Annotated in this window: 53 protein-coding genes and 1 pseudogene (2 of these 54 cut by a window edge); 29 read left to right on the top strand and 25 right to left on the bottom strand. The window is 63.5% G+C overall.

The features are described 5' to 3' along the window. From IEW02_RS22960 to IEW02_RS22970, 3 genes are all read right to left on the bottom strand, one after another. A protein-coding gene (locus tag IEW02_RS22960) for an FAD-dependent oxidoreductase (protein ID WP_308933203.1) crosses the window boundary here: on the bottom strand, positions 1-914 show its 5' portion. The gene continues 319 nt to the left of window position 1, outside the view; the window shows 914 of its 1233 coding nt (coding positions 1-914); its start codon is at positions 912-914; its stop codon lies off the left edge, out of view. Between the two features lie 394 nt (positions 915-1308). Continuing rightward, positions 1309-2247: a VOC family protein gene (locus IEW02_RS22965; RefSeq protein ID WP_188547363.1), complete on the bottom strand. Its 939-nt coding sequence runs from the start codon at positions 2245-2247 to the stop codon at positions 1309-1311. 23 nt (positions 2248-2270) lie between these two features. Further along, positions 2271-3803: a bifunctional 3-(3-hydroxy-phenyl)propionate/3-hydroxycinnamic acid hydroxylase gene (locus tag IEW02_RS22970; protein ID WP_188547365.1), complete on the bottom strand. Its 1533-nt coding sequence runs from the start codon at positions 3801-3803 to the stop codon at positions 2271-2273. Positions 3804-3927: 124 nt separating this feature from the next. On the opposite strand from IEW02_RS22970, the gene IEW02_RS22975 reads away from it, so the two are divergent. After that, complete coding sequence (locus tag IEW02_RS22975) at positions 3928-4785, top strand: ABC transporter substrate-binding protein (RefSeq protein ID WP_188547367.1); 858 nt, start codon at positions 3928-3930, stop codon at positions 4783-4785. Between the two features lie 52 nt (positions 4786-4837). Here IEW02_RS22975 and IEW02_RS22980 read toward each other — a convergent pair whose 3' ends face one another. Both IEW02_RS22980 and IEW02_RS22985 read right to left on the bottom strand, forming a co-directional pair. Next, positions 4838-5320, bottom strand: coding sequence for a cupin domain-containing protein (locus IEW02_RS22980; RefSeq protein WP_188547369.1), 483 nt, complete (start codon positions 5318-5320; stop codon positions 4838-4840). Positions 5321-5454: 134 nt separating this feature from the next. Continuing rightward, positions 5455-6471, bottom strand: coding sequence for a fumarylacetoacetate hydrolase family protein (locus tag IEW02_RS22985; protein WP_188547370.1), 1017 nt, complete (start codon positions 6469-6471; stop codon positions 5455-5457). 231 nt (positions 6472-6702) lie between these two features. Here IEW02_RS22985 and IEW02_RS22990 point away from each other — a divergent pair, with 231 nt between their 5' ends. From IEW02_RS22990 to IEW02_RS23015, 6 genes are read left to right on the top strand one after another with little or no spacing between them, the layout of a single operon-like run. After that, positions 6703-7713: an ornithine cyclodeaminase family protein gene (locus tag IEW02_RS22990; RefSeq protein WP_188547372.1), complete on the top strand. Its 1011-nt coding sequence runs from the start codon at positions 6703-6705 to the stop codon at positions 7711-7713. 16 nt (positions 7714-7729) lie between these two features. After that, positions 7730-8758 (top strand): dihydrodipicolinate synthase family protein, encoded by a 1029-nt coding sequence (locus IEW02_RS22995; protein WP_188547374.1) that lies wholly within the window; start codon positions 7730-7732, stop codon positions 8756-8758. A gap of 26 nt (positions 8759-8784) precedes the next feature. Then, positions 8785-10230 carry an NAD-dependent succinate-semialdehyde dehydrogenase gene (locus IEW02_RS23000; protein WP_188547375.1) on the top strand — a complete coding sequence of 482 codons (1446 nt, stop codon included), beginning with the start codon at positions 8785-8787 and terminating at the stop codon, positions 10228-10230. Positions 10231-10235: 5 nt separating this feature from the next. Beyond that, positions 10236-12215, top strand: a complete 1980-nt coding sequence (locus IEW02_RS23005; protein ID WP_229746277.1) for an acetoacetate--CoA ligase — start codon at positions 10236-10238, stop codon at positions 12213-12215. Further along, positions 12212-12655 carry a hotdog fold thioesterase gene (locus tag IEW02_RS23010; protein WP_188547379.1) on the top strand — a complete coding sequence of 148 codons (444 nt, stop codon included), beginning with the start codon at positions 12212-12214 and terminating at the stop codon, positions 12653-12655. The genes IEW02_RS23005 and IEW02_RS23010 overlap by 4 nt, the downstream gene beginning before the upstream one ends. 4 nt (positions 12656-12659) lie before the next feature. Beyond that, the gene (locus IEW02_RS23015) at positions 12660-13610 is read left to right on the top strand and encodes a fumarylacetoacetate hydrolase family protein (RefSeq protein WP_188547381.1); all 951 of its coding nucleotides are present in this window, start codon (positions 12660-12662) and stop codon (positions 13608-13610) included. Positions 13611-13665: 55 nt separating this feature from the next. Here IEW02_RS23015 and IEW02_RS23020 read toward each other — a convergent pair whose 3' ends face one another. From IEW02_RS23020 to IEW02_RS23030, 3 genes are read right to left on the bottom strand one after another with little or no spacing between them, the layout of a single operon-like run. Further along, positions 13666-14904: an NAD(P)/FAD-dependent oxidoreductase gene (locus tag IEW02_RS23020; protein ID WP_188547383.1), complete on the bottom strand. Its 1239-nt coding sequence runs from the start codon at positions 14902-14904 to the stop codon at positions 13666-13668. Beyond that, positions 14901-15227, bottom strand: coding sequence for a 2Fe-2S iron-sulfur cluster-binding protein (locus tag IEW02_RS23025; protein WP_188547386.1), 327 nt, complete (start codon positions 15225-15227; stop codon positions 14901-14903). The genes IEW02_RS23020 and IEW02_RS23025 overlap by 4 nt, the downstream gene beginning before the upstream one ends. Before the next feature lie 10 nt (positions 15228-15237). Next, on the bottom strand, positions 15238-16434 hold the full coding sequence (locus tag IEW02_RS23030) for a cytochrome P450 (RefSeq protein WP_188547388.1): 1197 nt from the start codon (positions 16432-16434) through the stop codon (positions 15238-15240). 116 nt (positions 16435-16550) lie between these two features. On the opposite strand from IEW02_RS23030, the gene IEW02_RS23035 reads away from it, so the two are divergent. Beyond that, positions 16551-17486: a LysR family transcriptional regulator gene (locus IEW02_RS23035; RefSeq protein WP_188547390.1), complete on the top strand. Its 936-nt coding sequence runs from the start codon at positions 16551-16553 to the stop codon at positions 17484-17486. Here the strand turns inward: IEW02_RS23035 and IEW02_RS23040 are convergent. After that, entirely contained in the window at positions 17448-18029 is a 582-nt protein-coding gene (locus IEW02_RS23040; protein ID WP_188547392.1) for a TetR/AcrR family transcriptional regulator, read from the bottom strand. The genes IEW02_RS23035 and IEW02_RS23040 overlap by 39 nt on opposite strands. Before the next feature lie 72 nt (positions 18030-18101). Further along, complete coding sequence (locus IEW02_RS23045; RefSeq protein WP_188547394.1) at positions 18102-18338, bottom strand: hypothetical protein; 237 nt, start codon at positions 18336-18338, stop codon at positions 18102-18104. Positions 18339-18749: 411 nt separating this feature from the next. Here IEW02_RS23045 and IEW02_RS23050 point away from each other — a divergent pair, with 411 nt between their 5' ends. The 3 genes from IEW02_RS23050 (at position 18750) to IEW02_RS23060 (ending at position 22174) form a co-directional block, all read left to right on the top strand. After that, positions 18750-19799 carry a fumarylacetoacetate hydrolase family protein gene (locus tag IEW02_RS23050; RefSeq protein WP_188547396.1) on the top strand — a complete coding sequence of 350 codons (1050 nt, stop codon included), beginning with the start codon at positions 18750-18752 and terminating at the stop codon, positions 19797-19799. A gap of 10 nt (positions 19800-19809) precedes the next feature. Then, positions 19810-20739 carry a VOC family protein gene (locus tag IEW02_RS25490; protein ID WP_188547398.1) on the top strand — a complete coding sequence of 310 codons (930 nt, stop codon included), beginning with the start codon at positions 19810-19812 and terminating at the stop codon, positions 20737-20739. A 79-nt stretch (positions 20740-20818) separates the two neighbouring features. After that, positions 20819-22174, top strand: coding sequence for an aminomethyl transferase family protein (locus IEW02_RS23060; RefSeq protein WP_188547400.1), 1356 nt, complete (start codon positions 20819-20821; stop codon positions 22172-22174). A gap of 152 nt (positions 22175-22326) precedes the next feature. On the opposite strand, the gene IEW02_RS23065 is transcribed toward IEW02_RS23060, so the two are convergent. Genes IEW02_RS23065 through IEW02_RS23090 form a run of 6 tightly spaced genes read right to left on the bottom strand, consistent with a single transcriptional unit; the run spans position 22327 to position 28849 of the window. After that, the gene (locus IEW02_RS23065) at positions 22327-23130 is read right to left on the bottom strand and encodes an HpcH/HpaI aldolase family protein (RefSeq protein ID WP_188547402.1); all 804 of its coding nucleotides are present in this window, start codon (positions 23128-23130) and stop codon (positions 22327-22329) included. After that, on the bottom strand, positions 23115-23900 hold the full coding sequence (hpaH, locus tag IEW02_RS23070) for a 2-oxo-hept-4-ene-1,7-dioate hydratase (protein WP_188547404.1): 786 nt from the start codon (positions 23898-23900) through the stop codon (positions 23115-23117). The genes IEW02_RS23065 and hpaH overlap by 16 nt, the downstream gene beginning before the upstream one ends. Positions 23901-23934: 34 nt before the next feature. Continuing rightward, a complete protein-coding gene (gene hpaD, locus IEW02_RS23075; RefSeq protein WP_188547407.1) occupies positions 23935-25086 on the bottom strand; it encodes a 3,4-dihydroxyphenylacetate 2,3-dioxygenase in 1152 nt (383 codons plus the stop codon). Between the two features lie 34 nt (positions 25087-25120). Then, positions 25121-26653, bottom strand: coding sequence for a 5-carboxymethyl-2-hydroxymuconate semialdehyde dehydrogenase (hpaE, locus tag IEW02_RS23080; protein ID WP_188547408.1), 1533 nt, complete (start codon positions 26651-26653; stop codon positions 25121-25123). Positions 26654-26684: 31 nt separating this feature from the next. Continuing rightward, positions 26685-27374: a GntR family transcriptional regulator gene (locus IEW02_RS23085; protein WP_188547410.1), complete on the bottom strand. Its 690-nt coding sequence runs from the start codon at positions 27372-27374 to the stop codon at positions 26685-26687. Then, positions 27353-28849: a fumarylacetoacetate hydrolase family protein gene (locus IEW02_RS23090; protein ID WP_188547412.1), complete on the bottom strand. Its 1497-nt coding sequence runs from the start codon at positions 28847-28849 to the stop codon at positions 27353-27355. The genes IEW02_RS23085 and IEW02_RS23090 overlap by 22 nt, the downstream gene beginning before the upstream one ends. A 126-nt stretch (positions 28850-28975) precedes the next feature. On the opposite strand from IEW02_RS23090, the gene IEW02_RS23095 reads away from it, so the two are divergent. The 4 genes and pseudogenes from IEW02_RS23095 (at position 28976) to IEW02_RS23110 (ending at position 33646) form a co-directional block, all read left to right on the top strand. After that, complete coding sequence (locus IEW02_RS23095) at positions 28976-30349, top strand: MFS transporter (RefSeq protein WP_188547414.1); 1374 nt, start codon at positions 28976-28978, stop codon at positions 30347-30349. Between the two features lies 1 nt (position 30350). Then, positions 30351-32264: an FAD-binding monooxygenase gene (locus IEW02_RS23100; protein WP_188547416.1), complete on the top strand. Its 1914-nt coding sequence runs from the start codon at positions 30351-30353 to the stop codon at positions 32262-32264. A 272-nt stretch (positions 32265-32536) separates the two neighbouring features. Then, a pseudogene (folP, locus tag IEW02_RS23105) lies at positions 32537-33369 on the top strand (dihydropteroate synthase). After that, positions 33359-33646 carry a hypothetical protein gene (locus tag IEW02_RS23110; protein WP_188547418.1) on the top strand — a complete coding sequence of 96 codons (288 nt, stop codon included), beginning with the start codon at positions 33359-33361 and terminating at the stop codon, positions 33644-33646. Before folP ends, IEW02_RS23110 begins: the two are co-directional and overlap by 11 nt. A 230-nt stretch (positions 33647-33876) precedes the next feature. Here IEW02_RS23110 and IEW02_RS23115 read toward each other — a convergent pair whose 3' ends face one another. The 5 genes from IEW02_RS23115 to IEW02_RS23135 all read right to left on the bottom strand — a co-directional run bounded on the left by IEW02_RS23115 (position 33877) and on the right by IEW02_RS23135 (position 37849). Further along, a complete protein-coding gene (locus IEW02_RS23115) occupies positions 33877-34854 on the bottom strand; it encodes a PDR/VanB family oxidoreductase (protein WP_229746257.1) in 978 nt (325 codons plus the stop codon). Further along, positions 34851-36053 (bottom strand): cytochrome P450, encoded by a 1203-nt coding sequence (locus tag IEW02_RS23120; RefSeq protein WP_188547419.1) that lies wholly within the window; start codon positions 36051-36053, stop codon positions 34851-34853. The genes IEW02_RS23115 and IEW02_RS23120 overlap by 4 nt, the downstream gene beginning before the upstream one ends. Positions 36054-36703: 650 nt before the next feature. Beyond that, complete coding sequence (locus IEW02_RS25495; protein WP_371829991.1) at positions 36704-37105, bottom strand: hypothetical protein; 402 nt, start codon at positions 37103-37105, stop codon at positions 36704-36706. Positions 37106-37176: 71 nt separating this feature from the next. Continuing rightward, positions 37177-37545 (bottom strand): hypothetical protein, encoded by a 369-nt coding sequence (locus IEW02_RS23130; protein ID WP_188547423.1) that lies wholly within the window; start codon positions 37543-37545, stop codon positions 37177-37179. Positions 37546-37681: 136 nt separating this feature from the next. Next, entirely contained in the window at positions 37682-37849 is a 168-nt protein-coding gene (locus IEW02_RS23135; RefSeq protein ID WP_188547425.1) for a hypothetical protein, read from the bottom strand. A 556-nt stretch (positions 37850-38405) separates the two neighbouring features. On the opposite strand from IEW02_RS23135, the gene IEW02_RS23140 reads away from it, so the two are divergent. Beyond that, on the top strand, positions 38406-39005 hold the full coding sequence (locus IEW02_RS23140) for a hypothetical protein (RefSeq protein WP_229746258.1): 600 nt from the start codon (positions 38406-38408) through the stop codon (positions 39003-39005). Positions 39006-39070: 65 nt separating this feature from the next. On the opposite strand, the gene IEW02_RS23145 is transcribed toward IEW02_RS23140, so the two are convergent. Then, positions 39071-39697: a GIY-YIG nuclease family protein gene (locus tag IEW02_RS23145; RefSeq protein WP_229746259.1), complete on the bottom strand. Its 627-nt coding sequence runs from the start codon at positions 39695-39697 to the stop codon at positions 39071-39073. A gap of 642 nt (positions 39698-40339) precedes the next feature. Continuing rightward, the gene (locus tag IEW02_RS23150; RefSeq protein WP_188547427.1) at positions 40340-41260 is read right to left on the bottom strand and encodes a LysR family transcriptional regulator; all 921 of its coding nucleotides are present in this window, start codon (positions 41258-41260) and stop codon (positions 40340-40342) included. A gap of 82 nt (positions 41261-41342) precedes the next feature. Here IEW02_RS23150 and IEW02_RS23155 point away from each other — a divergent pair, with 82 nt between their 5' ends. From IEW02_RS23155 to IEW02_RS23180, 6 genes are all read left to right on the top strand, one after another. Next, positions 41343-42689 (top strand): aconitase X, encoded by a 1347-nt coding sequence (locus IEW02_RS23155; RefSeq protein ID WP_268236780.1) that lies wholly within the window; start codon positions 41343-41345, stop codon positions 42687-42689. Next, complete coding sequence (locus IEW02_RS23160; RefSeq protein ID WP_188547429.1) at positions 42686-43120, top strand: aconitase X swivel domain-containing protein; 435 nt, start codon at positions 42686-42688, stop codon at positions 43118-43120. Before IEW02_RS23155 ends, IEW02_RS23160 begins: the two co-directional genes overlap by 4 nt. 62 nt (positions 43121-43182) lie before the next feature. After that, positions 43183-44538, top strand: coding sequence for an MFS transporter (locus tag IEW02_RS23165; protein WP_188547432.1), 1356 nt, complete (start codon positions 43183-43185; stop codon positions 44536-44538). Positions 44539-44926: 388 nt separating this feature from the next. Further along, positions 44927-46858 carry an FAD-dependent monooxygenase gene (locus IEW02_RS23170; protein ID WP_188547434.1) on the top strand — a complete coding sequence of 644 codons (1932 nt, stop codon included), beginning with the start codon at positions 44927-44929 and terminating at the stop codon, positions 46856-46858. Between the two features lie 42 nt (positions 46859-46900). Continuing rightward, positions 46901-47812, top strand: coding sequence for an alpha/beta fold hydrolase (locus IEW02_RS23175; RefSeq protein ID WP_188547436.1), 912 nt, complete (start codon positions 46901-46903; stop codon positions 47810-47812). 2 nt (positions 47813-47814) lie between these two features. Continuing rightward, positions 47815-48756: a 3-carboxyethylcatechol 2,3-dioxygenase gene (locus IEW02_RS23180; RefSeq protein ID WP_188547663.1), complete on the top strand. Its 942-nt coding sequence runs from the start codon at positions 47815-47817 to the stop codon at positions 48754-48756. Positions 48757-48834: 78 nt separating this feature from the next. Here IEW02_RS23180 and IEW02_RS23185 read toward each other — a convergent pair whose 3' ends face one another. After that, positions 48835-49581 (bottom strand): GntR family transcriptional regulator, encoded by a 747-nt coding sequence (locus IEW02_RS23185; protein WP_188547438.1) that lies wholly within the window; start codon positions 49579-49581, stop codon positions 48835-48837. Between the two features lie 568 nt (positions 49582-50149). On the opposite strand from IEW02_RS23185, the gene IEW02_RS23190 reads away from it, so the two are divergent. From IEW02_RS23190 to IEW02_RS23210, 5 genes are all read left to right on the top strand, one after another. Beyond that, positions 50150-51223, top strand: a complete 1074-nt coding sequence (locus IEW02_RS23190; RefSeq protein ID WP_188547440.1) for an LLM class flavin-dependent oxidoreductase — start codon at positions 50150-50152, stop codon at positions 51221-51223. Between the two features lie 37 nt (positions 51224-51260). Beyond that, entirely contained in the window at positions 51261-51875 is a 615-nt protein-coding gene (locus IEW02_RS23195; RefSeq protein WP_188547442.1) for a cysteine hydrolase family protein, read from the top strand. A gap of 67 nt (positions 51876-51942) precedes the next feature. After that, a complete protein-coding gene (locus tag IEW02_RS23200; protein ID WP_371829992.1) occupies positions 51943-53040 on the top strand; it encodes an alcohol dehydrogenase catalytic domain-containing protein in 1098 nt (365 codons plus the stop codon). 40 nt (positions 53041-53080) lie between these two features. Next, positions 53081-54466 carry an MFS transporter gene (locus IEW02_RS23205; protein ID WP_188547446.1) on the top strand — a complete coding sequence of 462 codons (1386 nt, stop codon included), beginning with the start codon at positions 53081-53083 and terminating at the stop codon, positions 54464-54466. Next, positions 54467-55237 carry an SDR family oxidoreductase gene (locus IEW02_RS23210; protein WP_229746261.1) on the top strand — a complete coding sequence of 257 codons (771 nt, stop codon included), beginning with the start codon at positions 54467-54469 and terminating at the stop codon, positions 55235-55237. Positions 55238-55263: 26 nt separating this feature from the next. Here IEW02_RS23210 and IEW02_RS23215 read toward each other — a convergent pair whose 3' ends face one another. Beyond that, on the bottom strand, positions 55264-56016 hold the full coding sequence (locus IEW02_RS23215; RefSeq protein ID WP_188547448.1) for an IclR family transcriptional regulator: 753 nt from the start codon (positions 56014-56016) through the stop codon (positions 55264-55266). 47 nt (positions 56017-56063) lie between these two features. Between IEW02_RS23215 and IEW02_RS23220 the strand changes: the two genes are divergently transcribed. Together IEW02_RS23220 and IEW02_RS23225 are read left to right on the top strand one after the other, a co-directional pair. Beyond that, positions 56064-56855, top strand: coding sequence for a 2-keto-4-pentenoate hydratase (locus tag IEW02_RS23220; protein ID WP_188547450.1), 792 nt, complete (start codon positions 56064-56066; stop codon positions 56853-56855). Positions 56856-56895: 40 nt separating this feature from the next. Then, positions 56896-57671, top strand: the 5' portion of a protein-coding gene (locus IEW02_RS23225) for an acetaldehyde dehydrogenase (acetylating) (protein ID WP_188547452.1). It continues 172 nt past the right edge of the window; only the first 776 of its 948 coding nucleotides appear in the window; its start codon is at positions 56896-56898; its stop codon lies off the right edge, out of view.

Below are 57671 nucleotides of genomic sequence, written 5' to 3' on the forward strand. Positions count from 1 at the left end.
CCGTAGGCCGCGTACGGACTCGTGGGATGTGCTGCGTCGCCCACCAGTGTGACTCTGCCCTTGGACCACTGCTTGCGCGGCGGCCGATCACGGATCTCCCAGCGGTGCGTGTGTCGGCGTTCTGTTCGGGCGATGAACGACGGGAGCGGGTCGGCGAAGTGGCCCACCTTCTCCGCAGCATAATCTTTCACATCTGCGTCGAACTTCTGCGAGGGATCCCAGGCTTCGAGAACCCACCACTCGTAACCGTTCTTGCCCTCGTGGCGGATCGGAGTCCAACTACCTTGAGTGGTGCGGTCGTGGGAGAAGACACCCCGTGTGCCGATGGGGTCGTCGGTGAAGAAGAACCCACCCAACAGGTGTAGACGATGGTGCCGGATGGGCTCGACACCCCACAGGCCCGCACGTACCTTCGATTCGATTCCATCGGATCCGATCAACAGGTCGGCCGCGTATTCGGAACCGTCGTCGAAGTGCACTGTCACCCCGTCGCCGTGATCGACGAAACTGGACATCTTCTTGTCTAGGTGCAGAACTCCGGCTGGTAGCGCATCGATCATGCGCTTGTAGAGACCCCATCGCAGCAGCCCGATGAAGCCGCCTTGGTATTGCTCCACGATGTCCGCCGGGATGATGAAGTCGGCACGTTTGTGCCCGTCGTACCGTTGCAACTGGGTCAGCGACGCCGCCCCCAGGTCGGTGGTGTCCACGCCGAGCACTTGCAGAACTTTCTGCGGTGCCGGCCACAGGTTGAGGATGTTTCCCGCGGCCTTTATCTCCGGATGTCTCTCGAACAGGGCGACGTCGAACCCCTGTCTGGTCAGTGCCAGAGCCGAGGCCAGTCCGGCCGGCCCGGCTCCTATGATCGCCACGCGGCCTGCGCTGCTCATCGTGTTCCTTTCGAGTGTGGACATGGTGGAAATTTGAGGGTCGGCGATGACGCGACGAGCCGCCTCGATAGAACTGGTATTCGACGTGCGCGGCGAGGGGCCATCAGCTCCACACGAAAAATTCTGGGTAACAAGTCGTTTCGCTCATCACTGCACAGACGCCGCGAAACGTTCGAACCGTGTCACTCATCGCGTACCCGGTTCCTGGTGGTGGACGCGCGGATCTTGCGGCGGCGACTGGTGTGGGCGCACACCGTGGCGACCGCAATGGAACAGCGCACCGATCGAGACGTGGAAGTGCGATTCCGGAATTTGGCCGTCCGACACCCCGTCGGCTGTCCGTCACATGCGCCGAGGTCCGGTGCCGACATGAGGTGGACAAGACGACGTCGCGGGTGACGTGTCGTGAACTGCTGGATCAGACGGGTGGCGCGGTGTACAGACCCTTGTCGGCGTCGTTGAACATCTGGCTGCTCACCCATTCGTCCATCGGGTTCGAGGTACCCCATTGATCGGAGGTCTCGGGGTCGGCAGTGTCGTAGATGCTGGGATGCCAGGTGTCCTCGTCGAGCTGAAGCAGCTCGGTCGTGTACTCCATGATGTTGCCGTTCGGATCCCGGAAGTAGGAAAAAGTGTTGTCTCCGGCCGCGTGCCGGCCGGGTCCCCAGATCTTCGGGATCTCTGCGCGCATCAATCGTCCAGTGGCGAACATGTATTCGTCGAGGCCCCTCATCTCGAATGAGATGTGGTTCAGCGAAGTGTGCGGGCACCGCGATACGGCCATGCTGTGGTGCTGGGGCCCGCACCGCAGGAAGTACATGAGCCCTCCCAGGTGCGGGTGGTCGAGCGTGTCCGACAGGCGGAACCCGAGATGCTTCTCGTACCATGCCACCGTCTTCTCGGGTTGCGGTGAGTTGAGTACGACGTGGGACAGGCGCACGGGGATCGACTCTCTGACCTCGATCTTGCGGTGCTTGCGCACGGCGACGTCCGCGGACGCCTCGACGACTCGGCCGTCGCCGTCGAAGAAACGGAAGCCGTAGCCGCCGCCCGGGGTGTTCAATGCTCCGGGCTCGGAGATCAAGGTGACGCCGCCGGCGATGAGGGACGAGGCGAGTGCATCGACTGCCTTCGCGTCGGTGACGCCGAAGGCAATCAGGTCCAGTCGCTTGTCGACGTCGTCGCGGACGCGAACGATGTACTGTTCTGGCGATCCTTCGGCGGCGAAGTAGGTCAGACCGGACTCGGTCTCGGTAGCGGTCAGACCCCATCTCCCGCCGTAGAAGTCGACCTGCTTGGCGAAATCCGGAACGGCGATGTCGACGTGGCGAAGATGGGTGATCGGACTGAAGGTCATGATTCTCCTGAGGGGGTGGGAGTCTACGACTGCGGCGCGGGCGTGGGCGTGGGAAGGGTGGAGCCGTCGATGGTGAGTCGGACGGACGGGATCATGGTCACCAGGTCGGCGAGATCGCCTGTGGTGTCGGCGATCCCGAGGACGTAACGGTCTGGTCGCAGCACTGCAGCCCCACCCCCGGTTCCCGCGAGTGCGGTAACGGCCATCGGGTCGGTGACCACAGCGGTGTGGGCGTCCTCGGACAACGCGCGCCGGATCGTCGACGGCAGCGCCTCGAGCATGGTGGTAGGCGCAGCGACAAGGAACCGTGGACCGACCTCATCGTCCAGGCGCCGATCGTCGGCGAGCCACGGCTGGGATGCCAGAACTCCGGCCCGTGGATCTCGGTCGCCGATGTGCAGGCCGGGGCCCAGCGGGGACGGGGGCGGTGGCGCAGACGCCAGGGGGTTCTCGCGGATATGGGCATCGCGATGCGCGGCGACGTTCGGGTCGGTCGTCTGCAGAATCTCGGCCATCGTCGCAGCCTGCGCGACCCAGTAGTGGGCGTGGGGCTTGCGTTCGCTCTCGTAGGTGTCGAGCAGATCCGGTGAGGCGGTTCCGGCGGCGACCAGTCCGATCTTCCACGAGAGATTGGCGATGTCGCGCATGCCGGCACAGAGCCCCTGCCCGAAGAGAGGGGGCGCCTGGTGGGCTGCGTCGCCCGCGAGAAACACGTTGCCCACTCGCCACCGAGTCGCGACACGTGCCCGGAACGTGTAAATGGCGATGCGGTCAGGCGTGAATCGGGATACGGGGAGTGCGCCGCAGCTGATCCGCTCCAGTGCTCGGGGGGTGATGATCTCGGTCGGGTCGTCGTCGGGCATGACCTTGAACTCCATACGAACACGGTTGCCGGGCAGTCGAACCCAGAGGGCTGGACGAGAATGGTGACCGAGGAAGACCATGTCGCCGTCGATGGGGTACGCGTCGCCGTCACGCTCCAGGAGACCGTCCACGACGAGCCACGGGTCGTCGTTGCCGAGTTTCTCGGTCTCGATTCCTGCGAGTCGTCGTACCGTGGACGTCGCACCGTCTGCTGCGATGAGCCACCGTGAGGTGAGGACGTACGTATGTCCGTCTGCGTCGCAGACCGTGCTGTGCACGACGCCGTCTGCTTGCTCGAAGCTCGTCAGAGTGGTGCCCGGGCGCAGTTCGGTGCCGGGGTACGACATCGCCTTGTCGCGAATCAGGTGTTCCATGTCGGGCTGATGGAACATCACGTCCTCGTGCCACCCCTGCGGTCCGAGAAAGCCTGTGGGATAGGAGAACAGCGTCTCGCGGTCCTCGTTCTCCATGCGCAGGGACTCCATCGGCTTGCAGACCGACATTGCCTCGTCCGCGACCCCCAGCGTCTGCAGGCTGCGCATGGTCTCGCCGTCGAAGTGCACGGCGCGAGCCTGCGTCCACACCGACGGTTCGCGGTCGACACAGATGGCGGAGACACCCGCCTGGCCGAGTCTGGCGAGCGCGCTCACCCCCACGGGGCCACCGCCAATGATCACTACATCGCAGTCCACGATCACTCCTTGCTGTACTAGACGTCTCGTATCGCTGAAGCTAGCATAGGGCGATGCGACGCACATCACAATCACCCAACGAAATTTCTTTCGATCACCACTACCCCGAAGAGGTGTGGGTCCTGTGACCATCACCCAGTCGGTGTTCGTGGTTCCGGCGCTGCTCGCTGTCGCGCACCGTCAGGGCTACTTCGACAGCCACGGAGTCGACGTCGCGACGGTGCACACACCCTCGTCGATCTCGCAGCGCACGGACCTCGACGACGGCGTGGTCGAGGTGGCCGTGACGGCGACCGACAACCTTCTCGCCTGGAATGCGACCGGTTCCGACGTGGTGTTGATCGGGCAGATCGAGACCACGACCGATCTTGCGCTGACGTGCCGTGCCGGACTGGGGTCGCCGAAAGACGCGGGCAGAATCCGTCTCGCTGTCGACGCCCCCACCAACGGGTTCGCCATCGTGGCCTACGCGATGCTCGCCGATCCGGCACTGGCGGCCGGCTACGACGTGGTCGAGATCGGTGGGGTACGTGAGCGTCTGGCTGCGCTCGGAGACGGGTCGGCCGACGTGACTCTGCTGGCACCACCCCTGGATCAGGCCGCGATGGAGCAAGGGATGTCCGTCGTGCGACGGCTCTCGGACTGGCTGCCGTCGTACCCGGGTCTCGGCCTGGTCACCACACGCCGGTCGTTGAACCACTCCCGCGACAAACTGCAGCGATACGTGTCTGCCCTCGTCGAGGCCAACGATTGGATGCGAACCGCGACTGCCACCGACCTCACAGCGGCACTCGCAGAGTCCGGAATCGGCGGGGCTGCAGCAGAGTCCGTGGCGGCACGAATCCCGTCATCGTTGGCGCCCACCGTCGACGCCTTCCATGTACTCGAGACACTGCGTCGCGGTACCGGCGCGGTGATCGACGGTGTCCCGTCCGCGGAATCGATGGTGGAGACCGGGTTGGTCGACGACGCTCACCGATAGGGAACCGCGAGCGGGTGGCAACAGCGTGCGGACTGTCGCCACCCGCGTCTCGTCATGCGATAGACGAGGCGACCGCGTCAGCGGCAAGCGCAGTCCGCGTGCGAGCGATCTCTTCCGCTGATTGTGGCTCGGTTCCGATGAGTACGAACAACATTCGAGCAGTGGTCTCGGTGCGATTGGACCAGGCGTGCGAGGTGGCGCGCTGGACGACGACGTCACCCGCTCGCAACGTCGACTCGTCGCCGTCGAGAATGAGGGTCACTTCTCCGCTCAGCACCACCGCGTAGTCGATCGAGTCGGTGCGGTGGAACCAGAAGTGCTTACTCTGTGCTCGTTCCTGTCCCGCATCCTTCTCGGCGTGGCCGTCGAGTTCGTCGAAGATGGCATTCTCTGCTTCGGCGGGGTAGACCGCGTCGGGTGGGAAGTCGACTATGCGCATGATGGTCTCGCCGGTCGCCGGAAACGAGGGAATGGTCGTCTCGGCCGAGGCGGCATCGACGTCCGAGGAGTGGTCGACGGGACCGGCAGTCGTCATCCAGGGCACAGTGGCACCGAACCCCGGGATGGTCTCCGATGTCCAGTGGTGCGGGGCATTCGCGTCGGAGAGGACGATCGAGCGCCCATCGTCGTCGTGTCCGGTCACCACACGACGCACAGGTGGCCGGGCGTTCACAACGACCACTCCTCGTGGGGGTAGGGGCGAGGGGTGGGCCACCACGGCGCTTTCTCGCGCTCGGTCGACACCGGCGTGCGCAGCGTTCCCACGCCTTCGAGTTCGAGTTCGAGGACGTCGCCCGGTTGGAGGAAGCGACCGATCTCGACTCCGGCGCCGAATCCCATCGTCCCGGACCCGATGATGTCCCCGGGCTGAAGGCGGTCCGCGATGGACACGTAGGCCAGCAACTCGGCCGGTGTGTAGACGAAGTTCTCGACCTTGGTGTCCGACACCACGTCTCCGTTGACGCGGACCTGGCCGACGAGGCCCTCGATCGACGCGATCTCGTCCATCGTGGTGATCCACGGTCCGATGACGTAACCGAAGTCCTTGCACTTCTGAGGACCCATGCCGATGGCCATCTCGGCGCCTTGGACGTCACGCGCGCTCAGGTCGTTGAATATCGTGATCCCGAACAGGTGGTCCAACGAGTTGTCCGGTGTGAGGTCACTGCCGGATCTGCCTACGACATAACCGATTTCGAGTTCCCAGTCCAGCGCATCCGTGTAATCCGGGTACGGCAGGACCTGATCGTGGCCGTACGACTTCGCTGTCGTCCCTTTGAAGTACCCGGGGCGCTCGTACAGCGAACGTGCGGGCTGGGTTTTGGCGACGACGCGATGGAAATTCTGGATGTGGGTTTCGAACGTCAAGCCGTCGCGGATGACGGGCGAGTCGACGGCGGCGCGCCACGACACCTCGTCGATGGACTGCGACGCATCGTCTCCGGCCTCGAGTGCCTGATGAGCTGCGTCCAGGAAGAGGTCGCCACTGCCGATCGCGGCAGACATGCTCGAGGGAAAGACGGTGCGCGAGATCGCAGTCGCACGATCCGGCTCTGCTCCTCGGCGGGCGAGTGTCAGTGCGTAGGCGCGGGCGAGGTCGACGACGCGACCAGCCGCAGTGTCGACAGAAACGAGTCTGAGTTGTTCGCCGTCGGGCGTGGGAACCGCTGTACGTCCCAGTTTCACGTGATCTCCTGATATCGGGGTGCGGTGGCCTCGTGCCCGTCCGGCGCGTGGTGCGCCGGAGGCAAGCGACCTATACGAGTCGTATCGTATAGCTTTTGCGCGTGTCGTCGACCGTTTTTCGACAGCCGGAACAAGATTTGCGAAAACGGCCCGATCGTCGTCTGGAATAGATACGATACGGATCGTATTGAACGGCGGACTTCGCCGGCTCCCCGAAAGGATCCGCATCCAGTGAGTTCAAACAGTCGGCAACCGAGCCGGATGCCCCTCTTCCTCACCGACGACGACGTCGATGCGATGTCGGATTGGGACGAGGCCATCTCCGCGATCAGGTCGGCGTACTCGACGAGCGGAGACGACCGGCGCACTCCCGGACGGATCTTCGCGCAGACCGAGCGGGAGTGGATGCGTATCATGCCGTCGGTTCCGGCCGGTGGGCGCCTGTTCGGCGCGAAGTCGATGGTCGGGTCGTTCGCAGACGGCCTCCACGTCGGTTACCTGATCACGCTGTTCGACAAGGACACAGCCGAGCTCGCGGCGCTCGTCGACGGCAACCGTGTCACCGGGCTGCGCACGGCAGCGACGACGGCCGTCGGAGCGGCGGCCCTCACTCCCTCCCGTGCGGTGACGCTGGGAGTGGTCGGATCGGGCTTCGAGGCGCGCTCGCACGTGGCCGCGTTGTCACACGTGCTCGACATCGCCGAAGTTCTGGTCTACAGCCCGACCACCGCAAATCGAGAGCGCTTCGCTGCGGACGTGACAACTCTGGTGGGCGTGCCGGCACGGGCGGTCGACACGGCGAGGGACGCCGCCGGGTGCGACGTCGTGCTGTGCGCCGCGCGGTCGCGGGACGAGACGCCCACCGTGCTGGCGGACTGGGTCGGACCCGACTCCACGGTCCTCTCGATCGGATCCACGACACCGGCCCAGCGAGAGCTCGACACCGAACTGATCCGACGAGCCTCGATCGTGGTGGTGGACACCGTGGAAGAGGTGGTGCACGGCAGCGGCGACATGCTGCACGCGCGCGCCGACGGCGTCGACGTCGACAGTCTCGTCGTCCCACTGTCCGACGTGCTGTGCACACAGGTCGAGCCGGACCTGCACCGAGGAATTCGCATCTACAAGTCGACGGGCTCCGGCCTCCAGGACGTCGTGGTCGCGGAGATGCTCGTCGACCGCGCACGCGCAGAAGGCCGAGGCACCGTCCTGCCTGTCGGCATCGTCACGAGTCGAAAGTGAACTGAGGAGCCACCACATGCTCGACTACACACCCACCGACGCCCGTTCATGGGCGCGCGGAACCTTCCAAGGAACGATCGCAGTGACCCAGCCGTCGTTCTCGGCCGACTTCACGCGCATCGACGAGGCGGCGATCGCCCACGACGTCCTGAAGCTGAAAGACCTCGGCTTCTCCGGCACACTGCTGGTCGCCGAAGTGAACATCACCCCCGAAGAGAACGCACGCGTCACCGCAGTCGCCCGGGAAGCGGGCGGCCCCGACTTCGCCCTGTTCTTCCATGCCATGTTCCCCACCCTCGAGCAGAATGTTCACGCGGCCAGACTGGCGGAGGCAGCAGGGGTCGATCGCGCACTCCTTGCGTACCCGTCCTCGTTCTGGCCGACGTCGTACGACGAGGTCTTCGACTACACGAAGGCCTTCTGCGACCAGACCGGCCTCGCCACCATGCTCTTTCCCTTGCCAGCGTGGGGATTCGAACGAATTCATCCCGCCGGGATGAGCGTCGATTTCGTCCGACGAGTGCTCGACGGTGTGCCCAACATCGTGGCCATCAAGTCCGAGCAGGGTTATCCGGGAATTCCCGGCGTCATGGAGATGTACCACCACTTCCGCGAGGAAGTCGTCATCTCGTGCCCGATCGAAGCCGAGACGATCCCGCTGATGTCCGCGCTGGACTTCCAGTTCTCCGGCACAAGCAACACCCATTGGATGAGCGACTACTACCCGCGGGCATTCGACCTCGCACGCACGGGCCGATGGGAAGAAGCCATGGAGCTCTACTGGCAGGTGCACCCGGCGCGGCTGGCGAACAGTGCGGTCTCGGCGACCTCGACACCCGGGACCAGCACCATCAATCGCACGCAATGGAAGTACCAGGAGTGGCTCGCCGGCTTCCACGGCGGGGCCCTCCGGCCTCCCGCCCAACGGCTGCCCGACCGGTACATGAAGCAGTTGCGTGCTGCTCTCGTGGCGTCCGGGCTTCCCGTGACCGATTCCCCCGACGAGGACTTTGTGCACGGGCGCGGCGCCGGCGGACACCACTGAGACACGACGAGTACGGAGAAGACGATATGACGACGACTACGACCATGCGGCGCACCGACCTGTTCATCGGCGGCGAGTGGATCGACACCGCCGACGCCCGGATCGAGGTGATCGATCCTTCCGACGGAACAGTTCTCGACACAGTCGCCGACGGCGGCATCGAGGACGCAATCCACGCCGTCGACGCCGCTGCCGACGCGCTGCACTCCTGGTCCGCGACGCCGCCTCGCGACCGTGCCGAGATTCTTCGACGCGCGTACGAAGTGATGGCAGAACGCACCGACGCGTTGGCTGAATTGATTTCCTCCGAGAACGGCAAGGCGCTGGCGGACGCCCGTGCGGAAGTGTCCTATGCAGCCGAGTTCTTCCGGTGGTACTCGGAGGAGGCGGTGCGGAACATCGGTTCGATCTCACTGGCTCCGTCGGGCCGCAACAGGATCATGGTCGAACACCGTCCCATCGGGGTCTGTGTCCTGATCACTCCGTGGAACTTCCCCGCGGCCATGGCAACGCGGAAGATCGCTCCCGCCCTCGCGGCAGGATGCTCGGTGGTGCTCAAGCCCGCCACCCTGACTCCTCTCACCGCCTACGCCATCGCCGACATCCTGTCCGAAGCCGGTGTTCCCGCCGGTGTGATCAATGTGATCACCACCAGGAACACCGGCCCAGTGGTCTCGGCGATGCTGGAGGATCCGCGCGTCCGTCTGCTGTCCTTCACCGGCTCCACCGAGGTGGGGCGAATCCTCCTCCAGCAGGCGTCCGGGCAGGTGCTCAAGTGCGCCATGGAACTCGGTGGCAACGCGCCGCTGATCGTGCTCGAGGACGCCGACCTCGAGGTCGCGCTGGACGGAGCCATGCTGGCGAAGATGCGCAACGGCGGGCAGGCGTGCACTGCGGCCAATCGGATTCTCGTTCATCGCTCCCGTCACGACGACTTCGTGGCGGGACTGGCGTCGCGAATGAGCGCACTCACCGTGGGTTCCGGCGTCGATTTAGCGACCGAGTGCGGGCCCCTCGTCGACGCGAAGAGTGTCGACAAGGTGCACGCACTCGTCCGGGACGCGATCGGCCGCGGAGCCACCTTGGTCACGGGGGGCGAACTACCCGGCGGTCCAGGGTTCTTCTACCCGCCCACCGTCCTGACGAACGTCGACCCCGAGTCGGACATCGTCGCGACGGAGATCTTCGGACCGGTCGCTGCCATCACCACGTTCGACGACGACGACGAGGCGGTCCGCGCCGCCAACTCGTCCGAATACGGCCTCAGCGCTTACGTGTTCGGCCGAGACCTCTCCCGCGCGCTCGCCGTCGCGGGACGACTGGAAACCGGCATGGTCGCTGTCAACCGAGGGCTGGTGTCCGACCCGGCCGCCCCGTTCGGCGGAGTGAAACAGAGCGGTCTCGGGCGAGAAGGAGCACACGAGGGGATGTTGGAATACACCGAGACCCAGTACACCGCGGTGGACTGGTGACCGACATGAACGCACCGGCAGAGACCCTGTCCGAGAGTGGTTCCTGGACACCCCCATCGTCCGGCGCCCGCCACCTCGCGGCATTCACCGACCACCTTCTGCGATCCGGCTCGGTGGATCGTGAGGTGACTGCCGACTACTCGTCACTCTGGCGGTGGTCGATCGCCCAACCTGACGCGTTCTGGCGAGCGTTCGCGTCGTTCTCGGGAGTCGATGTAGAGACTCCACCCGACGTGGCCGTGGTCCCGCACGCGATGTCCGGTGCCGACTGGTTCCCCGGCACCACCGTCAACTACACCGAGCAGGTCTTCCGCGGCCCGCCGCGCCCGGGAAACGCCGTGCTCTCTGTCGATGAGGACGGAACCACCGTCGGGACGTCCTGGCAGGAATTGAGGCGACAGGTCTCGTCGGTCGCCGAATTCCTCCGTCGGTCCGGAGTCGGTCACGGCGACCGGGTGGCCGCTGTGCTTCCCAACCGCCTCGAGGCAGTCGTGGGGCTGCTCGCCGCAGCGTCCGTCGGCGCGGTCTGGTCGGTCGTCGCGCCCGAGTTCGGTTCCGAGGCCATCGTGTCGAGGCTGCGACAGCTCGATCCCGTGGTTCTTCTCGTGACCACCGGATACGACTACGGGGGGGTGCGACGGGATCGGGAGAGTGTCGTCCTCGAGGTGGTCGGGGCGATTCCGAGTCTGCGCGAGATCGTGTGGGTGGGTCCGATGCCGTCGGCGGACGACGCGAGGGGCCGAGAGTGGGACGAGATCGTCTCCGAGGACCCTCCGTGGCATACCGAAAGTGTTCCGTTCGATCATCCTCTCTGGGTCCTGTTCTCCTCGGGCACGACGGGAGTTCCCAAGGGCATCGTGCACGGACACGGGGGTGTTCTGCTCGAACACCTCAAGACCTGGACTCTGCACGCGGACCTCGACCCGGGGGACCGGTTGTTCGTCGTGGGATCGACGAGTTGGGTCGTGTGGAACACACTGGTGTCCGGGTTGCTGCGCGGCGCGACGATCGTTCTCCTGGACGGTAATCCGGCGTATCCGACGCTCGATCGCGTGTGGCAGGTGGCTGCCGAGCACCGTGTCTCCGTGCTCGGTCTCGGTGCCGGCTACGTCCACGCGAGCATGCATGCCGGCCTACCCATCGCGGACACGAACGATCTCACCGCGCTACGGATGGTGCAGGTCACGGGTTCGCCGTTGTCGACCGACGCCTACACCTGGCTCAGGCGTGAGCTCGGCGACTTGTGGCTGGCCTCGGTCAGCGGGGGAACGGACGTGGCCGGCATCTTCCTCGGCGGCGCGCCCACCGAGCCCGTCCGCCCGGGACGACTGCAACCTCCCGCGCTCGGTGTGGCCGCGGCGGGATGGGATGCCGACGGCAGAGCAGTCGTCGACGAACCTGCCGAGTTGGTCATCACCGTGCCCATGCCCTCCATGCCGCTACGCTTCTGGAACGACGAGGACGGTTCGCGCTTTCACGAGTCGTATTTCGCCACGTATCCGGGTGTCTGGAGGCACGGCGACCTCGTCGAGTTCGCCGCCGACGGTTCGTCCGTCATCGTCGGGCGTTCGGATTCCACGCTGAATCGCAACGGAATCCGGTTGGGCCCCGCCGACCTCTACCGCGTGGTCGAGGCGCTGCCGGAGGTGCGTGAGGCGCTCGTGGTCGGTATCGAGGACGCCGGTGACTACTACATGCCGATGTTCATCGACGTTGCCGACGGTGTGGACGACGGCGCAGCGGTCGATGCCGTTCGTGCTGCGATACGCGCGTCGTTGTCGCCGCGGTACGTACCCGACGACATCGTTCCGGTACGCACCATCCCACACACGCGGACCGGCAAGAAGCTCGAGGTACCGGTCAAACGAGTACTACAGGGCGTGCCCGTCGACGAGGTCGTCGACTCCGGGTCCGTCGACGACGCCGCAGTACTCGGCGAGATTCGCAGCGAGATTTCCCGCCGTCGTCCCGGTTGGTTGTCATGAGTGTCTGTGCGGCGGTGCGAGACATGCTGGCTCGCGATCACAGCGCCACCGGCAACGGGATGACGGTCCTGTCGGCGGAGAACGGCAGTGCATCGGTGTCGGTGGTGGTGGACCGCTCGTGGGTCAACGGGCACGGACTCGCGCACGGCGGCCTCGTGTTCAGCCTGGCCGACACAGCCTTCGCCTGTGCCGCGAACAGCCGGTCGCCGGGCACTGTGACCGCCGGCGCGGAGATCGTCTACTACTCGCCGTCTCGCGAGGGTGACACCCTGGTGGCCGACGCCACGGTGCGCCACCTGGCCGGCCGACACAGCCTCGTCGACGTCACCGTACGGCGAGACTCGGTGGTCGTGGCCGAATACCGCGGGCGAGGCGCCGTCGCGCGCCAGCCAGCACAACAGACCGAGCTCGGCGCAGCCGCCGACGACGAGAGAAAGTGACGCCATGACCCGATTCGCTCTGGGGACGTTCGATGCAGGGGACGGCCCGTTTCCCGGCATCGTGATCGACGAGAACATTCACGACATCACCGCGTTCACCGACTATGCATCGACCGACGAGGTGTTGCAGGACTGGCCGAGGGCGTTCGATCGTCTCGCCGCCGAGGCCGACGCTCCGTCGACCCCGCCGACAGCTGCGTCCGCTGTGCGGACGTTGCCGCCGGTGGCACGAGCCGGCCAGATATACGGGGCCGGCGCCAACTATCGCGAGCATGTCATCCAGATGTCCGTCGCGCACAAACTCGGAACCGAAGGACTCTCCGAGGCTGCCCTCGCCGAGGAGGCCGCTCGCGACATCGACGAGAGAAAGGCGAACGGGGAGCCGTACGTGTGGACGGGCGTGCCGTCCGCGATCAGTGGCGCCTACGACGACGTCGTCCTGCCCGCCGCCTGGGACGACCACGACTGGGAGCTGGAACTGGGTGTTGTCATCGGGACACGCGCACACCACGTCTCGGTGGACGACGCCCTGGACCACGTCGCCGGCTACACCATCTGTAACGACCTGACCACGCGCAGCCTGGTGCCGCGCAAGGACATCGCCATGATGGGTACGGACTGGATGCGCGCCAAGAACTTCCCGACGTTCTACCCGACGGGCCCGTGGCTGGTTCCGGCACAGTTCGTCGACAACCCGCTCGATCTCGGGATTCGTCTGTCGCTCAACGGAAAGCTGATGCAGGACAGCAACACCGGCGACATGGTGTTCGGACCGGCCGAACTGATCTCCTACATCTCGAGGTTCGTCGCGCTCGAACCGGGTGACATGGTCATCACGGGATCGCCGCCGGGAAACGGATCCCACTGGGGTCGGTTCCTGCGTCCGGGCGATGTCATGGAATGCGAGATCGACGGCTTGGGAACGCAACGAACGGAATGCGTACGGGGAGACTGATTGGCTGAGCGACGGTGGCCCTCCTCCGCAAATGTTGGCGGAGGGCCACCGTCGCTCAGTGGTGTCGGAGAATCGACGCGGCGCGCTTGAGGTCGAAATCGACGGACGCGAGGGTGGTCCTGTCGATGGCGCCCGGGACGGCGAGAAGAGCGCGTGCGGAGCTGTGTGCTGCGGGGTGATTGATCGACTCGACGCAGACGAGTGTGTCCTGCTGGAAGCGAAGTATCGAGAATTTGCCTCTGCCGATGTCGCCGATCACAGTCACAGGACCCTCGGTGCGAGCGATGCCCGCGATCTGAATCTTCGTGGCGCCCTGGTGGCTCCAGAACCACGGCACGCGGTCGTACTCGGTGGGATGTCCAGTCAGGGTCTTGGCCAAGGTCCGTGCGTGGTCGACTGCGTTCTGGACCGACTCGAGTCGCGTGAGAAGTCCCGTGTGACGAGACGGGAATCGTGCGCAGTCACCGATCGCCCAGACGTGTGGGTCGGTGGTGCGGAAATACCCGTCCACGACGACGCCATCGTCTGTGCCCAGACCGCACTGCGCGGCAAGGACATCGTCGGGCAGCACCCCGACTCCCACGATCACCAGATCTGCCGGGTGTCGGGTTCCGTCGTCGGTGACCACGGTGTGCACCCTGCCGTCGGCGCCGAGAATTTCGGTGACGACGCGACCGAACTCGAATCGGACGCCGCGAGCCTCGTGCGCACCACGGACGTGTGCCGAGATCTGCGGGCACACTGCTCGCCCCATGGCGCGGGACCCGAGTTCGACGACAGTGACGTCGAGACCGCGATCGAGCGCTGCAGCGGCGAGCTCGAGTCCGATGAATCCGGCCCCGATGACGACGACCCGCCTTGCGTGCTCCAGTTCTGCCCGTACGGTCGCAGCGTCGCCCGCATCTCGGAGCCGACACACACCGGCGAGATCGACTCCGGGGATGTCGAGTCGGCGTGGCCGGGCGCCGGTCGCGAGCACCAGCGCCGAATAGTGCACAACCTGGCCACCGAACAGGGTGACCGTCCGTGCGGGGCGATCGATCGAGACCACCGGGTCACCTTCGACCAGTTCGACATCTCGGTCGGCGTAGAAGCTGCGTGCGCGCAGCGGTAGGTACTCCGGATCTGCGGTCTTCCCGAGGTAGTCCTTGGACAGCGGTGGACGTTGGTACGGCAGTCCGACCGCGGTGTCGACGAGGGTGATCCGACCCGAGAATCCCTCGGCGCGAAGTGAATCCGCCAGTTGGACGCCGGCGTGACCGGCTCCGGTGACGATCACGTGGTTCGTCGTCATACCTGAGTGTCCGGCAGGTCGACGACGATCTCTTCGAGGCGTCCTCCGACCACGATCTGGCATCCCAGGCGCGATCGTGCCGGATCGCGTTCGGTGGCGGTGCAGTCGAGCATCTCGTCCTCGTCCTCGCCGACCGGGGGCAGATGCTCGAGGTAGTCGTCGTGTACGAGAACGTGGCAGGTCGCGCACATCGCCTGACCGCCGCACTCGCCGACGATGCCGTCGACTCCGCCCGACACCGCGGCTCTCATGATCGACGTGCCATCCGCGACGTCGAGGGTGTCGGTACGGCCGTCGGCATGATCGAATCGAATAGTTGCCATGATGTCGCTCTCAGTCGTCCCAGGTGATGGGCAGGGTGGTCAGTCCCCGGAAGACCCAGCCGTTCCACTGTGTCTCCCGGCTGTGATCCACTCGGAGGGTGGGGAATGCGTCGAACAGTTTCGGAACGGCGATCTGTCCGATCGACGATTTTGCGGCCCAGTGACCCGCGCAGAGGTGAACGCCGCTACCGAACGCGAGATGTGGCAGTTTCGGGCGGTGGATGTCGAAGAGTTCGGGGTGGTCCGCCACATGGCGAGGATCTCGGTTGGCAGCGGCCACCACCACCCCCAGAGGTGCGCCTGCGGGCAGCGCGATGCCGCCGAGAACGGTCTCGCACGTGGTCTCACGCGGGTACATGCCGATCGGAGACAGCCATCGCGCGGTCTCGTCGAACACAGCGGTCCACGACGACGGGTCGGTCTGGACGTGGCGGCGCTGATCGGGATGGTTGTCGAGCGCCCACACCATGTTCGTGACCATGTGTTGTGGCTCGTTCATCCCGCCCGCGATGGTCAGTTTGACGTTCGCGGCCGCGGTGCGGTGGGGGAGGCCGCTCGCTACCAGCGCCGAGGTGATCGAGTGATCCGGGTGCTGCGCGTAGTGCGGAATCAGGTCGGCGAGAAGTTCGTCGATCTCGGTTCGGGCCGTGTCGGCGGCGTCCCAGATCCGTGCGTCGTCGAGGAGATTTCCGGTGCCGGCGATCAGCGCGTGCGACCACCGACTCATGGTGGTGGTGTCGACTCCGGGTAGACCGAGCATGTCGATCAGATTCTGTGATGCCAAGGGGGCGGCGAAGTCTCGGTTCAGATCTGCCTTGTCCGGGCCGGCGTCCGAGAGCGCGGCCAGGAAGCGGTCGGCGTTGCGATCGAAGATCGGGGCCCATACCTGCGTGACGGATCTGGGCCGTAGTGTCGGGTTGATGGCCTGACGTTCGACAGCGTGTTCGGGGTCGTCCTTGCGCAGCATCGGATTCTCTCCGAGTGCCCGGATCATCGTTGCTCCACTGCCGCTGACGCGCGCGGAGAAGACGGTTTGGTCGAGCTCGACGGAGTGACACTCCGGATACCCGGTGATCAGATACTTGTTCACCGCGGGAACCCACGTAACGGGCGACTCGGCGCGCAGTTTCTCGTACGTGTCGTAGGGATCCATCATCATGACGTGTGGATCGACCCAGTTCGCCGTGGGCGCGGTCAAGTCCGCCATGACGGCCTCCTGGTAGTTGTGTGGATCACATTGTGCTGTTAGTCGATTCCACATCACATGTTAATTCACGTAAAGTGCGCATTAGCGTGCTCAATCCTCTATCGAATCGAAGAAGCATGGCCTCGTTCACACTGCGGCAGCTCGAGCTGTTCTGCGCGATCCCCGATCATCCGACTCTGGGCGCTGCCGCGGCGGCGCTCCACATGTCCGAATCCGGCTTGTCGCATGCGATCACGGAACTGGAAAGAGTTGTGGGGGAGCAACTCTGCGTGCGTCGCAAAGCCCGAGGGGTGCAACTCACGCCCGCTGGGCAGTTCTTCGCAGTCCACGCACGGGCTCTGCTCGCGGATGCAGACGAGCTAGTGAGCCGTCTGGCCGCCGAACGTGGAGAGCTCGTGGGGCCGTTGTCGGTCGGGTGTTACGACGGCATCTCGACCACCATTCTGCCGGCCGTGCTCGACGGGTTCGCCTCGGCGCATCCTCGTGTCGACGTCCGCGTGCACACAGGACACGACGACGAGCTTCTGCCCATGCTGAATGCCGGTCGACTCGATGTGGCGATCACGTACGACATGTCGTTGACGGAGGAGTTCCGCAGCAGACCGATATACGACACCGAGGTGTTGGTCGTTCTGTCGGAACGACATCCGTTGGCCGACGCGGAGGCAGTGGACCTGTCGGAGTTGGCAGCGGATCCCTTCGTCCTGCTGGACACGACGCCCAGCGCAGCCAACACGAGACGCGTCTTCGAGGAGAGTGGGATCGTCCCGCGCACGGTGCTCGCGGTGCCCAATCTGGAACTCGTGCGGGTACTGGTCGCACGAGGTCTCGGCTACAGCCTGTTGATGTGGCGGCCCAACTACTCGATGACGACCCTCGAGGGTGGCTCCGTGGTGATGCTCCCGCTGGCTCCGCGTACCGGATTGTCGTCCGTCGTCGGAGTGTGGCCGAAGCATTCCACCCTCAGTCGGCGGGCAGACGCGCTTCTCACTCGTCTGCGGTGCGACCTGGGCTCAGTGCGGAGCGAATCCCGTCAGCACGGCGTCGAGTAGCGCCTCGGTCGAAGCGCGGTCGAGTTCGCCGGTCTGGAAGAGCAGCCGGAAGTAGATCGGTGCATACAGGGTCTCGGCGATGAGGTCGGGGTCCAACCCGGGGGTGAGATCTCCTTCCAACACGGCCCGTTCGATCAAGGACTGTGCCGCGGCGACCCGCCCCTTCCAGAACCGTTCCTTGAATTCTGCGAGAGTCGCAGCGTCGTACTGGCATTCGGCGATCAGCTGAGCGATGAGGCGGCCCTCGGGGCCGCTGTACACACGGGCCAGCGAGGCGAGGTGCTCGCGCAACGCGGCCAGGGCAGGACCGTCCTGTCTCACCGGGGTCTGCACGACGTGGTTGTCGATGAAGGAGTCGATCACGATTGCGGCCTTGTTCGGCCACCAGCGATAGATCGTCATTTTGCTGACGCCGGCCTGACGGGCGATGCTCTCGATGGACAACTTCTGCAGAGTTACTGCAGGGGTGCCTCCCCGGCCGTCGAGCAGTTCCATCGTGGCCTGTAGAACTGCCTTTCGGCTCGCTTCACTTCGTACCGCCATGCCGGACATGATACGGCTCGTATCGCTCCGCTCGGTGCACGCTGGCGACATGTCGGGCTGCCGTCGAGCATGTCACGGACGCGTGTCGTCAGCTTCCCGCAGCGTCGACGTCGGAACGGCGTTCGCAATCGGACGGTTCTGCTTTGTCGTCGGGTCTACGACTCCAGCAGGGACGTACGGAGCGGGCAGAGTCAAGAAGGCCACAGCGCATCCGGCGGTGAGCGCTGCGCAGACCAGCAGGGTCGCGGTGTATCCCCCGGTCGCGTCGTAGGAAGCGCCGATCGCGAGGGGCGCGATACCCGCAGCCACCACGAAACCCGCGTACATCCAAGAACAAGCGCGGGCGTATCCGCCCAGTGCGAAGGCCCGGTTCGCGGACCAATCGTCACCTTGGCACTGGGCGGACTGACCGGCAAATAGGTCGGCTCCACCTCAGCGCGGCTTGGCCAGACCGTGGCGTATTTCGACCTAAACGCCTGTGACGGTGCCGATTCCATCACCAGGCCGTCTCGGAATTGGACGCCCCAATGCGATACGAGCCGTCCAGTACCGTGTTACCCTCGTCACGGTGGTGATGCGAAGGTCTGTCACGGACGGCTCGAATGACACCACCTACACAGCATCCAGTGGTACTTGCGCCGGTCATCGACTCCGGCCGTAGGTGCAGCACCGCAGCAATTTCGGGGCGGCGCCTCGGCAACGACAGGAAGAGGACTCGACATGAGTGAATCCGATTCGCCAACAGGCTTGAGTGAGGGGACCTTCGGGCTCGCGAGACTATCGTGTTTCGGCGAGTCGGCGTTCAATGCCCTCGTACGTCCCGGCGGCGAGGTCGTCGACATTTCCTCGCGCTACTCCTCCTCGACCGCTCTGTATGCGAAATGGGACGCCACGTTCGACGAGTTGGATTCGGTGAGCAGGCAAGCACGGTCCACCGGTGTCGATTTCGCAGATTACGACGTTCTACCGCCCGTAGAACGCCCTCAAATATTCTGTGCGGGGTCGAATTACCGGCAGCATGCAGCCGAGATGTACACCTTCAACGCGGGTGCTTACCAGGAAGAACGGTTGCCGGGTGAAAAAGACGAAGCTTTCTTCGCGCGAAATTCGCAGTTCGTCACCGAAAAGCGGGCGAAGGGGATGCCGTTCATCTGGCTGGCGACTTTCGGATCGATGGTGGGACCGCACGACGACATTGCGCTCCCTCCGGTAGGGACCGCGCACGACTGGGAGGCCGAGCTGACAGTAGTCGTCGCCGGCGGATCCCCTCGAATGATGAACCCCGACGAAGCAGGTCTTTACATCGCGGGTTACACCATCGGCAACGACATGCACACCGGAGATCTGTACAGCCGCACGGACATCAAGTGGAATGCCGACTGGATCGCGAAACAGCAACCTACCTTCAAACAGGTCGGCCCCATGGTCGTGCCGAAACAATTCTTCCCTGTTCTCGGCTCCATGCAGATCGAGCTCGATCTGAACGGCGATCGAATGCAGGACTGGCCGGCGGACGACATGATCTTCTCCCCGGAGGAATACCTTGCCTACGCCTCCGAACGGGTGGCGCTGCTCGGTGGAGACCTGCTGATGATGGGTTCACCGCCTGGAAACGGGGGTGTACATGGGGGGCGCTGGCTGACCCCCGGCGACGTCGTCGACATCCGTATCGACGGTCTCGGATCGCAGCGACACAACGTGGTTGCCGAAGACACGGACGGACGTACGCCGTTCTTCGGGATGCCACCTTACGACGTATGTTCACGATAGGGGAGTTAACATGCTCAGGATCGAACACCCCGTTGTCGATGACGACGACACGATCAGCTGGAAGGGTCTGCTGCAGAACACGGACCACACTGTCATTCGTGTTCCGGACCTGGAAACCGCCATACGGTGGTACGAACAAGTCCTCGGTCTCGCAGTGGTCGAGGCGTCACACGGTCACGCTTACCTGGCGAGTCCGGTTACGGGCACAATCATTCTGGGGCTTCGGGAGGACGGAACCGGTCTCGCTTCGGTCAACTTCCGTGCCCGTACCTCGACAGCTTTCGATCTTCTCGGGTCGAAATTGGACAATGCGGGTATCGCAACCACAGTGGAATCAGAACGTCAGAGGCCAGGCGTACTGGAGACTTTGAGTTTGACCATTCCAACGGGGCACACCTTCGAAATCGTTCGCGCCGAAACGGACCCGCCCGCTGCACCTGTGTCAGGTGAGTATCGACCGGGAGCCATCGATGTTCGCACCAGTCACCTTCAGCTTCGAACGACCGACGTCAAGCACATGACTGAATTCCTCTCCGTCATGGGCTTTCGAAGCAGCACCTTCGTGAGTCTCCCCGGTAGCGACGGGTTCTTCATACAGTTTCTTCGAATCAACGAGTTTCACCACCAGATCGCCATTTTGACCGGGCAGAACGGCGTTCACCACGTCGCTCTCGAACTTGACGAGGCCGACTTCTGGCGCTTCCTCGACAACTTGCAGATGCTGAAGAACGCTGCCGAGTACGGGCCTGTCCGTCATCACGAGGGAAACATGCTCTCGATCTACGTCCGCGACCCGTTCGGCAATCGGATCGAGATCACCAGCACGATGGAAACTGTCGGGTTCGACTATGCCCCAACGGCGGCCGGTCACGAACCCTGGTATCACATGAACATGTGGGGGCCCCAACCACCGGAGAGCTGGGAAACCGAATGGATGTGACTGGCCGAGACGCGTCGGCCTCCACAACGGTCCCTGCAGGTGGTGTGGGGATGTCTCAGTTACCACGAAAGGGCAGGACATGACCGGAACCGAGAACGCTCCACTCACGTTGCAAGACGTACCTCGATATTTTGGGTCGACTTATGTGGATTTCGGAACGGGCCTTCACCTATGGGAAAGCGACGGGTGGAAGAACGAGTCGATGTCTTGGAAAACCGGAACATACATCGCTTCCAACCTCAGTGGAATTCCCGAGCTCACATTCAGCGGCCCTCACGCGCAAGACTATCTATCCAAAATCAGTATCAACAATGTCTACAACTGGCAGATCGGCAAGTCCAAACACCTGGTGATGCCAGACGAGAACGGCTTGATCGCACTGCATGCACTGACTGTTCGAGACAGCGAAGAATCCTTCCGGATGTTCGGGGCCGGAGTGCCATGGCCGGTCTACAAAGCTGCGACTCTTGGCGCGGGTGTCGACCTTACTGCGCGCGACATATTCATCTTCCAGATTGCTGGTCCGACGTCACTGCAAGTGCTCGAAAGACTGCTCGGCGAATCACTCCGGACCGTTGGTTTCCTCGAAATCAAGAAAATTCGCTTGCCGGGTCTGGACGCTGACATAGAAATCGAAATTTCCCGGATCGGAATGGTCGGGACCCTGGCGTATGAACTACGTGGCCCGCTCGATGCTGGGCCCACCGTGTTCGACGCAGTCCACAAAGCTGGGTCGGAATTCGGAATCAAACGTCTCGGATGGAGGACTTATGTCGTCAACCATACCGAAGGTGGATACCCGCAGCAGGCCTGCACGTTTACGTCGTCAGCATACGTGGACAGTGGATTCGTCTCAAATCCCATGTTCGGACCCACAGTTCTCGGCGCTGTCATGACCGGAAGTATCGATCCAGCAGATGTGCGATCACGATTGCGAACACCGCAGGAAGTGAACTGGGCATGGATGACGAAATTCGACCACGATTTCGCCGGACGCAGCGCGATCGAGGCGGAAGCGGCCGCTCCCCGCCGTAAAACAGTAACCCTTCGTTGGAACAAGGACGACGTCGTCGATGTCTTCGCTTCGCAATTCGATCCGGGCGAGGAGTACAAGAATTTCGAATTCCCTACTACTCCGCAGTCACCGGCCGGCGGTCACGCGGACCTTGTCACCCTCGACGGGAACCCGGTCGGGGTCTCATCGGTCGCGGTCTACTCGTATTACTACCGCCACATGATTTCACACTGCACAATCGACCTGGAGCACGCCGACGTCGGCCAAGAAGTCATGATTCACTGGGGCGATTACGGTCAGCGCATCAAGCTCATTCGCGCAACAGTAGAGCGCTTTCCGTATCTCGACCTGCCGTCGAACAAGTCGTACGACCTGTCCACTATCCCGTCGGGGGCGACGTCTCCAGCCACGCTGACATAGCTGGACGCAGAAGCTCGTTCCGATGCGGTGGTCTGCGGGTCCATCGCATCGGGAGGGTGACGTCCGAATGCGATCAGCTGCACGAGGTAGCTCGGAGCCGATCGACAATGAACTGCGATAGCCGAGATAGCAAGTAGAACAACAGGATTCGTTCAGTAGCTGGCGGATGTGCCGTCCGTCGCGGAGTCGATGTATTGGTGGGCAAGTGCTTCGGAGCCGCGGGCCAGAATCGCGGCGTCGGCTCCGACCAGTACGAACGTCGCACCCGCGCGAACGTACGATGTGGCTTGTTCGGCGACGAAGGCGTTGACCCCGTGGGGCTTTCCTGTTGACGCGATGGCCCCGAACGCTTCCTTCACCGCGGCCACGACGTCGGGATGATTCTGCTGGCCGAGTAGCCCCATCGAGGCAGACAGATCACTGGGTCCGAGAAAGACACCGTCGATCCCGGGCGTTTCCGCGATAGCTGCTGCGTTGGTTACCCCTTCGGCGGTCTCGATCTGGACGAACACCGAGACGTGGTCGGCTCCGTTCGTCAGGTATTCCTCGACTCGATTCCATCGCGCAGATCGAGCGAGCGCACTGCCGACACCGCGCCGTCCGACTGGTGGGTACTGGGCCGCGGCGGACACCTCGCGGGCCTGCTCGGCCGTCGAGATCATCGGCACCAGGATGTTCTGAGCACCCAGGTCCAAGACCTGCTTGATCACCACTTCATTGCCGACGGGTACACGGACGACCGGTGTCACGGGATAGGCGGACACTGCATAGAGCTGTGCAAGAACGGATTCCAGGCCGTTGGGTGCGTGCTCCATGTCGATGAGAACCCAGTCCAGACCTGATCCGGCCATGATCTCGGCGGCCACCGGAGAACCGGTGGTGACCCAGCCGCCGTACAGCGGCCGGTCCGTCTCTGCCAGCGCGTCCCGGAACGTCGTGTTCAGTCGAAGCGGCATGAGATCGTCCCCATCGGTCCGTAGTCGGCGAGGACGCTGTCTCCTCGATGCACCCACATCGGGCGGGTGAAGGAGCCGGCCAAGACAATCTCGCCGGCTTCGAGCCGATCGCCGTGCTGGGCAAGCTTGTTGGCCAACCAGGCCACACCCGTCGCCGGGTGATTCAGTACCGCGGCCGCGACCCCGGACTCCTCGATCGTCTCGTTTCGATACAGCAACGCCGAGATCCACCGCATGTCCACAGAAGCGGGATCGGTCGGGTTACCGCCGTAGACCATCGCTCCCAGCGCCGCGTTGTCGCTGATCGTGTCGACGATGGTGCGACCCTCCATTTCGATCCTCGAACTGAGAATCTCGAGTGCCGGAACAACGTACTGCGTTGCCTTCAGAACATCGAAAATCGTCGCCGTCGGGCCCGCGAGCGGACTCCCGAGAACGAAGGCCAGTTCGACCTCGATCCGCACATTGGAGAAACGGCCGTGCTCGATCACCGAGCCGTTGTCGAAGACCTGATCGTCGAAAATCGCGCCGTAGTCAGGCTCGGTGATACCGGTCGCTAACTGCATCACCTTGCTCGTCAAACCAATCTTGCGGCCGACCAGGCGCCGACCGGATTCGACCTTGCGTCGTCGCCACTCGTTCTGCACCGCGTACGAATCCTCGAAGGTCATGTCGGGATAGCGTGCCGTCAGTCGCGGAATCATCGTCCGCGTCCGTTCCGCTTCTTCGAGTTGGTCGGCGATGGCCGTGATGGTGTTCGGGGGGAGCATGAATTCTCCTGTGACGTGAAGGAACGAGTCGTTGCTACAGCTGTGCGCCGAGCTTGAACTCGCCCTTCTTCCAGTCCGGCATCTCGTCGGTGTCCTCTTTGCGGGTGTACGAGAAGCCGTCCGCACCAATCGTGACGGCCAGTTCGGAATCGTCCGTCCTCGCGACGACCGGCTTCGGGTTGCCGTCGAGGTCTAGGACGATCGATGCGTCGGTGTACCAGCTGGGAACAACTGGGGTGCCCCACCAATCGCGCCGCTGATTGTCGTGGACGTCCCAGGTGACAACTGGATTGTCGGGATCGCCGGTGTAGTAGTCCTGGGTGTAGATCTCGATGCGGTGCCCGTCGGGGTCACGTAGGTAGAGGTAAAAAGCGTTCGAGACGCCGTGGCGTCCGGGCCCACGTTCGATGTGGTCGGACATCCGCAGTGATCCGAGTTTGTCGCAGATGGCGATGATGTTGTGCTTCTCATGGGTGGCGAACGCGACGTGGTGCATCCGGGGTCCGTCGCCTCCGGTCATCGCGGTGTCGTGGACGGTCGACTTGCGGCGCATCCACGCCGCGTAGGTGGTGCCGGCCTCGTCCTGGATGTCTTCGGTGACGCGGAAGCCGAGATCTTCCATGTAGGCCACCGCGCGCGGAACGTCCGGCGTGACCTGGTTGAAGTGGTCCAATCGCACCAGCGCACCGGGGGTGTAGAGGTGGTAGTGCCAGGCGAGGCGTTCGACGTGCTCGACGTCGTGAAAGAACTCGTAGGGGAAGCCGATGGGATCTTCGACGCGAACCGAATCACCGATGCCCTTGTTGTACCCGTGAGGGTTTCGTTCCACGCGGCAGCCGAGTTCGGTGTAGAACGCGACGGCCTTGTCCAGGTCTTCGGGGCTGCGGACGCGGTAGGAGAATGCGGCGACACCGGCGACCGGACCTTTGCGCAGCACGAGATTGTGGTGGATGAATTCCTCGAACGAGCGGAGGTAGACGGCGTTCTCGTCTTCGGCGGTGACGACGAGGCCGAGCACGTCGACGTAGAACTTGCGCGAGCGTTCGAGGTCGGTGACGACGAGTTCCATGTACGCGCAGCGAAGGACGTCCGGGGCTGCGGACTGCGGTGTCGGCACGGGATTCGTGGAGCGGACGGGGCTGGTCGATGTCACGACGGGCTCCGGTGAGGCGGGGGTGAGGATCATGTCGAGGTCCTTGGGGAGGAGAAATGGCGTGGGGTCAGTGGTGGTCTACGTCGGCTTTGCCGAAGGTGGGGTTGTGCACCTTGCCGAGGGTGATGTGCACTGCCTGCTGCTGGGTATAGAAGTCGATGGAGCGGTATCCGCCTTCGTGCCCGAGTCCTGACGCCTTGACGCCGCCGAACGGGGTGCGCAGGTCTCGCACGTTGTTGGAATTCAGCCAGACCATGCCGGCGTCGATGGCCTGGGCAAAGTTGTGTGATCGCTTGAGGTCGTTGGTCCAAACATAGGCCGCCAGACCGTATTTGACGCCGTTGGCCAGCGCGAGAGCTTCGTCCTCTGTGTCGAACGGGGTGATCGCCACGACGGGTCCGAAAATTTCCTCCTGGAAGATGCGGGCGTCCGGTGCGACATCGGCGAATACGGTGGGACTGACGAAGTTGCCCTGCTCGAACCCGTCGGCCCGGCCGCCGCCCGCGACGAGACGCGCCTCGGACTTGCCGATCTCGATGTAGCTCATGACCTTGTCGTAGTGCTCGGGGTGCACGAGGGCACCGACTTCGGTCGCGGGATCGTGTGGGTAGCCGACCTTCACGCGCTTCGCCTGTGCCGCATAGCGCTCGACGAAGTCGTCGTAGACGGAGCGTTCGACGAGGATGCGGCTGCCGGCGGTGCAGCGTTCACCGTTGAGGGAGAACACGCCGAAGATGGTGGCGTCGATTGCTGCCTCGAGGTCGGCGTCGGCGAAGACGATGGCCGGACTCTTGCCGCCCAGTTCCATCGACAGACCCTTGAGGAACGGTGCGGCGTTACCGAAAATCAGCTGGCCAGTGCTCGATTCGCCGGTGAACGAGATGAGCGGAACGTCGGGGTGCTTGACGAGGGCGTCGCCGGCGTCCTCGCCGAGGCCGTTGACGAGGTTGAAGACACCGTCGGGCAGCCCGGCTTCCTCGAAGATGCCGGCCCACAGCGACGCCGAGAGCGGGGTGAACTCCGCGGGCTTGAGCACGACGGTGTTGCCGGTGGCCAATGCGGGGCCCAGCTTCCACGATTCGAGCATGAACGGGGTGTTCCACGGCGTGATCAGTCCGGCGACTCCGATCGGGGTGCGGTTGACATAGTTGATCTGTCGACCGGGCACCTTGTAGGTGTCGTCCGCTTGCGCCACGATGAGGTCGGCGAAGAAGCGGAAGTTCTCTGCCGCGCGTCGGGCCTGTCCGAGTGCCTGGGTGATCGGCAGTCCGGAGTCGAAGGATTCGAGCTCGGCCAGACGTGCGTCGCGGGATTCGACGATGTCGGCGATGCGGTGCAGGATCCGAGAACGTTCGCGCGGCAACATCGTCGGCCACGGGCCGTCGGTGAACGCTCTGCGGGCTGCAGCGACAGCGCGGTCGATGTCGGCCTTTTTGCCGGCGGAGGCCTGCAGATAGACCTCGTTCGACACTGGATCGAGGACGTCGAAGGTGTCGCCGTCGACCGAGTCGACGAACTGCCCGCCGATGTAGTGCTGGATGCGGGTGGGAAGGTCCGCCGGGACGTGGCGGCGAGCAGTGTCGGACACGGTATGGGTCATGGGGTCTCCGTTCGAGAGGTTTCGGATCGGGTCAGAAGTCTGGAAGGCCGAGGCTCTCGCCGGGGTGCTCATGGATCAGATAGGCGTCGAGGGTGGCGGAGCGGTGCCGACGGGCGGCGTCCTCGATACGCGAGAGTGGCGCGCTCGCTTCGATCAGCGCGACGATGTCCTCGTGTTCGGAGACCGACTCGCGGGCGCGTCCGGGTACGAAGGTGAACGTCGATGCGCGTAGATGACCGAGTCGGCCCCATTCGGCGTCCACCAAAGCCGCGAGCCGGGGGTTCGGGCACTTGGCGAACAGGATCGAGTGGAACTGCTGGTTCAGCGTGGTGAACAGGCGGGGTTCGAAGTCGCTGAGCGACTCGATCATTCGTTCGTTGACCGAGCGGGCGCGTCGGATGTCGTCGTCGGAGAGTCGCCGAGCGGCCATCGCGGTCGCAGCGCCCTCGAGCACGCTCAGCGCCTGCATGCTGTATCGGTATTGGGAGTCGTCGACCATTGCTACGTGCGCTCCGACGTTGCGTTCGAACGTCACGAGCCCCTCGGCCTCGAGTTGCCGGATGGCCTCGCGCACCGGAACCACGCTCATGTCGAGGTCTTTGGCAATGGAACCGAGAACGAGCCGGTACCCGGGCGTGTACTCCTGACGTGCGATGCGGTCCTTGACGAAGTGGTAGGCAAGTTGGGACTTGCTCCGGGTCACCGGTTGTCCTGACGCCATTGCTCGTACCGTCCTTTCCACTCGGCGTTCGGCGGAAACAGCCCGTCGACAGCGTGGCCGGCCGCGACCTGCTCGGCGATCCAGGCGTCCTGGTTCTCCTGCGCGAGTGCAGCATCGACGACTTCCTGCACGAGATTCGGAGGGATGACGATGACTCCGTCGTTGTCGCCGACGATGACGTCACCGGGCTGCACGGTCGTGCCGCCGCATGCGATGGTGACGTCGTGGTCCCACGGAACGTGGCGTCGACCGAGGACGGCCGGGTGCGGGCCGGCTGAGAAGACAGGCAGGCCGGTGTCGGCGACGGCGTCGCGATCTCGGACGCCGCCGTCGGTGACGATTCCGGCTGCGCCGCGGGCGCGAGCACGCAGCGCGAGTATGTCACCGAGGGTGCCGGAACCCTTCTCCCCGCGAGCCTCGATGACGATGACCTCGCCCGACTCGACGGCATCGAAAGTGCGCTTCTGGGCGTTGTAGCCGCCGCCGTGCGAGTCGAAGAGGTCTTCGCGGTTGGGCACGAACCGCAGGGTTCTCGCGGTGCCGACCAGCTTCACTCCTTCGGTCAGAGGCGTGACACCGTCGATCGTCACGTTGTTCAGGCCGCGTTTGCGCAATTGCTGGGACAGGCCGGCGACGGGTACTTCGACGAGTTTGGCGCGCAGCGTGTCCGTCAGTTCGAAGGCGGGTGGGGGTGCCTGCAGGCCAGCTGCCTCGGCCGACCCCCAGGCCTCGCGTCGCTGGACATCGTCGACAGCGGGTGTCGAACCCAGGGTGTCGTCGAACGGGGTGGTGCCCTGCACGACGGTGGTGGTGAGCCGGCCTGAGCTGAGCTCGGCGGGGGAGTCGGGGACGTCGACCTCGACCTCGACTTTATCGCCGGGCACGACGACGGAGGAGCCCGCGGGTGTTCCGGTGAGGACGACGTCGCCGGGTTCGAGGGTGAGGTGTTGGGACAGGTCGGCGACGAGTTGGGCGATCGGGAAGATCATGCCGGCGGTGGTGTCGGTCTGCGCGAGGGAACCGTTGACCCAGGTCCGGATGCGGAGGGAGGCCGGGTCGACGCGGCGTGCGTCGATGACTCGGGGTCCGAGCGGAGTGAAGCCGTCACCCCCCTTCGAGCGGACGTTGGAGCCCCTGTCGTTCGCGCGCAGGTCGTAGATGCCGAAGTCGTTCGCCGCGGTCACTCCGCTGACATGGCTCCAGGCGTCGTCGACGCCGACACTGCGCGCCGCGGTACCGATGATCACCGCGATCTCGCCCTCGAAGGCCAATAGCTCTGTGCCACTGGGCCGTTCGATGGTGCTGCCGGTCATCGCCACCGAGCTCGACGGCTTGAGGAAGTAGGACGGGTGCGCTGGGCGCCGACCGCGTTGATCGGCTCGCGATGCGTAGCTGAGGTGAACGGCGATGATCTTCCCCGGCCGCATCGAAGGCTCCACGGAATCCGTGGCGCCCGGCGCTACATCGGTGGTCATGAGGTCTCCTGCGTCTTTCGGGCCTTGCATCGTATTTCAAATCATATACGATAAGTGACGCAGATCGCAATGGATCCCCCTCGAGCCCTGTGGCACACGAGGTGTGGGACAACCAAGGAGCCAGCAATGAGTGCACCTCAGCGGCCGGAACACTCCGGTCCCATCACGGACAGAGAACGTCGACGCGTCGTGTTCGCGGCCGTCGTCGGCACCACGGTCGAGTGGTACGACTTCTTCGTCTACGCCGCAGCGGCGGGACTTGTCTTCGGGCAGTTGTTTTTCCAGCCCGCGGGGGAGGGTGTGGCGACCATTCTCTCCTTCCTCACCGTCGGCATCAGTTTTCTGTTCCGCCCTATCGGCGCCTTCCTGGCGGGCCACTACGGAGACCGATACGGGCGCCGTGTCGTCTTGATGGTCACGCTGGTGCTGATGGGCGTGGCCACGACGTTCGTCGGGTTGCTGCCCACCTACGCCGCCATCGGCGTCGCCGCCCCGGTCATGTTGATCGTGCTGCGGATCCTGCAGGGCATTTCCGCCGGCGGTGAATGGGGCGGCGCAGTCCTCATGGCTGCCGAGCATGCTCCGAGCCACAAGCGCGGTGTCTACGCAGCCGCACCGCAGGTCGGCGTCCCCCTCGGACTGTTGCTCGCGTCGGGTGTCATGGCGCTCATGACCTTCGTCGCTCCCGGAGAGCAGTTCCTGCAGTGGGGATGGCGGGTGCCGTTCCTGCTCTCGGTGGTGCTGATTCTGATCGGGCACTACATTCGCCGACGGGTAGAGGAAAGTCCGGTGTTCCTCGAGATCGCCGACCGGAAGGAACAGACGAAGACACCGATCGTGGAATTGTTCCGCCACCATTGGAAGCTCGTCATCGTTGCTGCGCTGGTCTTCTCGGGGAACAGTGCCGTCGGATACATGACCACGGGCGGCTACATCCAGAACTATGCGACGAACCCCGACGGCCCCGTCGGACTCGACCGCGGGCCCGTGCTGTGGGCGGTCGCGGGGTCGGCTATCACCTGGCTGATCTTCACGTGGATCGGCGCGACGGTCAGTGACCGGATCGGCCGAAGGTCGACCTACCTGCTCGGCTGGGCACTTCTGCTCGGGGCACTCGTTCCGCTCTTCCCTCTGGTCGAGACGGCCAACATCTGGTTGCTACTCCTGGGGCTGGTGCTGCTGACCATCGGCCTCGGCTTCACCTATGGTCCCCAAGCTGCGCTGTACGCAGAACTGTTCCCCGCCTCGGTGCGTTTCTCCGGTGTGTCGATCTCCTATGCCGTCGGAGCGATCCTGGGCGGCGCATTCGCTCCGATGATCGCCGCCGCGTTGGTGCGTGCAACCGGAAGTACCACCGCGGTAACCGCCTACCTCGTGGCGGGTGTCCTCGTCAGTGTCGTCGCGACTCTTCTGCTACGCGATCGCAAGGGAATTCCCCTCGGCCCGGACCACGAGGCCGAACAATCAGTGAGTCCGATCAGAACAACGGCAAAGGTCTGACATGCAATTTCACCACCACGGTTACGTCTCCGGCGACCCTCGCGTTCAGCCTGCCGCGGGCGTCGGAGTGAATCGGCCCGACGACCTGCCCGACGAAATCGACGTTCTCATCGTCGGAACGGGACCGGCAGGCATGATGACCGCCGCCCAGCTCTCGCAGTTCCCGGGCGTCACTACCCGCATCGTCGAGAAGCGCAACGGCCGACTGGCCATCGGGCAGGCCGACGGCATCCAGGCGCGCAGCGTGGAGACCTTCCAGGCGTTCGGCTTCGCCGACCGGATCACGGCCGAGGCGTACCGCATCACCGAGATGGCGTTCTGGAAGCCGGACCCGCAGGACCCGTCGCGCATCGTGCGCACCGCGCGCACTCCGGACGACGCCGTCGGAATCAGCGAGTTCCCGCATCTGATCGTCAATCAGGCGCGGGTCCTGGACTATTTCGCCGAGTTCATGGCCAATGCCCCCACCCGGATGCGACCCGACTTCGGATACGAGTTCCGCACTCTCGAGATCGGCGAAGGCGAGTACCCGGTAGTCGTCACCTTGGTCCGCACGGGCGGCGAGCACGCCGGCCAGGAATGCACCGTGCGTGCCAAGTACGTAGTCGGATCCGACGGCGCCCGCAGCGCCGTGCGCGACACCATCGGATGCCGACCGGTGGGAGACAAAGCCTTCCACGCGTGGGGTGTGATGGACGTGCTCGCCGTCACCGACTTTCCCGACATCCGCACCAAGTGCGCGATCCAGTCCGGCTCCGGTGGCAGCATTCTGCACATCCCCCGCGAGGGCGGGCACCTGTTCCGCATGTACGTCGACCTCGGCGAGGTGGCACCGGACGACAACGGCAAGGTCCGCACCACCAGCATCGAGCAGATCATCGCGCAGGCCAACGAGATCCTGCACCCGTACACGCTCGACGTCCGAGACGTGGCGTGGCACAGCGTCTACGAGGTCGGCCACCGTGTCACCGACCGCTTCGACGATGTGCCCGCGGAGGAGGTGGGCGTGCGTACCCCACGCGTGTTCATCACCGGGGACGCCTGCCACACGCACAGCGCCAAGGCAGGACAAGGCATGAACGTGTCCATGCAGGACGGATTCAATCTCGCGTGGAAGTTGGGGCACGTCCTCGAGGGACGTAGTCCGGAGTCATTGCTCTCGACGTACACCGCCGAGAGGCAGGTCATCGCGCAGAATCTTATCGACTTCGACAAGCAGTGGTCGTCGATGATGGCCACTCGCCCCGAGGATTTCGACAGTCCGTCGGAGCTCGAGGAGTTCTACGTCAAGACGGCGGAGTTCCCGGCGGGCTTCATGACCGAGTACGCACCGTCGATGATCATCGACGACGGCGAGCACCAGCATCGCGCGACCGGTTTCACGATCGGCAAGCGGTTCAAGTCGGTCCAGGTGACCAGGGTCTGCGACGGAAATCCCGTCCATCTCGGCCACCAACATCGCGCGGACGGACGGTGGCGGATCTACGTCTTCGCCGATGCCGCCGGCAGCGCCGGCCCCGCGGTCTCACACCTCGCGTCATGGCTCCTGAAGTCCCCGGACTCTCCGGTCGTGCGCTACACGCCGCCCGGCCATGATGCCGAAAGCATGTTCGACATCAAGGTCGTTCACCAGCAGCCGCATGTCGAGATCGATCTGGGAGAGGTTCCCGCGGCGTTCCTGCCCACGGTGGGGCGATTCGAGCTGACCGACTACGAGAACGTGTTCGCCGCCGGCCCCGGAACGGACATCTTCGACGAGCGCGGCATCGACCGCGACGGCGCCATAGTCGTAGTACGCCCGGATCAGTATGTGGCACAAGTTCTGTCGCTCGATGCCACCGCATCGCTGGCGAGCTTCTTCGCCGCGATCATGATCGCGCAGCCCGATGCAGCCCAGACGGAGGAATTGGTATGACGACCGATGGCCAGTCAGTGCCGATCTGTCGCGAATGCGCGTTCTGGGCGCGACGGGGTCGGTCCTGCCGAGCAGTGCCTACGAGTGGGTTAACCGCTTGTTCGGCAACCGGGTCGCACCCGCGTCGACGAGGGCGGCACCGATGTGGTTAGCGCTTTTGCCGGATTCGTACCCAGCGAACCGGTGCGGGCCGGGGAGTTGACCGTGCCGTGTCCGGGTGTTGGTCGACCGCGTCGAAGTGGGCGCTTGTGACTGACGCGGCGTGCTCGGTGATGGGCATCGTGAACGTCACCCCCGATTCGTTCTCCGACGGAGGTCTGTTCGACACCACGGAGTCGGCGATTCGGCGCGGTGTGGCGTTGTGGGAGCAGGGCGCAGCGGTGATCGACGTGGGCGGCGAGTCCACCCGGCCCGGTGCGGAGCGTGTCGATGTGAAAGTCGAACTCGCGCGGGTACTTCCGGTGGTGAGCGAGCTGTCCGCGGCGGGTGTGGTGGTCAGTATCGACACCACGCGCGCGGTCGTGGCGCGGCGGCGGGGGCGGTGATCGTCAACGATGTCAGCGGCGGATTGGCGGACCCGGATATGGGTCCGACGGTCGCCGACACCGGCGTGAAGTGGGTGTTGAACCATTCTCGGGGGAGCAGCCGGGACATGTATTCGGCTGCGGTCTACACCGACGTGGTGTCGGAGGTGCGTGAGGAATTGTCGATGCGTGTCGACGATGCGCTCGACGCGGGTGTCGACCTTTCTCGTCTCGTGCTCGATCCGGGTTTGGGTTTCGCCAAGGTGGGTGAGCAGAACTGGGAGTTGCTGAGGAACCTCAATACGTTCGTGGGCATGGGATTTCCGGTGTTGATCGGGGCATCCCGAAAAGGATTTCTGGCGTCCGTGCTGATGAACGGGGATCGGCGTCCCGCTGCGGACCGAGACCCGGCCACAGTCGCGGTGACCGTTGCGGCGGCGCGGGCGGGAGTGTGGGGAGTGCGGGTACACGAGGTGGCACCGTCCGTCGAAGCGATCGCCGTGGTGTCGATGCTGGACCGTAGGAGTCCGCAGGACCGTTCGAGCCAGTCGTTGGCCGTACGGACGTTAGGTGAGCGTTGAAGAGAAAGGGTGTTTCGGTGAGGTCGTGACGGACGCGCAACCGGTGAGCTTCCACCTGATCGAAATCATGCGCAGGGAGATGGCCGGAACCATGGTTTCGCTCGGGCGCGGATGTCTACCGGGCATCGAGCGGGCCAGGCTGATCGAGAGTGGAGTTCTGCGCGTGGGAACAGTGCCCGCCGAGTCGCTGGAGACGTACTCCGGATGTGGCGGTGTTCAACTCGTTGCTAAGGTGGCGGCCGGCCCTTATGGCCGACGGGGGCACCGCTGGGCGTGAAGTGAATCGTTCGCCTAGTGTCCGTTGCCATTTCGCATCATGCGGCAGGTAACCTGTTATCGAAATTGTTGCTGGAGTTCCCGCCCCGTACGCGGGTGGGACTTAGCCGGCGCAGCGCGTCAGATCTAAATCACCACCGCGCCGGAAACCACCTGCGCGAGTTCTTCATTTGGTGGTTGCCGAGTACAAATCGACAGGTTCGAAACCCGCGCCGTAATGTGAATCGAACCTTACAGGTCGAGCAGCAAAGGCGCTTCGCACGAACGTGATACGCAGACCATCATGCTATCGCCGGCGTCCTGCTCGGCTTGCGTCAATACGCTGTCTCGATGTTGAGGAGTTCCGTCCAGCACTATCGTCTCGCAGGTACCACATGTTCCTTCTCTGCACGAGGCCGGAACAACCACACCTGCATCCTCGAGAACATCGATCAAAGCTCGTTCGGCGGGCACGTGTAGGGACAAGTCCGAACGAGCGAGGCGAACGTCGAACGAGCTGGTCGGCAGATCGACGTCTTTCGGTGTGAATCGCTCGGTGTGGATAGCGCCTTCGGGCCACGCCGCTGATTCCTTGTCTACCGCGTCCAAGAGACTCTTCGGACCGCAGCAGTAGACGGCGGTACCCGGGTCCGGCTCTGCCAGCAGGTGTCGAACGTCCAGTCGGCGGCCATTGTCGGCGCTGGCGATGCGCACCCGAGAGTCGTCGGCCAGCCGATCTGCATAGGCCATAGTCGATCGCGTACGTCCGCAGTAGTCGAGGGTCCAATCGCCACCGCGATCGTTGACAGCATTGATCATCGGAAGCAATGGGGTGATACCGATGCCACCTGCGATGAAGACATACTTTGCGGCGGACTCGAGTTCGAAGTGATTGCGAGGACCTGAAATTGCGAGTACGGAGCCCACCGATACTGTGTCGTGAAGATGGACGGACCCACCCCGGCCCCGCGATTCACGCAACACAGCGATGCGGTACGTGTCCAAGTCGTGGGAGTCGCCGCACAGCGAATACTGGCGAATCAGGCCGCCAGGAAGGTGAAGGTCGATATGCGATCCGGGCGTCCACTCCGGTAGTCGGCCGCGGCCACCGATCGTCAGTTCGACGACGTTGTCGGCGACACCGCGGCGAGCCAGAACTTCGACAGTGATCGTCTTGACGGGCTCCGCAGTCTCGGCGGGCCGCATCCACGAGGGAATGCCGATGCTCACGATGTCGCTCCCACCGGGGTGAAACGCGCGGTGAGCTTGCTGATGTGTGCATAGTCACCACCGGTGAACACGTAGTCCGGCGAGGCCGATTCCAGTTCCAGATCAGGCAGGCGCGACAGCAGTTCCTCGAGGCATACGCGGAGTTCCATCCTGGCCAACGGAGCACCGGGGCATGTGTGGAGGCCGGCCCCGAAGGCCAAGTGGCGATTGCGCCCGCGATCGAGTCGAAATTCTGCCGGGCATTCGAAGACCGCCGGGTCGCGATTGGCTGCTGCCCATCCCAGGTAGACGTCAGCGCCCGCAGGGATGTCCACTCCGGCAACCGTGGAGTCGAGCGTCGCACGGCGAAAGAAGCCGAAGAACGGGGGCCGCAGTCGCAATGCCTCCTCCACCGCGACCGGTACGAGGTCTGGATCGGCGATGAGCCTGTCGCGAACGTCGGGACGACTGAACACTTCATAGATGAGACTGCTGATTCCGGAGGTGGTCGTGTGATGGCCCGCGCCGAGGAAGCCGGTGAGGACCGACATGTAACCGTCGTCGTCGAGAGGCTTTCCGTCGACTCGTGCGGTTGTCAGGTAGGTCAGATAGTCGTCGCGGGGGTTTTCTTGTCGTTCATGAATTTCCTTCAGCGCAATTTCTGCAAAGGCTCCGATCCGCGCGCCGAACTCCGCCGGGTCACCCAGCGCGGCGAACATCGCGATCGCGCGGTCCCGCACTTCGGGAATGAGGTCTCCGTCAATGCCCACGAGTCGGCAGATCGCCTCCGCCGGAACCACTTCGGCAAGTTCCGCCACCAGGTCGGCCGTCCCGTTCGTGACGAAAGTGCCGATCTGCCTCTGCACGTCTACTCGAACCAGGGGTTCCATCACCTTGACGACGTGTGGGGTGACGGCGAGATCGAACAAAGCTCGCCAGTCACCGTGTCGTGGTGGGTCCATCTCCAACGCGGCAAGCGGGGCGCGAGGCAACACGGGGCGCAACACCTGTGGCTCGGAAGAGAATCTGCGGTGGTCAGCGGCCGCCGTCCTGACCGCCGAGTGGGCGAGCATGAGATGAAAACCTCCGTGCTCCTCGCTGTGCGCGACGGGGCAACGTGACCGCGCCTCGTCGAACACTTCCAGTGCCCGATTCGGTGACATGGTGTGCGCGCTGAACTGATCGACTCCGACGTCGGCGGTGTTGGGCGTAGTAGACACGGACTCTCCTCAATGTGTGACGTGCACAACAGATCCGATCACCATCGACCGTCGGGGTCCACCACCAAGAATGTGGTGACACTCATGCGGGAGGAGTATCGGCTCCGGTACCGCGCATAGGTCCCGCGCGGGCGGGTACTCGAGGCTCACCCGGTACGAAGCAGGCGATGTTGCGTCCGATACCCGCCGCGAGTGCCGACGACACTCCCGACGTCGGAGTGGCGAGGCGTGGTGGTCGCATTGGGCAACGGCATCAGCGAGGTTGACCAGCCAGAACATCAGTGTCGACGCCGGTTCTTCGATCTTGGAGGGACGCCGCCGCGAAAAATGCTGTCGGAGTTTCGAGAATGTCGTTAACTCTTCGTATCTCAGAATTCTCACGGCGCAGAGCGTCCTTCGCCGCGATGACGAATCGGATGGCACTATCTGCTCACCGAAATCGCCGTCGCCACTTATTTATTCGACGAAATGGCCTCCTCGCCATGTGTGGGCGCGCTGCACCTAGTCCAGTTTTGAGGACCAGGCACGGTGCGTGAGCGATGACGGCGTGACGACAGGAGTGGGAGTCGAATCGGAGTGCTCGTGAGTCGCCAACCCGTGCTAAGAGAATCCATGTCGAGCGGTCGTGCGAATCATGCGAATCATGCGAATCATGCCGGCATTGTGAGACTCGTCCCCGAGTCCTTGCGTCCATCGTTGTTGGTCGGCTTCGCAAAAACGCGACAGAAGACCGCGATCACCACAGCCGTTGCGAAAGTGGCGAGGAGTTGTGTTCGTGTCGGTGCGTTGGTAGCTGACAATGCAACGATCACCGCAAGCATCACGAGTGCGAGGTAGGACGTGTACGGAAATCCCCACATGGGTGCACGGGTCACTGAGCCTGCTCGTTGCGCACGTCGGCGAAGGATGATGTGCGATACCGCGACGATGGTCCACAGGATCAGTGTCGTTGCACCGACGACGTTGAACAGAACCCCGAGAACGCGACCTGGCTTCAAATACTCGAAGATCTCCCGGTTTGAGCCACGTAGGCGCGCGACTGAGAAGTCCAATCGTCGTTCTGGCGCCGAAGGATCTCGATAGCAATATCCACATCGCCCACGTGGGCGCGATCCGAATCAAGTTAGCTGCCAAAAACATACAGGCGATCGATTGTAAGCAGTTTAGTCGGGTCTGAGTTGTATGTCCCCGCGCGGTCGACGATCTCTTCTACGTAGCGGTCCGCTGTTTTACGAGTAATGGGCCGCGCGAATGAAGCCAGCGCCAGAGCGTTTCCGCTGGTTGTCGTTACCCAGTAGTCGGTGTCGGCACCTGTTCGTTCAAGATATGCAGCAGCCACAGGTTGTCCGAGCGCAGCGTCGGCTTCACCCCGAGAAATGTGGAGGGATTCTGCGCCGACTCCGGCAATGTGGGGGATCCGAAAGCAGCGGGCCAAGGTTCGGGCTTCGGAAGCGGGCAGACCGGCAATAGTCTCATCCTTGGAGATGCGCACTCGGGTACCTTTTCACATCCTTGGCTGGGTTAGTTGGCAACAGACCAAGACGCATTTATATTCAATTTCTACTGCTGAACTCAAGGCACGAGATGTCGCAGTAAAGCATATGGGCGACGGCGTTCAATGCCGAGATTCAGATTGCGTGGCAGCCGGTTTCGTCGCACACCACGCCGTCGGCTTCGGTGATGCCGCACGCGTACCCGGATTCGCACACGTACTCTGTCGGCCCTGGCTCCGGAACTACTTGTTCCTGCAGGAATTCGTCGCGCACGCTTTGGCAGTAGTCCGAGTATCCGGTCACGGTCCTGTCCGACCAGGTCGTCGCGACTGGGTCATACCCTGACTGGCACCCGACAATCGTGACGGGAGTCGGTTCCGGCACAACAGGTGCTGGTGCCTCCGGTGGAGCGACCGCGGCCGTGGTGGACGACGGTGGCGTCGTCGCCTCGCTGGACACCGTTGTCGTCACAGATGTGGTGGGTGAAGGTTCGGAAGTTCCTCCCCACCTCCACATGCTGACAGCGTCAGAGCAAGGATCGAGGCCGGAACCAAGACAGCGAGTGTCGATCTCACAAGTTCACTTTCGTCGCTAGGGAGTCGACCGTGCCGGTCGCAGACTCCGGCCTGGGCATGGCCGCAGTCCGAGTGCGGAGCGACCTTGTCCGATTTCGAATGCACCTCTCACAAGCGCTGCCCGCGTTGCTGGTGTTACAGCCGATCCATTCATAGGCGGTCGATTCCGGTTCCGATCTCAGTCGTCGTGAAACGGACTGGCGGGTTCGGGCGATATCCGCATCGTCAGGCTGACTGTTCAGCTTCCCGCTCGTGCCGTTGCGGCCGCTTCACCGAAAGTGTTCATGAACCTCAGAATCGTCTTGGCCGTTGTCACCACACTCGGGGCAGTTGCTCTGACCGGGTGCGGTAGCGACAGCACTCCAACCGTCAGCGCCACCACGTCGACCAGTACGACAGCTCCCGCCGCGTCGTCCAGCGTGGCAACGCCGATTGTCCCGTCGACGACGGTCGAGCCGGTGGTGGCGCCGGAACCGGCGCCGATTACGTTCGAATGCGGTGACTTGTCGCTGTACCAGTCCGGAACGGCGTTGTACTCGGATGGGACGACCGGCTACGAAAGCAGCTGCGACACATATGTTCCGCCCGCGCCGAAGTTCCTGTGGTACTGCGATTATCCCGAAACGGCTGTGTACACGGACGGAACCTCGTCGTCCACCGACCCGGCATGCATCAACGACGACCCTGCGCCCAGCAACCCGAATCCGGGCGGTGGGTATCCGTATATCGCCGAAGAGGATCGTAACGGTGACGGTGTGGTGAACGGGTACGAACGCTGCGGCCTTGCATGCGGGCAGGAACCGACGAGCGGGGATATTCAAACCCAGAGCGGCTGCGAGGCCGGGTACATCACCGGACCGCTGTGCGAACGCTTCGGTGGATAAACCGGGACAGGGGCCTCTTTCAGGTTCTGGACGGACTTCTACCGCCCCCCGCCACAGGATTGGAGTCAGCGGCCGCCGACGCCTGGGTTGGCAAGCACGGGTATCGAATTGGCACGAGCTACCGCGGCGGCTCGCACTGTCTTCAGCGTGGGGTAGAACGAGTTGTGTTTGTTGCCATCGAGATTGAGCGGGACGTTGAGGTGTTCGATCAGCCGGTCCTCGACTTCCCACGGCGATTCGTGTTCGATCCACGACACGTAGGCGTTGGCGGCCATCCATTGGCTGAGTTTTTGTTCTCCGATCCCGAATGTGTAGCGCTTCCCTGAGCCGTACCGACGTAGTTCGATACCGAGGTCGCTGTGCAGGAGGCACCCGAGGGTGCGTCGGAGCGTGGACCCTTCTGCGTTCCCGCTGTAGTGGGTGCGGATCCGGTGTCGGATGGTCTGGCTGCTCGGGGGTTTGCCGTTCGTCGGTGGCTTTTTCGGGCTGATGCCGGTGTAGAGCAGGGTCAGGCCGTTGCTGGTCGTGCATCCGTCGGCCGGTACTCCTGGTGAGATGTCCCGGAACCACCAGCCGTAGACGCCGGCGATCGCGGGTACGGGGGAGGGGCGGGTCAACACCGACTCGCGGGAGTGCTGAACGGCTGCGAGGTACTCGGCCGCGTGGTCCGGAACGTCCTGCATGGCGATCATGCTGACGCGCAGTGTCGATCCTGCTCGGCATCACACGCTGCGGCGTTCGCCATGAGTGAGTCGGGTCTCTGGGCGGCAACCTGAATCTTGAGCCAAGCCGTCGAACGTCGGCGGACGACCGTGAACCGTGGCGGAAATATCGCCACTGGACAACCGCATTGGGGGTCGAGTGCTCGACTCGGCCCGGATTTGTCGCGACCTGGGGAAACGTACCGCCGATTGACCGTTTCGGCCGGGTTTCACTCATGACTTACTCGCTGAAAGTCATGAGTAAGTCATGACCTACGGTGCCGTAGGTCCAAAGAAAAGGACCCTCCGACCAACGTTTCCGCTGGTCAGAGGGCCTTTTTGTGCGCCCACAGGGACTCGAACCCCGGACCCAGTGTCTACGCCGGGCGACCCTCGGTTCGTTCGTATGAACTCACGAAAGTCCGTCTGAACAGGTGTCTATTCGGTGATATTTCCCGTTGAATTCACCGGCGTTCAGGTGGATTCGCGCTGAAAGTCATGAGTAAGTGATGACCTGGCACTCGTGTGTCGAGTGCGATGGTCTCGGGTAGCGATGCTGTGTCCGGTACCGCGTTCTTCTACCGGGGTAACGGCAGAACGATAGAGTTGCTGTGCAATGGAGGGTGCCAGTCCCTACTGTTCAAGTCCGTGTTGTCGGTTCCGTGCTCGCTCCTCGAATTGGTTCCAGAACGCTTCGATGAGAGTCGAGCTTCGCTCGCTGTGGCGCGCAATGGCAATGGACCACTTCAGTTTCACACCCTCCACCCGCAGAACACGAACGTCCGTTCTGTCGTGTGCGATGAAGTCCGGGACCGCAGCGATGCCTATATCGGCGGCAACATAATTGGGGACTTTCGCAGGCTCCGCCACCTCCAGATTGACCGTTCGGCTCAGGCCAGCGGCCCGGAAGGCTTCGTCGGTGATGGTCCGATTCGTCTGGCCTGAAGGCGACTCGATCCAAATCTGAGATGCAAGATCCGCCAACTGTAGGTCGGTCCTCTCGACCAATGGATGACCAGGGGAGGCGATGAAAACAAGATCGCCTTCAGCCAGGAGCGTGCGTACGAGCCAATCGTGCACGGGCCCTGGCCGGTCGGGCAACCGATTGGCGATGAACGCAATGTCGATCTCGGAGCGGCGTAGTCGCTCGACGAGACCGGCGGTTCCGACCGAGTCCGACAACACCTCCAGTATGACGTGGGGGTTGGCGTCGCCGAACTGCTTCAACACCTTCGGTAATTCGATCGGTTCAGTGGAGCCGATCGTTCCGACGCGTAGTCGGCCGCCGATGCTGTCACCGATGTCCGACAATTCCTTTCTGGTCAGAGCTAACTGATCGACCAGGGCTTTGGCTCGGGGAACCAGAGCTCGACCGGCAGGAGTCAGCACCGCGGTACGGGCTGAGCGGTCGAACAGCGCGGCGCGCATCTCCCTCTCCAGGGCCTTGATGTTCGCACTCACGGTCGACTGCACGGTGTTGATCTCCTCGGCTGCAGCCGCGAACGTGCGCTGCTCGACAACGGCGAGGAAGGTTTCGAGGTGCCTGAAATCCACTTGTCAATGATCGCATAAAACGATCATTCAGTTCGAAAAACATCGTTAGACGAAATCGATGCGGTCGGACATGCTGTGAACTGTGAAAAGAGACTTGAATCACACTGCGACCTCATCGATACAGCTCACCCCAGACGAGCAGTCGATGCTCGACGGGGACTCGGGCGAAGCGATGAGCAAGGTGATGAAGACGCTGGTGCGGTATGGCGAGCTTTTTGGCGCTCGCCGACTGGTGCCACTCGACGGTCCAACCCATGTGGTCACCTCGATGGGGATGGCCGGACTGGAGGCTGCATTCGACTTGCTCGACACACTGATCGCGGCCGGAGCGAGGACGGTCGAGCCGTTCACGGTCGACCCACGTCCCTACGACTTCGACGCCGTGCCGTACACCGACGCCGAAATGCGCGACATCCGCGCGCTGTACCCGCATCAGGACCGGTACGAGGCACAACTGAGAGCTCTTGGACTCAAGGACGAAGACGCGTTCTCGTGTACGGCCTATCTGCCGGAGACGGGTAACACGCCGGGGGAGGGAGACATCCTCTCTTGGGCGGAGTCCTCGGCTGTGGTGTTCGCCAATTCCGTTCTGGGCGCACGTACGAACAGGAATTCCGGTCTGATCGAGTTGATGGGCGCGATCGCCGGCCGTGCGCCGGAGTTCGGTTTGTTGCTCGACTCCGGCCGACTTGCCACGTGGCAAATAGACGTGCGGACGACGGTCCTTCCGCCGGCGACCGTCCTCGGCTCGGAGATCGGTCGCCGTGTCGTCGAGGGCGTCCCGTACATCACCGGTCTGGACCGATTTTTGACCGATCTCCCTCCTGCGGCCGCCCGCGATTACCTCAAGGATTTCGGTGCGGCGACGGCATCGAGCGGTGCCGTCGGGCTTTTTCACATCGACAAGGTGACTCCAGAGGCGATTCGCCTCGGCACGACCCTGCTGGCCGGCGGATTCGCGTCCGCCGTCATCGACGACGACACGATCGTCCCCACGGCCGGTTCCGAACGCGTGTCCGAACCGCGTCGGAACACCGAACCAGAGACGGCGTTGATCGGGTGCCCTCATCTCTCACGAGAGCAGCTGAGCATGGTTGTCGACTCGATTGTCGGTTCGCTCGAAGACAATGGGAAAAGCCATGTCTCCATTCGTACGATACTCAGCACGGCGCCCCACGCCGTACGTGCGTTTCGCTCGGAACACCCCGGAAAGTACGAGCGGGCCATCGCGGCGGGCATCACGATTTCCACGTTCTGCCCCGCGTTGCACATGAATTGTCCGTCGTCCGCGGGGGCCCCCGTCATCACGAACTCGACCAAGCTGCGCACTTACACCACCAGCCGCTTCTTTCGCGACGACGTCGTATTGCATCGAATCGTCCATGGGAACGGCCAGGCGATGGAGTCCGCGAACGGAGCAACGTCGTGAGGACTTTCACGGGACGAGTCATCACGGCAGGTTCGACTCGCGGCGAATGCGTGGTGACGCGGCGAGGGTTCAACACTCTTGCAACCTATTTCGCCGGGATCGCCGCCGCGGATCCGGTTTGCCATGATCAGAACAACCCAGACCTCTACCGCAAGCAGATCGGCGGAAAGGTACTGTGTCTGACTCAGTCCATAGGGTCCACCACCGGCGGGATGATCCTGCAGTGTGCAGCGAAACTGGGCATTGCCCCGAGCGCGATGCTCTACTCCGGCCACATCGACTCGATCTCTGCAGCCGGCATCCTGCTCGCCGACATCTGGGACGGAAACCGCATAGTCGCTGTCGACCAATTGGGCGAGGATTTTCTCGATGCAGTTCGTGATGGCGTCGAAGTCGAAATTCGTTCGGACGGATCAGTTCTCGTTCACTGAGTCAAGAATTTTCACGGCTAGAGCCACCCGGCAGCCGACCACCAACCCTCGAAGGACATTCGATGACCACTCGTCTACCTCGCACAGGTCAAGGCACTGAAGCGCCGGCGAAAAGAACATCTCCGCTTCGAGTCGCACTCGCCAGTTTCATCGGAACGACGGTCGAGTACTACGACTTCTTCATATACGGCACCGCCGCCGCACTCGTGTTTCCGACATTGTTCTTCCCCGACGCCTCGCCATTGATGGGAGTACTTTTGTCCTTCGCGACGTTCGGCGTCGGGTTCCTTGCCAGACCGATCGGTGGAATCGTTTTCGGCCACTACGGCGATCGATTGGGCCGCAAGAGGATGCTCGTCATCTCGCTGGTAGGCATGGGGTCAGCGACGATCATGATGGGTCTGCTCCCCAGCTACGCACAGATCGGCGTCGCGGCACCGATACTTCTGACACTTCTACGGTTGGCTCAGGGTTTTGCGGTGGGCGGTGAGTGGGGCGGGGCCACATTGATGGCCGTCGAGCACGCACCGACGGCGCGTAAGGGTTTCTACGGATCGTTTGCCCAGATGGGCGCTCCTGCCGGAACTGCCACCGCAACGATGGCATTTCTCGCTGTATCCCAGTTGCCCGACGCTCAATTCCTGTCCTGGGGCTGGCGGCTTCCGTTTCTATTCAGTGGTGTCTTGATCGTGGTGGGGCTCGTGATTCGATTGTCTCTCTCGGAAAGTCCGGACTTCGCCGCTGTGCGAGCAAAGAACGCGGTGGTGAAAGTTCCTGCAGCCGAGGCCTGGCGGAGTCATCGGCGCGAAATCCTCCTCGTGGCGGGAACGTTCCTGAGCCAGGGCGTCTTCTCGTACATTTGCATGGCCTATCTGGTCTCCTACGGCACCTCGGTTGCCGGCATCGATCGCACGTCGACCTTGCTGGGAGTGTTCGTGGCAGGAATCGTTGCGGTGGTCCTTTACCCCGTCTTCGGGTCCCTTTCGGACCGACTGGGCCGCAAGACCATGTACCTCACCGGGGCCATTGCCATGGCGGTGACAATCTGGCCCGCCTTCAAGTTGATCGAGACCGGTGACCGGTGGCTCTTCATGGCGGCGCTGGTCATGGTGTTCGGTGTGGCCATGGCTCCGGCCGCCGGTGTGACGGGATCGCTGTTCTCGATGGTGTTCCGATCGGACGTGCGGTATTCGGGCGTGTCCATCGGCTACACGCTGTCCCAACTCATCGGATCGGCGTTCGCACCGACCATCGCGACGGCGCTGTACGCCTACTCCGGATCGAGCTCTCCCGTTGTCGCATACCTGGTTCTGGCCTCGCTGGTCTCCATCATCTGTGTCATCAAGCTCCCCGGTGGATGGGGGCGCCAGGGCGCCCGTGAGCAACTCGTCCGAGACGACGTATTGAACGGCCGCTAAGCCACCGCCAGATACTGGCACCAGTTTTGCGCCACCGCCCGTACTGGCCACTCGGCCGAGTGCGGGCGGTGTGCGGTCATGGTTGCGGTCGCGAGTGAAGCGTTCAGTGGTGCCTCAAGGGCTGTCCGAAGTCTCATGCAGGAACTCGACCTTCCGGTGGCGTTCTAGTACGCATGGCTCGCCCCTCGTGTTTGCAATTTACCGGCCCAAACCCCACTTGAACGCGACACGGATCTGGCTCTGAAATGCAGGTTCACCGACATCTACAACCATCTCCTTGCGACTACTATCTTTCCGACGCTGTAACTGGCATGCTAGTTGCAGTGATGACGATCACCCGCGAGTGTCGACGAGGCCTCGAATCCATCAACAGTTCTGAGAAGGTGCCATGCAAACCCCAGACTTGCCAGCCCCGGCGTTTCTCCCGTTTCCCGACGACGGCAGCGGTTACGACACGGACGTCATCGTCGTCGGGCTCGGGCCGGCCGGCGGCACAGCCGCGCTCGCCCTCGCGACCTACGGAGTGCGCGTACATGCGGTCTCGATGTTCCCCTGGGTAGCCAACTCGCCTCGCGCGCACATCACGAACCAGCGTGCGGCCGAGGTCCTGCGTGATCTAGGGGTCGAGGAGGAAGCGCGGCGGTACGCGACCCCGTGGGATCAGATGGGCGACACTCTGTTCACCACGAGTCTGGCCGGTGAGGAGATCGTTCGCCTGCAGACCTGGGGGACGGGCGATTTGCGCTACGGCGACTACTTGGCCGGCAGTCCCTGTGCGATGTTGGACATTCCGCAGCCCCTCATGGAGCCGGTGATGATCAAGAACGCGGCCGAGCGCGGCGCCATCATCAGTTTCCACACCGAGTATCTTGGCCACACTCAAGACGAGGACGGGGTGACCGTCCGCCTCCGCGATGTTCGGTCGGGCCACGTGTTCGAGCAGCGTGCGCGGTATCTGCTCGGCTTCGACGGCGCGCGATCGAAGATTGCCGAGGAGCTCGATCTGCCGTTCGAAGGTGAGTTGGCCCGAGCGGGAACGGCGTACATCCTCTTCAACGCCGACTTGAGCAAGTACGTCGCGCACCGCCCCAGCATCTTGCACTGGATTATGAACTCCAAAGCCGGGTTCGGCGAGATCGGCATGGGACTTCTGCGTGCGATCAAGCCGTGGAATCAGTGGATCGCCGGGTGGGGTTTCGATATGGCGGACGGTCGACCCGATGTGTCCGATGAGACCGTCATCGAGCAGATTCGCACTCTCGTCGGAGATCCTGATCTCCAGATCGAGATCGAGGCGCGGTCGTTCTGGTACGTCAATCAGCAGTACGCCAACCATTATCAGTCCGGCCGGGTGTTCTGCGGCGGGGATGCCGTACACCGTCACCCACCGAGCAGCGGTCTGGGCTCGAACACATCCGTACAGGATGCATTCAACATCGCCTGGAAGATCGCCTTCGCTGTGAAGGGATATGCCGGGAAAGAGTTGCTCGAGACCTACTCGCCCGAGCGAGTGCCGGTCGGCAAGCAGATCGTCGCCAGGGCCAATCAATCACGCAAAGACTATGCAGGACTACGGGAATGGTTCGACACCGACAGCGAGGACCCCGTACGCGACGGATTGGACAAGCTGAAGGACCCGTCACCCGAGGGTGTCGCCCGCCGCGAACGTCTGTACGAGGCGTTGGAGCACAAGAACACCGAATTCAACGCCCACGGAGTCGAACTCAACCAGCGGTACGAATCGACCGCCGTCGTGCCGGACCCCGATCTCGTGGACGAGCAGTGGGAAAACGACCGAGAACTGTACCTACAGGCCACCACCCGCCCCGGAGCAAAACTCCCGCACGCCTGGTTGGTCGGTGCCGACGGCCGTCGGGTCTCGACACTCGACGTGACCGGCAAAGGAATGATGACGCTGCTGACGGGGATCGGTGGGCAGGCGTGGAAGCACGCCGCCGAGTCGCTCGACTTGCCGTACCTCCGAACGATCGTCGTCGGCGAGCCGGGCACGATAGACCCCTACGGATACTGGCGCCGAGTCCGCGAAGTCCACGAAGCAGGTGCGATCTTGGTCCGCCCCGACGGCTACGTTGCATGGCGCCACGTCGGGCCCGTCTGGGACGACACCGAGGCGCGCACGACCTTGGAGCACGCTCTGGGAAGTGTTCTGGGGCGTCCGGCCGATACCCGCGGCGGCACCGACTCCGTCGACGCGGACTCGGGCCGAGTGGCCGAGTCCCAGTACAGCACCGCGCCGGCGCCGATCACCGTCCCTCAGGCAACACCAGAGGACGCCCTCACTTCCGCGTCCGGCAGCTGAACGAACCGACATGAGAACACAATCGAAGGAAGGCGCATTCACATGACACGCCCGTACACCAGTGTGTGGAACGACTTGAACCAGGTCGAGTTCTCGCAAGGCTTTCTTCAGGCAGGTCCCTACCGGACTCGCTACCTGCACGCGGGCGACAGCTCGAAGCCCACACTCCTTCTGCTGCACGGCATCACCGGCCACGGCGAAGCCTACGTCCGCAATCTCGCAGTGCACGCAGAGCACTTCGACGTCTGGGCATTGGACTTCATCGGTCACGGTTACTCCACCAAACCGGACCATCCCTTGGAGATCGAGCACTACCTCGACCAGATCCAGTACGTACTCGACACACTGGGCACTCAGAAGGCCTACTTCAGCGGGGAGTCGCTCGGCGGGTGGGTCACCGCGCGGCTCGCCGCGTCGCACCCGGACCGCGTCGAGCGCATCGCGCTCAACACGATGGGCGGCACGATGGCCAACCCCAAGGTGATGGAACGGCTGTACACGCTGTCGATGGAAGCTGCGAAAGACCCCAGCTGGGAACGCGTCAAGGCGCGGCTCGAATGGCTGATGGCGGATCCGACCATGGTGACTGACGACCTGATCAGGACTCGACAGGCGATATTCCAGCAGCCGGACTGGCTCGAAGCGTGCAAGATGAACATGGCGTTGCAGGACCCGGAGGTCCGCGCGCGGAACATGATCACTGACGACGAACTCCGGTCGATCCAAGCCGAAGCGTTGGTCGTCTGGACCACCAAGGACCCCTCCGGGCCGGTGGACGAGGGCGAGAGAATCGCCTCGCTCATCCCGAACGCACGGCTCGCCGTCATCGAAAATTGCGGCCATTGGCCACAATACGAAGACGCAGCGACGTTCAACCGGATCCACCTCGACTTCCTGTTGGGGCGCGACCAGGCTGCATCTGGCGACACCCGTGTCACCGCAGGGACGCAGTGACCGTGTCGCTGGCACTGCTCGCCATGAGTCACAGCCCGCTCCTCGAACACGCCGAGCTACCGGGCGACGTCTCGGCGGAGCTGCAGGCAGCGTTCGACACGGCGCGGACGTTCGTCCACGACTTCGATCCGGACATCATCGTCAATTTCGCGCCCGATCACTACAACGGCTTCTTCTACACGCTGATGCCGGCGTTCTGCATCGGGTACGCGGCCGAGAGCATCGGCGATTACGGCAGCCAGGCCGGCCGGCTCGACGTGCCCGAGGATCTCGCGCGCAGTATCGCCGAGCACGTCTTGGGCGACGGCATCGATCTGACGGTGTCGTTGGACATGCAAGTCGACCACGGTGCGGTTCAGCCGATGGAGTTGATGTACAGCGACATTGGGGCCAAACCCGTCGTGCCGGTGTTCATAAATTCCGTGGCGCCCCCGTTCACGCCCGTCCAGCGGATCCGTCTGTTGGGCGAGTCCATCGGTCGGTATCTGTCGACGATGGATCAGAAGGTGTTGGTCATTTCCTCCGGCGGTCTTTCGCACGATCCGCCGGTGCCGAGACTGGCGACGGCCAACTCGGAGCAGCGAAAGGCTTTGATGGGTACCGGGGGGCCCATCTCGGCGGAGGCTCGCGCCGCTCGTCAGCAGCGCGTGATCGACGCAGCACGGGATTTCGCTGCGGGTACCGCGGACATTCAAGACCTTGCGCCGCAGTGGGATCAGGATCTGATGCGCATCCTCGCCTCCGGCGACCTCACACCACTGGACGACTTCTCGCCGGATGAGATGACCAGAATCGCCGGCAACTCCTCGCACGAGGTGCGGACCTGGATCGCCGGTTACGCCGCCATGTCCGCGGCCGGCGATTACGAGGTCGAGTACAGCTACTACCGGCCGATCAGGGAACTCATCGCCGGATTCGGAATGACGACCGTCGTTCAACGCTGATCCGACCGAATTTTGATCGGAGCCCGGACACATTGCGTCGCAGCGCGATATGTCCGGGCTGTCGATCGTCGGGTGGCGTCAGCCTGCGAGGTTTCGACTCGCGGATTCATGTCGAATAACCTCGACCGTGCCCACGATGTGGTGTTCCATTGCTTCTCGCGCCCACCGTGCATTGCCTGCGCGGATGGCCTCGGAGATGCTGCGGTGATCGTGCTGACGATCGTCCAACGCACTCGAGAGCGGATTGTCGACTCCCGCAGTGTTGATCAAGAAATCCGACAGATCCCACATGCGCTGTGACGTCTCGGCCATGATGCGTGAGTGCGCCATGGCGTGAATGACGGCGTGGAAGTTGCGGTTCTGCACTCGGTAGCCGTGGGCGCGTACGGCCCCGTCGTCCGAGGAGATCAGGCCATCGACGTTCGCGGACACGGCGTCGAGGTCGCGAAGTTGGGCGTCGGTGCGCCGGAGCGCAGCAACCCCGGCGATCGTGCCTTCGAACCCGCCGAACAGGGTGAAGAAGTCCTCGACTTCCTGGCGAGAGTACGAAACCACCTGCACGCCGACCTGCGGCACGATGTCGACCAGCTTGTCGCTCGACAACCGCCTGAGAGCGTCCATGACCGGTTGTTTGCTGACACCGAATTCCTGCCGTATGGACTCCACGACGATCTTCTCGCCGGCGGCATACGCGCCTTCTAGGAGACGTCCCTTGAGCGTGTCGTAGAGCACCGAGGAGAGCCTGGCGCCGGTGAGTCGCACACTGGCCACCGCCGCGGCGGTGGCCTCGTCGGCTCGGTCCTGCGCTGCGTCCGACGCGGTCATGGTGCAGTGATCACTGGGGTCAACAGTGGACCGGATGCGGCGCGCATCGAGGAAAATCGGGGCTGCGTCTGGTGAACAGTCATGAACCGAACCTTCCTGAGAATGCATGACTTTCGAATTCTAGCTTCCGTATGCCGCATCTTCCTGCACCCGAATTGGAAGGCTAGCATTCTATTACCTGCCCAGTGATGAATCATCTAGAGCCCCGAGCTCGTAGTGCCAACCGAGTAGCAAAGATTCGCAACGAATGCCTGGTTCGCAGAGTTCTGCGTCTACCGCTGTGGATGTGTCGTGACTCGGCGCTCGCTCGCCGGACTTCCATCCTTATTGGCTTGCTTCCGCGGAAGTCGCCAGCCGTTCGGTATGGACGCCGCTAGCTCGGCGGCCCGGTGTGTTCTCGATCGCTGGCATCTCACCCTTGTGGTCTGGATCACCGTCGGTTATCGTGATCTGGAACGCTAGCATTCCAGCTGTGGTTGGGATTGTTCCGACTGACGGGTCGGAGCGGGCGTATCCGTCTCGACCACCGTCGGCAACGCTGCCGAGTCCGTAAGGAGAGTCAAGCCACATGGAATTCAGCATCGGAACGTGCGCCAAGATCGACCAAGTCTCGATGGTCAAACAAGCCGAAGATCTCGGCGTCACCCACTTCGGCGTCGGAGAGGGGCCATTGCTGTTCAGCGACCCGTACCAGTTCTTGGCGTTGGCCGCCCGTGAAACGAGCACGATCAAGCTGGGCACCATGGTGACCAACCCGCTCACCAGAATCGCCCCCGTCACCGCCAACTCGATGGCCACACTCAACGCGCTGGCTCCGGGCCGGACCTACCTCGGTATCGGCACCGCGAACAACGCCCTACGCTCGATGGGCAACCGCACCGCCAAGATCACCGAACTGATGCACGCCATCGAAGTGTCGCGAGATCTGATGGCCGGGAAGCGAACCGTGCACAAGTGGCTCGGGCAGGAACGCGAGGTCGAGTTCCTCGACAAGGAAAGCGGCTTCTACAACGTCAAGGACCACATCCCGATCTGGGTCGCCGCCGGCGGACCGAGAGGTCTGGCAGAAGCAGTCAAATACGCCGACGCCATCGTCTACTGCCTCGGTCCGAACCCCGACATGATCAAACTGATCCGTACCCGCCTCGACGAGGCCGTCGCCAACGCGGGTCGCGCGCCGGGCTCGGTGAAACTGGTATCCCTGTCGTGGTTCTACCAACTCGAGAACGGCGAGACCTGGGAAGACGGAGTCACCAACGGCTTCGGCTCCGGTCCGATCAGCTCGTGCATCACCAACTCCGGCTTGATGAACAACCACCGCGACGTGCTCGGCGATTCCATCGTCGACGCCTCCATCACCGCGGCTCAGCAGTACCTCGGAGACCCGACCGCTGCCGATCAGCCGCACTACCTCGACACCTGGGCGAAATATCTGCGCGGCCTCGACCCGAAACATCGACCGATCATCACCAAGGAACTGGTCGACTACTGGTGCCTGTACGGATCACCCGCCGAACTCCGGGAAAAGACCTCGCTGATGCTCGAATCCGGCGTCGACATCACCCAGGTGTTCCTGTCGAATCCGTTCACCGCGCAACGCGACATCGACAACATCGGCCGTTCCATCCTCGCCCACGCCTGAACTACACACTCGCACAGACATTCTCAGGAGAACCACAATGGAGCTCGACCCCCGCACCACCGCACTGATCGTCGTACACGCCCAAGGCGATGTCGTCGGACCCGACGGCGCATTCGCGGACTTCTTCTACAACCAGGTCGTCGAACGAGACGTCATCGCCAAGATCGCCGGTCTCGCAGACCAGATACGCGACGCGGGCGGCACCGTCGTCTTCACTCGCGTCGCCTGGAAGCCCGATCTGTCGGACCTCGAGGTCAACTCCCCGATCCTCGGCATCGTGCAGCAGTCCGGCTGCCTGCAGGAGGGCGCCCCGCTCGCCGAGATCGTCGAACCGCTGACCCCGAAAGACGGCGACGTCGTCGTGACGCATCAGCGCGTCGGCGGCTTCCAGAACAGCACCCTCGAAGACACCCTCCGGTCGAAGGGCATCACGACAACGGTATTCGCCGGCGTCGCGACCAACTTCTCCGTCGAAGGAACTGCCCGCAACGCAAGCGATCTCGGGTACCGAGTCGTCGTCGTCGACGACGCCTGCTCGGCCGCGACACCCGAATCGCACGCTGCCAGTATCGAATCGCTCGGCCTGCTGGCCGAAATCGTCACCATCTCCGACGTCACCACTGCCCTCAGCTCCGCCGCGAGCCACGCATGAGCGGCACCGCACGATCCGAATTGCCCGAACACAGAACCCACGCAGGAGTAGCACAGTGACGACCGACATGCTGGTGGCCAGGCTGCACGAGATCAACCAGCCCATGACCCTCGAGTACGTTCCCATCCCCACCCCCCGCCCGACCGACGTGGTCGTCCAGGTCAAGGCCTGCAACGTCGTTCCGAACCTGCGCAACGTCCTCGCCACCTACGCCGAATGGTTCCCCTACCTCCCGTTGCCGAAGCTTCCTGCCGTGTTCGGCCTCGACTCCGCCGGTGTGGTCTCCGCAGTCGGCGAACACGTCACCGACGTTATGGTCGGCGACCGCGTCTACGTCAACCCGGGACTCTCGTGTGGCGCCTGCCGGGCGTGCCGCGAGGGTCAGGACCAGAACTGCGACAAGTACACCTTCATGGGCTACTTCGCATTCGGCGCCGAGGGCCAGAAGCTGTTCGACGCCTACCCGTACGGGGGACTGGGGGAATACCTGACCGCGCCGCAGCGCAACCTGGTGAAACTCCCGGACTCGGTCAGCTTCGAGGAAGGCGCCCGTTTCGGCTACCTCGGCACCTCCTTCTCCGCTCTCCGCAAAGCCGGCGCCGGACCGGGCAAGACGGTGCTCATCGACGGCATCTCCGGAACCCTCGGCCTCGGCGCCTGCCTGAACGCCCTGGCATTCGGCGTCACCAAAATCTTCGGAACCGGCCGCAACGCAGAACTTCTCGCCGACGTCAAAGCCATCGCACCCGACCGCATCGAAGTCCTTCCGATCGGCGACGGCAACCTCGGGGACTGGCTCCGCGAACACAATGGCGGCGACGGCGCCGACATCGTCATCAGCTCGGTCGGGCCGGGTGCTCCCGCCGAATCGATCACCGACGCGCTCGCGACCCTGCGCCGCGGAGGCATCGCCGTCGACATCGGCGGCATGATGGAAAAGTCGGCGCTGGACCTCTTTTCGATGATGTGCTCTCAGATCTCCGTCCTGGGAAGCCTCTGGTTCTCCACCGCCGAAGCGCAGGACATGGCGGACCTCGCCTCGACCGGCATGCTCGACCTCTCGGTGTTCGAACACCACACATTCCCTCTCGAGAAGATCAACGAAGCCCTCGACGACCTCCCCGCCCGCCACGGCGGATTCACCAATTTCATCAGCGTGCCCTGACCCGCATCCTCCCGCTACACCGGAACGAACGGAACCGACAATGAGCACACGGTCGATACCCCATGCGGGACAACCGAAAGCGAGTTCGCCGCTACGCGTGGCGATGGCCAGTTTCATCGGCACCACCGTCGAGTACTACGACTTCTTCATCTACGGGACCGCCGCCGCACTGGTGTTCCCGAAACTGTTCTTCCCCGACGCCTCCCCGCTCATGGGCGTACTGCTCTCGTTCGCCACCTTCGGCGTCGGCTTCCTCGCCCGCCCCCTCGGCGGAGTCGTGTTCGGCCACTACGGCGACCGCCTGGGCCGCAAGAAAATGCTCGTTCTCTCCCTCGTCGGCATGGGCGCAGCAACATTCCTGATGGGCTTGCTCCCCGGCTACGCCAGCATCGGCATCGCGGCACCCATCCTGCTCACGCTGCTGAGGCTTCTCCAGGGTTTTGCCGTCGGTGGCGAATGGGGTGGCGCAACGCTGATGGCCGTCGAGCATGCCCCCAAGTCCAAGAAGGGCTTCTTCGGCTCGTTCTCTCAGATGGGCGCGCCGGCCGGCGTCAGCCTGGCGACACTGGCATTCTTCGCCGTGTCGCAACTGCCGGACGACCAGTTCCTCAGCTGGGGGTGGCGCATACCGTTCCTGGTCAGTTCTGTTCTGATCGTCGTCGGACTCGTCATCCGCCTCTCCCTCGAGGAAAGCCCGGACTTCGAGAAGGTCGTCGACACCAACGCAGTCACGCGCATGCCGATCGTCGAGGCATTCCGCAAGCACCGCAAGGAAATTCTCCTGATCGCCGGCACCTACCTGAGCCAGGGAGTGTTCGCCTACATCTGCATGGCATACCTCGTCTCATACGGAACAAACGTCTCCGAGATCACCCGAACACAGGCGCTGGCAGGTGTTTTCGTCGCGGGAATCGTGGCGGTGGTGCTGTATCCCGTGTTCGGCTCGATGTCGGACACCTTCGGACGCAAGACCATGTACCTCATCGGCGCCGTTGCCATGGGGGTGGTCATCGGGCCCGCGTTCATGCTGATCAACACCGGCAACCCGTGGCTGTTCATGACCGCTCTGGTCCTGGTGTTCGGTATCGCGATGGCCCCCGCGGCCGGCGTCACCGGTTCGTTGTTCTCGATGGTCTTCGACGCGGACGTCCGCTACTCCGGCGTGTCCATCGGATACACCATCTCGCAGGTCGTGGGCTCGGCCTTCGCGCCGACGATCGCCACCGCCCTGTACGCCGCCACAGGTTCGAGTGTCTCGATCGTCATCTATCTCATCGTCGTCTCCGTCATCTCGATCGTCTCGGTGATCCTGCTGCCAGGAGGGTGGGGCCGCAGCGGCGCCGCGATGCAACTCGTAGCCGACAGCGGTCATTCGGGTGCGCCGACAACAGTCGCCGACAGGTCCAAAGAGCTGGGCTCGGTCTAGGTGTCGACCGTCCTCGCCGGGAAGGTGGCGTTGGTGACCGGGGCCAGCAGAGGGCTTGGCGCCGCCATCGCGGCCGCGCTCGCCGAGGACGGTGCCGACGTTCTCGTCCACTTCGCGTCCGACCACGACGCAGCGAGGGCGGTCGTGCTCGATCTTCGGAGTCGGGGTGTGAAAGCGGCTCCCGTTCGAGCCGATCTGACGGAACCGACGGGGCCGCAGCTGCTCTGGGAGGAAGTCGATCACGCTCTGGCAATGCTCGATCTCGAGAGCACAATCGACATCATCGTGAACAACGCGGGCGTCAACGTGCGCGCGTCCATCGACGACGTGGAGCCCGCGGACTTCGATCGACAGGTCGCGCTGAACCAACGTGCGCCGGTGTTCGTGACGCAGATGGGTCTGTCGCGGTTGCGCGACGGGGGACGGATAATCAACATCTCTTCTGGTTCCGCGCGGTACGCCCGGCCCGGCGTCCTTGCCTACGCGATGACCAAAGGCGCGCTGAACGTGTTCACCCGGGCTTTGGCTGCGCATCTCGGGGATCGCCGGATCACCGTCAACGCGGTCGCCCCCAGCGCGCTCGACACCGACATGAACGCGTCCTGGTTACGCGGAAGTGCCGACGCTCGCTCTCGATTCGCAGAGACATCCGCGTCGGGCGCACTGTCCACGCCCGCGGACATCGCTGCGGTGGTGCGGTTTCTTGCGTCCCCGGCGTCTCAGTCGATTACCGGCCAGACGATCGACGTCACAGGCGGAAACAGCCTGTGACGATGTCTGCGAACACGAGACCCGAGCTAGGAGTCCAGGGTGGACGTCCGGGCGAGCAATCGACCCAGAGCGAGCGCTGCTGTGCGCACCGCAGGTGCCAAGAGCTCAGGGGCGAAGCTCTGCGTGGGTACCGAGACCGACAGCGCCGCAATGGGTTTGCCGGACACCAGGACAGGTGCTGCCAGGCAGCACCCACCCGAGGCCGCTTCCTCGCGTTCGAGTGCCACGCCGGTACGACGTATCGAGTCCAGTTCGCGGCGAAGTACTTTCGGATCGGTGATGGACCGAGGTGTGCAGCGACGCAGTGGGCGGGCCAGGATCTCCTCGCGCACGGCGACGTCCTCGGGCGCGATCAACGCTTTGCCGACCGCTGTGCACGTCAGCGGTAACCGGCCGCCGATCTGCGATGGCAAGGGGAGCGACGAATGGCCGTGGATCTTCTCCACGTACACCGCGTCGTGGCCGTCCCGGACCGCCAGGTGCACGGTCTGCTCGGTCACGGCGAACAGGTCCTGCATGAACGGCAGTGCTGCAGTGCGCAATCGATGCTTGAGTCCGACTCGTTCACCCAGTTCGAACAGGCCCATTCCGAGTTCGAACATGGTGCCGCGGCGCGACACCCACCCCAGATCGACCAGATCGACCAGCAGTCGATGCGAGGTCGAGCGCGGCAGCCCCGTCCGTGTGACCACCTCCGCCAGCGACAGTGCGCCGCCCCCGGGAAAGGCGCCCAGCACCAACGCAGACCGCTGCAGCACCGACAACTCATCCCGTTTCATGGGACAGATCCTATTCTCACCGATCAGTCAGGAATAGCGTGAAAAACATGACCACCGTGGAACAGCACGTCATCACCGAAGCAGCCGACCGACTCGCCGCCGCCGCCCGTACGGGGTCTCCCTGTGCACCGGTGCGCGACCTCATCGGGCGCGAGGATGTCGAAAGCGCCTACCGCATCCAGTCGCGCAACATCGAGACACTCCTTGCCTCGGGCCGGACCGTCGTCGGTCGCAAGATCGGCCTCACCTCGCCTGCGGTGCAGAAGCAGCTCGGGGTCGACCAACCCGATTTCGGGGTCCTGCTCGACGACTTCGACGTCACGGCGGCCGCCGACGTGGACATCGCACAGTTGCTGCAACCGCGCATCGAGGCCGAGGTCGCGTTCGTCCTGTCCGGCGACATCGACGACACGATTTCTGCCGAGCAGGCACCATCGTTCGTGGACCGGGTCTTCGCCTCGTTCGAAATCGTCGACAGCCGCATCGCCGGCTGGGACATCAGTCTGGCCGACACCGTCGCCGACAACGCGTCGTCGGGCCTCTTCGTCCTGGGCGAATCCATCGCCTGCACGGACAGCCCGGACCTCGCAGAGATCACCATGACCATGACCGCGGACGGTGAAGAAGTCTCCTCCGGAACGGGTTCGGACTGCCTCGGCAGCCCCTGGGAGGCGCTGGTGTGGCTCGCCAATACCAGCCTGTCCTACGGGTCACCGCTCCGCGCCGGCGAAGTCATCCTCTCCGGTGCACTCGGCCCTATGGTCGCCGTCACCGCAGGCTCGACCTATGCGGCGACGATCTCCGGAATCGGGGACGTGTCAGCAACATTCACAGCGTGAGTCGCCCACAGGCAACCTCGACACAGAATCGAAGGACATCATGAGCAAGACCAAAGTAGCCGTGATCGGGTCCGGAAACATCGGCACCGACCTCGTCATCAAACTCGAACGTGTAGCCAAGAACGTCGAAATTGCTGTTCTCGTCGGAATCGACCCTGCCTCCGACGGTCTCGCCCGGGCGCGTCGACTGGGTATCAGCACCGTGGACTCGGGAGTACAGGGCCTGATCGAGCACCCCGACTTCGCCGCCATCGACATCATCTTCGACTCGACCTCCGCCAAAGCACATTTCGCGAACGAAGAAGCCCTGCGGCCGCACAACAAGCGGCTGATCGACCTCACCCCGGCCGCCATCGGCCCGTACGTCGTCCCCGCAGTCAATCTCGAGGAGCACCTGGACGCGCCGGATGTGAACATGGTGACGTGCGGTGGGCAGGCGACCATCCCGATCGTCGCTGCCATCTCCGCGATCACCCCGGTGCACTACGCCGAGATCGTCGCCTCGATTGCCTCGAAATCGGCTGGTCCCGGCACGAGGGCGAACATCGACGAATTCACCGAAACCACATCCGAAGCAATCGAAAAGGTGGGTGGTGCCGCGCGAGGGAAAGCCATCATCGTCCTCAACCCGGCCGAGCCGCCGTTGATCATGCGCGATACCGTGCTTGCTTTGGTGTCGAACCCCGATCAGGACGCGATTCGCCAGTCCGTTCTGGACATGGTCGACAAGGTCTCCGCCTATGTCCCCGGCTACCGACTCAAGCAAGAAGTGCAATTCACTGAACTCGACGACGAAGAATCTGTCGCCACCTTGAC

It is taken from the genome of Rhodococcoides trifolii (assembly GCF_014635345.1).
Taxonomy (GTDB): domain Bacteria; phylum Actinomycetota; class Actinomycetes; order Mycobacteriales; family Mycobacteriaceae; genus Rhodococcoides; species Rhodococcoides trifolii.

Bases quoted from the DNA above. Each gene is read 5' to 3' on its own strand.
- IEW02_RS22965 (WP_188547363.1), bottom strand. From the start codon at position 2,247: ATGACCTTCAGTCCGATCACCCATCTTCGCCACGTCGACATCGCCGTT.
- IEW02_RS22980 (WP_188547369.1), bottom strand. From the start codon at position 5,320: ATGACGACTGCCGGTCCCGTCGACCACTCCTCGGACGTCGATGCCGCC.
- IEW02_RS22995 (WP_188547374.1), top strand. From the start codon at position 7,730: ATGCTCGACTACACACCCACCGACGCCCGTTCATGGGCGCGCGGAACC.
- IEW02_RS23000 (WP_188547375.1), top strand. From the start codon at position 8,785: ATGACGACGACTACGACCATGCGGCGCACCGACCTGTTCATCGGCGGC.
- IEW02_RS23005 (WP_229746277.1), top strand. From the start codon at position 10,236: ATGAACGCACCGGCAGAGACCCTGTCCGAGAGTGGTTCCTGGACACCC.
- IEW02_RS23010 (WP_188547379.1), top strand. From the start codon at position 12,212: ATGAGTGTCTGTGCGGCGGTGCGAGACATGCTGGCTCGCGATCACAGC.
- IEW02_RS23015 (WP_188547381.1), top strand. From the start codon at position 12,660: ATGACCCGATTCGCTCTGGGGACGTTCGATGCAGGGGACGGCCCGTTT.
- IEW02_RS23020 (WP_188547383.1), bottom strand. From the start codon at position 14,904: ATGACGACGAACCACGTGATCGTCACCGGAGCCGGTCACGCCGGCGTC.
- IEW02_RS23025 (WP_188547386.1), bottom strand. From the start codon at position 15,227: ATGGCAACTATTCGATTCGATCATGCCGACGGCCGTACCGACACCCTC.
- IEW02_RS23030 (WP_188547388.1), bottom strand. From the start codon at position 16,434: ATGGCGGACTTGACCGCGCCCACGGCGAACTGGGTCGATCCACACGTC.
- IEW02_RS23035 (WP_188547390.1), top strand. From the start codon at position 16,551: ATGGCCTCGTTCACACTGCGGCAGCTCGAGCTGTTCTGCGCGATCCCC.
- IEW02_RS23040 (WP_188547392.1), bottom strand. From the start codon at position 18,029: ATGGCGGTACGAAGTGAAGCGAGCCGAAAGGCAGTTCTACAGGCCACG.
- IEW02_RS23050 (WP_188547396.1), top strand. From the start codon at position 18,750: ATGAGTGAATCCGATTCGCCAACAGGCTTGAGTGAGGGGACCTTCGGG.
- IEW02_RS25490 (WP_188547398.1), top strand. From the start codon at position 19,810: ATGCTCAGGATCGAACACCCCGTTGTCGATGACGACGACACGATCAGC.
- IEW02_RS23060 (WP_188547400.1), top strand. From the start codon at position 20,819: ATGACCGGAACCGAGAACGCTCCACTCACGTTGCAAGACGTACCTCGA.
- IEW02_RS23065 (WP_188547402.1), bottom strand. From the start codon at position 23,130: ATGCCGCTTCGACTGAACACGACGTTCCGGGACGCGCTGGCAGAGACG.
- hpaH (WP_188547404.1), bottom strand. From the start codon at position 23,900: ATGCTCCCCCCGAACACCATCACGGCCATCGCCGACCAACTCGAAGAA.
- hpaD (WP_188547407.1), bottom strand. From the start codon at position 25,086: ATGATCCTCACCCCCGCCTCACCGGAGCCCGTCGTGACATCGACCAGC.
- hpaE (WP_188547408.1), bottom strand. From the start codon at position 26,653: ATGACCCATACCGTGTCCGACACTGCTCGCCGCCACGTCCCGGCGGAC.
- IEW02_RS23085 (WP_188547410.1), bottom strand. From the start codon at position 27,374: ATGGCGTCAGGACAACCGGTGACCCGGAGCAAGTCCCAACTTGCCTAC.
- IEW02_RS23090 (WP_188547412.1), bottom strand. From the start codon at position 28,849: ATGACCACCGATGTAGCGCCGGGCGCCACGGATTCCGTGGAGCCTTCG.
- IEW02_RS23095 (WP_188547414.1), top strand. From the start codon at position 28,976: ATGAGTGCACCTCAGCGGCCGGAACACTCCGGTCCCATCACGGACAGA.
- IEW02_RS23100 (WP_188547416.1), top strand. From the start codon at position 30,351: ATGCAATTTCACCACCACGGTTACGTCTCCGGCGACCCTCGCGTTCAG.
- IEW02_RS23140 (WP_229746258.1), top strand. From the start codon at position 38,406: ATGAACCTCAGAATCGTCTTGGCCGTTGTCACCACACTCGGGGCAGTT.
- IEW02_RS23145 (WP_229746259.1), bottom strand. From the start codon at position 39,697: ATGATCGCCATGCAGGACGTTCCGGACCACGCGGCCGAGTACCTCGCA.
- IEW02_RS23165 (WP_188547432.1), top strand. From the start codon at position 43,183: ATGACCACTCGTCTACCTCGCACAGGTCAAGGCACTGAAGCGCCGGCG.
- IEW02_RS23170 (WP_188547434.1), top strand. From the start codon at position 44,927: ATGCAAACCCCAGACTTGCCAGCCCCGGCGTTTCTCCCGTTTCCCGAC.
- IEW02_RS23175 (WP_188547436.1), top strand. From the start codon at position 46,901: ATGACACGCCCGTACACCAGTGTGTGGAACGACTTGAACCAGGTCGAG.
- IEW02_RS23185 (WP_188547438.1), bottom strand. From the start codon at position 49,581: ATGACCGCGTCGGACGCAGCGCAGGACCGAGCCGACGAGGCCACCGCC.
- IEW02_RS23190 (WP_188547440.1), top strand. From the start codon at position 50,150: ATGGAATTCAGCATCGGAACGTGCGCCAAGATCGACCAAGTCTCGATG.
- IEW02_RS23195 (WP_188547442.1), top strand. From the start codon at position 51,261: ATGGAGCTCGACCCCCGCACCACCGCACTGATCGTCGTACACGCCCAA.
- IEW02_RS23200 (WP_371829992.1), top strand. From the start codon at position 51,943: ATGCTGGTGGCCAGGCTGCACGAGATCAACCAGCCCATGACCCTCGAG.
- IEW02_RS23205 (WP_188547446.1), top strand. From the start codon at position 53,081: ATGAGCACACGGTCGATACCCCATGCGGGACAACCGAAAGCGAGTTCG.
- IEW02_RS23215 (WP_188547448.1), bottom strand. From the start codon at position 56,016: ATGAAACGGGATGAGTTGTCGGTGCTGCAGCGGTCTGCGTTGGTGCTG.
- IEW02_RS23220 (WP_188547450.1), top strand. From the start codon at position 56,064: ATGACCACCGTGGAACAGCACGTCATCACCGAAGCAGCCGACCGACTC.